Origin of the sequence: Anaerotalea alkaliphila (genome assembly GCF_010179735.1) — a bacterium.
In the GTDB taxonomy this organism is placed as follows: Bacteria; Bacillota; Clostridia; order Lachnospirales; family Vallitaleaceae; genus Anaerotalea; species Anaerotalea alkaliphila.
In genome coordinates, this window is sequence record NZ_JAAEEH010000009.1 from 1 (window position 1) to 57,671 (window position 57,671).

At 54.9% G+C, this 57,671-nt stretch carries 47 protein-coding genes (1 of these 47 running past the window's edge); 35 read left to right on the forward strand and 12 right to left on the reverse strand.

Going from position 1 to position 57,671, the window contains the following annotated elements:
* Positions 1–252: 252 nt before the first annotated feature.
* The 17 genes from GXN74_RS04585 (at position 253) to GXN74_RS04665 (ending at position 23,873) form a co-directional block, all read left to right on the forward strand.
* The gene (locus tag GXN74_RS04585) at positions 253–1,062 is read left to right on the forward strand and encodes a sugar phosphate isomerase/epimerase family protein (RefSeq protein ID WP_162369753.1); all 810 of its coding nucleotides are present in this window, start codon (positions 253–255) and stop codon (positions 1,060–1,062) included.
* 26 nt (positions 1,063–1,088) lie between these two features.
* A complete protein-coding gene (locus GXN74_RS04590; RefSeq protein ID WP_162369754.1) occupies positions 1,089–2,243 on the forward strand; it encodes a substrate-binding domain-containing protein in 1,155 nt (384 codons plus the stop codon).
* 94 nt (positions 2,244–2,337) lie between these two features.
* Positions 2,338–3,849 carry a sugar ABC transporter ATP-binding protein gene (locus tag GXN74_RS04595; RefSeq protein WP_162369755.1) on the forward strand — a complete coding sequence of 504 codons (1,512 nt, stop codon included), beginning with the start codon at positions 2,338–2,340 and terminating at the stop codon, positions 3,847–3,849.
* A gap of 40 nt (positions 3,850–3,889) precedes the next feature.
* Positions 3,890–4,804: an ABC transporter permease gene (locus GXN74_RS04600; protein ID WP_246208596.1), complete on the forward strand. Its 915-nt coding sequence runs from the start codon at positions 3,890–3,892 to the stop codon at positions 4,802–4,804.
* Between the two features lie 20 nt (positions 4,805–4,824).
* Positions 4,825–6,006: a Gfo/Idh/MocA family protein gene (locus GXN74_RS04605; RefSeq protein WP_162369757.1), complete on the forward strand. Its 1,182-nt coding sequence runs from the start codon at positions 4,825–4,827 to the stop codon at positions 6,004–6,006.
* Between the two features lie 247 nt (positions 6,007–6,253).
* Complete coding sequence (locus GXN74_RS04610) at positions 6,254–7,540, forward strand: winged helix DNA-binding domain-containing protein (protein WP_162369758.1); 1,287 nt, start codon at positions 6,254–6,256, stop codon at positions 7,538–7,540.
* Positions 7,541–7,674: 134 nt separating this feature from the next.
* Positions 7,675–9,207, forward strand: coding sequence for a response regulator transcription factor (locus GXN74_RS04615; RefSeq protein ID WP_162369759.1), 1,533 nt, complete (start codon positions 7,675–7,677; stop codon positions 9,205–9,207).
* Positions 9,179–10,984: a cache domain-containing sensor histidine kinase gene (locus GXN74_RS04620; RefSeq protein WP_162369760.1), complete on the forward strand. Its 1,806-nt coding sequence runs from the start codon at positions 9,179–9,181 to the stop codon at positions 10,982–10,984. The genes GXN74_RS04615 and GXN74_RS04620 overlap by 29 nt, the downstream gene beginning before the upstream one ends.
* Positions 10,985–11,148: 164 nt before the next feature.
* The gene (locus GXN74_RS04625) at positions 11,149–12,459 is read left to right on the forward strand and encodes an ABC transporter substrate-binding protein (RefSeq protein WP_162369761.1); all 1,311 of its coding nucleotides are present in this window, start codon (positions 11,149–11,151) and stop codon (positions 12,457–12,459) included.
* Positions 12,460–12,571: 112 nt separating this feature from the next.
* Positions 12,572–13,399, forward strand: a complete 828-nt coding sequence (locus tag GXN74_RS04630; RefSeq protein ID WP_162369816.1) for a carbohydrate ABC transporter permease — start codon at positions 12,572–12,574, stop codon at positions 13,397–13,399.
* The gene (locus GXN74_RS04635; protein ID WP_162369762.1) at positions 13,396–14,223 is read left to right on the forward strand and encodes a carbohydrate ABC transporter permease; all 828 of its coding nucleotides are present in this window, start codon (positions 13,396–13,398) and stop codon (positions 14,221–14,223) included. The genes GXN74_RS04630 and GXN74_RS04635 overlap by 4 nt, the downstream gene beginning before the upstream one ends.
* Before the next feature lie 61 nt (positions 14,224–14,284).
* On the forward strand, positions 14,285–17,386 hold the full coding sequence (gene lacZ / locus GXN74_RS04640; protein WP_212505705.1) for a beta-galactosidase, LacZ type: 3,102 nt from the start codon (positions 14,285–14,287) through the stop codon (positions 17,384–17,386).
* Between the two features lie 145 nt (positions 17,387–17,531).
* Entirely contained in the window at positions 17,532–18,320 is a 789-nt protein-coding gene (locus GXN74_RS04645; RefSeq protein WP_162369818.1) for an electron transfer flavoprotein subunit beta/FixA family protein, read from the forward strand.
* 10 nt (positions 18,321–18,330) lie between these two features.
* A complete protein-coding gene (locus GXN74_RS04650) occupies positions 18,331–19,545 on the forward strand; it encodes an electron transfer flavoprotein subunit alpha (RefSeq protein ID WP_162369763.1) in 1,215 nt (404 codons plus the stop codon).
* Complete coding sequence (locus tag GXN74_RS04655; protein ID WP_162369764.1) at positions 19,526–20,962, forward strand: FAD-binding oxidoreductase; 1,437 nt, start codon at positions 19,526–19,528, stop codon at positions 20,960–20,962. Before GXN74_RS04650 ends, GXN74_RS04655 begins: the two co-directional genes overlap by 20 nt.
* A 26-nt stretch (positions 20,963–20,988) precedes the next feature.
* Positions 20,989–22,167, forward strand: a complete 1,179-nt coding sequence (locus GXN74_RS04660) for a YkvI family membrane protein (RefSeq protein ID WP_162369765.1) — start codon at positions 20,989–20,991, stop codon at positions 22,165–22,167.
* 11 nt (positions 22,168–22,178) lie between these two features.
* Positions 22,179–23,873, forward strand: coding sequence for a glycerophosphodiester phosphodiesterase family protein (locus GXN74_RS04665; protein ID WP_162369766.1), 1,695 nt, complete (start codon positions 22,179–22,181; stop codon positions 23,871–23,873).
* Here the strand turns inward: GXN74_RS04665 and GXN74_RS04670 are convergent.
* A complete protein-coding gene (locus GXN74_RS04670; RefSeq protein ID WP_162369767.1) occupies positions 23,863–25,095 on the reverse strand; it encodes an AraC family transcriptional regulator in 1,233 nt (410 codons plus the stop codon). The two genes, GXN74_RS04665 and GXN74_RS04670, sit on opposite strands and share 11 nt — an antisense overlap.
* 176 nt (positions 25,096–25,271) lie before the next feature.
* On the opposite strand from GXN74_RS04670, the gene GXN74_RS04675 reads away from it, so the two are divergent.
* A complete protein-coding gene (locus tag GXN74_RS04675; protein ID WP_162369768.1) occupies positions 25,272–27,383 on the forward strand; it encodes a glycoside hydrolase family 3 protein in 2,112 nt (703 codons plus the stop codon).
* Positions 27,384–27,435: 52 nt separating this feature from the next.
* Here GXN74_RS04675 and sdaAA read toward each other — a convergent pair whose 3' ends face one another.
* The 4 genes from sdaAA to GXN74_RS04695 form a co-directional block, all read right to left on the reverse strand.
* The gene (sdaAA, locus tag GXN74_RS04680; RefSeq protein WP_162369769.1) at positions 27,436–28,308 is read right to left on the reverse strand and encodes an L-serine ammonia-lyase, iron-sulfur-dependent, subunit alpha; all 873 of its coding nucleotides are present in this window, start codon (positions 28,306–28,308) and stop codon (positions 27,436–27,438) included.
* Between the two features lie 18 nt (positions 28,309–28,326).
* A complete protein-coding gene (gene sdaAB / locus GXN74_RS04685; protein WP_162369770.1) occupies positions 28,327–29,007 on the reverse strand; it encodes an L-serine ammonia-lyase, iron-sulfur-dependent subunit beta in 681 nt (226 codons plus the stop codon).
* 83 nt (positions 29,008–29,090) lie between these two features.
* Entirely contained in the window at positions 29,091–30,341 is a 1,251-nt protein-coding gene (sstT, locus tag GXN74_RS04690; protein ID WP_162369771.1) for a serine/threonine transporter SstT, read from the reverse strand.
* Positions 30,342–30,529: 188 nt separating this feature from the next.
* A complete protein-coding gene (locus GXN74_RS04695) occupies positions 30,530–31,198 on the reverse strand; it encodes a helix-turn-helix transcriptional regulator (RefSeq protein ID WP_162369772.1) in 669 nt (222 codons plus the stop codon).
* Positions 31,199–31,394: 196 nt separating this feature from the next.
* On the opposite strand from GXN74_RS04695, the gene GXN74_RS04700 reads away from it, so the two are divergent.
* From GXN74_RS04700 to GXN74_RS04730, 7 genes are all read left to right on the forward strand, one after another.
* Positions 31,395–32,159 (forward strand): ABC transporter ATP-binding protein, encoded by a 765-nt coding sequence (locus GXN74_RS04700; protein WP_162369773.1) that lies wholly within the window; start codon positions 31,395–31,397, stop codon positions 32,157–32,159.
* Positions 32,160–32,178: 19 nt separating this feature from the next.
* A complete protein-coding gene (gene yknW, locus GXN74_RS04705) occupies positions 32,179–32,871 on the forward strand; it encodes a YknW family membrane protein (RefSeq protein WP_162369774.1) in 693 nt (230 codons plus the stop codon).
* Between the two features lie 40 nt (positions 32,872–32,911).
* Positions 32,912–34,276: an efflux RND transporter periplasmic adaptor subunit gene (locus tag GXN74_RS04710; protein WP_162369775.1), complete on the forward strand. Its 1,365-nt coding sequence runs from the start codon at positions 32,912–32,914 to the stop codon at positions 34,274–34,276.
* Between the two features lie 73 nt (positions 34,277–34,349).
* Entirely contained in the window at positions 34,350–35,486 is a 1,137-nt protein-coding gene (locus tag GXN74_RS04715; RefSeq protein ID WP_246208597.1) for an ABC transporter permease, read from the forward strand.
* A 76-nt stretch (positions 35,487–35,562) separates the two neighbouring features.
* Positions 35,563–36,306 carry a hypothetical protein gene (locus GXN74_RS04720; protein ID WP_162369777.1) on the forward strand — a complete coding sequence of 248 codons (744 nt, stop codon included), beginning with the start codon at positions 35,563–35,565 and terminating at the stop codon, positions 36,304–36,306.
* A gap of 18 nt (positions 36,307–36,324) precedes the next feature.
* Entirely contained in the window at positions 36,325–37,464 is a 1,140-nt protein-coding gene (locus GXN74_RS04725) for a toxic anion resistance protein (protein WP_162369778.1), read from the forward strand.
* 10 nt (positions 37,465–37,474) lie between these two features.
* On the forward strand, positions 37,475–38,053 hold the full coding sequence (locus GXN74_RS04730; protein ID WP_162369779.1) for a DUF2254 family protein: 579 nt from the start codon (positions 37,475–37,477) through the stop codon (positions 38,051–38,053).
* A gap of 61 nt (positions 38,054–38,114) precedes the next feature.
* On the opposite strand, the gene GXN74_RS04735 is transcribed toward GXN74_RS04730, so the two are convergent.
* The gene (locus tag GXN74_RS04735; protein WP_162369780.1) at positions 38,115–39,257 is read right to left on the reverse strand and encodes a Gfo/Idh/MocA family protein; all 1,143 of its coding nucleotides are present in this window, start codon (positions 39,255–39,257) and stop codon (positions 38,115–38,117) included.
* A gap of 194 nt (positions 39,258–39,451) precedes the next feature.
* Here GXN74_RS04735 and GXN74_RS04740 point away from each other — a divergent pair, with 194 nt between their 5' ends.
* From GXN74_RS04740 to GXN74_RS04760, 5 genes are all read left to right on the forward strand, one after another.
* Positions 39,452–39,931 carry a hypothetical protein gene (locus GXN74_RS04740; RefSeq protein WP_162369781.1) on the forward strand — a complete coding sequence of 160 codons (480 nt, stop codon included), beginning with the start codon at positions 39,452–39,454 and terminating at the stop codon, positions 39,929–39,931.
* A 14-nt stretch (positions 39,932–39,945) separates the two neighbouring features.
* Positions 39,946–41,301 carry an MBOAT family O-acyltransferase gene (locus tag GXN74_RS04745; protein ID WP_162369782.1) on the forward strand — a complete coding sequence of 452 codons (1,356 nt, stop codon included), beginning with the start codon at positions 39,946–39,948 and terminating at the stop codon, positions 41,299–41,301.
* Positions 41,302–41,310: 9 nt separating this feature from the next.
* Positions 41,311–42,408, forward strand: a complete 1,098-nt coding sequence (locus GXN74_RS04750) for a DHHW family protein (RefSeq protein WP_162369783.1) — start codon at positions 41,311–41,313, stop codon at positions 42,406–42,408.
* Between the two features lie 156 nt (positions 42,409–42,564).
* Entirely contained in the window at positions 42,565–42,891 is a 327-nt protein-coding gene (locus GXN74_RS04755; RefSeq protein ID WP_162369784.1) for an L-rhamnose mutarotase, read from the forward strand.
* A 37-nt stretch (positions 42,892–42,928) separates the two neighbouring features.
* Positions 42,929–43,927 carry an AraC family transcriptional regulator gene (locus tag GXN74_RS04760; RefSeq protein WP_162369785.1) on the forward strand — a complete coding sequence of 333 codons (999 nt, stop codon included), beginning with the start codon at positions 42,929–42,931 and terminating at the stop codon, positions 43,925–43,927.
* Between the two features lie 65 nt (positions 43,928–43,992).
* On the opposite strand, the gene GXN74_RS04765 is transcribed toward GXN74_RS04760, so the two are convergent.
* Complete coding sequence (locus tag GXN74_RS04765; RefSeq protein ID WP_162369786.1) at positions 43,993–45,255, reverse strand: L-rhamnose isomerase; 1,263 nt, start codon at positions 45,253–45,255, stop codon at positions 43,993–43,995.
* Positions 45,256–45,304: 49 nt separating this feature from the next.
* A complete protein-coding gene (rhaB, locus tag GXN74_RS04770; RefSeq protein WP_162369787.1) occupies positions 45,305–46,750 on the reverse strand; it encodes a rhamnulokinase in 1,446 nt (481 codons plus the stop codon).
* Positions 46,751–46,977: 227 nt separating this feature from the next.
* Here rhaB and GXN74_RS04775 point away from each other — a divergent pair, with 227 nt between their 5' ends.
* Positions 46,978–47,763: a DeoR/GlpR family DNA-binding transcription regulator gene (locus GXN74_RS04775; protein WP_162369788.1), complete on the forward strand. Its 786-nt coding sequence runs from the start codon at positions 46,978–46,980 to the stop codon at positions 47,761–47,763.
* A gap of 213 nt (positions 47,764–47,976) precedes the next feature.
* On the forward strand, positions 47,977–48,651 hold the full coding sequence (locus tag GXN74_RS04780; protein WP_162369789.1) for a class II aldolase/adducin family protein: 675 nt from the start codon (positions 47,977–47,979) through the stop codon (positions 48,649–48,651).
* An 83-nt stretch (positions 48,652–48,734) separates the two neighbouring features.
* Here GXN74_RS04780 and GXN74_RS04785 read toward each other — a convergent pair whose 3' ends face one another.
* Genes GXN74_RS04785 through GXN74_RS04800 form a run of 4 tightly spaced genes read right to left on the reverse strand, consistent with a single transcriptional unit; the run spans position 48,735 to position 54,548 of the window.
* Positions 48,735–50,084: a family 4 glycosyl hydrolase gene (locus GXN74_RS04785; protein ID WP_162369790.1), complete on the reverse strand. Its 1,350-nt coding sequence runs from the start codon at positions 50,082–50,084 to the stop codon at positions 48,735–48,737.
* Between the two features lie 29 nt (positions 50,085–50,113).
* The gene (locus GXN74_RS04790; RefSeq protein WP_162369791.1) at positions 50,114–51,232 is read right to left on the reverse strand and encodes a glycoside hydrolase family 88/105 protein; all 1,119 of its coding nucleotides are present in this window, start codon (positions 51,230–51,232) and stop codon (positions 50,114–50,116) included.
* A 1-nt stretch (position 51,233) separates the two neighbouring features.
* Complete coding sequence (locus GXN74_RS04795) at positions 51,234–52,754, reverse strand: response regulator (protein WP_162369792.1); 1,521 nt, start codon at positions 52,752–52,754, stop codon at positions 51,234–51,236.
* A 27-nt stretch (positions 52,755–52,781) separates the two neighbouring features.
* A complete protein-coding gene (locus GXN74_RS04800) occupies positions 52,782–54,548 on the reverse strand; it encodes a sensor histidine kinase (RefSeq protein ID WP_162369793.1) in 1,767 nt (588 codons plus the stop codon).
* A 293-nt stretch (positions 54,549–54,841) separates the two neighbouring features.
* Here GXN74_RS04800 and GXN74_RS04805 point away from each other — a divergent pair, with 293 nt between their 5' ends.
* The 3 genes from GXN74_RS04805 to GXN74_RS04815 form a co-directional block, all read left to right on the forward strand.
* Complete coding sequence (locus GXN74_RS04805; protein WP_212505706.1) at positions 54,842–56,173, forward strand: ABC transporter substrate-binding protein; 1,332 nt, start codon at positions 54,842–54,844, stop codon at positions 56,171–56,173.
* A gap of 122 nt (positions 56,174–56,295) precedes the next feature.
* Positions 56,296–57,105: a carbohydrate ABC transporter permease gene (locus tag GXN74_RS04810; RefSeq protein ID WP_425481820.1), complete on the forward strand. Its 810-nt coding sequence runs from the start codon at positions 56,296–56,298 to the stop codon at positions 57,103–57,105.
* A 3-nt stretch (positions 57,106–57,108) separates the two neighbouring features.
* Positions 57,109–57,671, forward strand: the 5' portion of a protein-coding gene (locus GXN74_RS04815; protein WP_162369794.1) for a carbohydrate ABC transporter permease. It continues 286 nt past the right edge of the window; the window shows 563 of its 849 coding nt (coding positions 1–563); its start codon is at positions 57,109–57,111; its stop codon lies off the right edge, out of view.

A 57,671-nucleotide genomic window follows, 5' to 3' on the forward strand; every position in this document is an offset into this window, starting at 1 on the left:
TCTACCTTTCTGATAGCGGCCACCTCGATGTATTGTATTTTGTCGCATGAGGTTCATTGTACACCATGACCGGAAGTGGGACATAATCATTTGCGTTACAATAGGACATTATCATATGTGAATCAGAAGCATATTGAAATTGATGTAAAAGCACTTGACATTAGCAATAGCTGGTGTTAAAATTCACTCATAAACAAATTTGCGCAAATTTGGCATGAACAATCAGCAAATGGTTTAGAAAGGAGATTTCCCATGAAATTAGGCTATATGACCAATGCGTTTGGTGCCTTGGTGGGCAGCGGAGGTGGGGTAACCAACATCAAGGATGTCAGATATGTCACTGTGTGCGATGACGAAGAGGCGATTTCCGAAATAACGTCGAAAGGATTCCATGCGGTGGAGATGTTTGACGGAAACATCAGCAGCTACGAGGAAAATCCAGAAAAATTTAGAAAAATCCTGGAAAAACACAACGCGGAACTGCTGGGCGTCTACATTGGGGCAGGATTCATCTACCAGGACTGCCTGGAAGACGAATTGTACCGGATCGACAAGGTTTCCAAACTGGCGTCGGCATTTGGAGCCACGCACGTCGTGCTTGGTGGTGGAGCCGTCCGCGGCACAGGCATCCGGGAATCGGATTACGAACTGCTGGCAAAGGGGTTGGAGAAGGCGAGGGGCATCATAGAAAAACATGGTCTCGTAGCCAGCTACCATCCGCATCTGGGTTCCATGGCAGAAAATCCGGAACAGATCCACAAGCTGTTCGCACTGACGGACATCGCCTTTTGCCCGGACGTGGCACACCTGCAGGCTGGCGGAGGAGATGCATTGGAGTTGGTAAAAGCCTACAGCGACCGGATTCGGTATGTGCATCTGAAAGACTGGAACGGCAAGGAATTCGTTCCCTTAGGAAAAGGAATCGTGGATTTGAAAGGGATAATCCAACACTTGAAAGAAAAAAACTATACAGGTGATTGGCTGGTCGAAATCGATGGCTATTCAGGAAGCCCGTCAGAGGCATGTGAAACATCCTACCAATTTTTGCAGGAACTATTATAAACTAGCATATCAAAAGGGGTGGAATCATGAAGAAAATAGTGAGCATTTTAATTGTAGCGGTTATGGTATTGGGACTTGCGGCTTGCGGTACGGAACAGCCGGAAACGCCGGTGGACACAACAAACGGCGCCGGCCAACAGACGGAAACCTCGGGAAGTGCGGGTTCGACTGCGGCGGAGGACGGAGAAATAAAAAGCTTGGGACCCAACGGCGAGACGGCGGTATCCGCGGAAACCTTGGGTTTGACCGATGAAGAAATCGAGCAGATCAAGGCCGGCAACTACAAAGCGGCCATCAGCTTCCATTATGGCGGAAACGACTGGTCCGCATCCCAGCTGCAGGGACTCAAGGATACGTTCGAAAAGCTGGGCATCGAAGTGGTGGGCGTGACGGACGCCAACTTCGCACCGGAACGCCAGGTTTCCGACCTGGAAACATTGATGGCGCTGAAACCCGACATCATGGTCAGCATCCCCACAGACCCCACGGCAACGGCCGATGCGTTCCAGAGGGTGGCGGACGCAGGCGTGAAGCTGGTGTTCATGGACAATGTTCCCAACGGATTCGAGGCGGGCAAGAACTATGTGAGCGCCGTATCGGCGGACAACTATGGGAATGGCATCATTGCGGCAGACCTGATTGGGGAAGCGCTGGGTGGAAAAGGCAGAATCGGTGTCGTCTATTTCGATGTTGACTTCTTTGTCACAAATCAAAGGCTGGAGGCGTTCGATAGGACGATGGCTGAGAAATATCCCGACATTGAAATCGTTTCCAGGATGCCCTTCCAAGACACGAACGAAGCCAGCAACGTAGCGGACGCCATGATTACGCAGAACCCCACAATCGATGCGATTTTCGCCCACTGGGATGTGCCTGCGGAAGGTGTGCTTTCCTCCTTGAGAGCTGCGGGAATGAATGATGTCAAAATCAGCACAATCGACTTGGGGAACAATATCGCCAAGGAAATCGCTGCCGGCAGCGTCCTGGGCGTCGGCGCCCAATTGCCCTATGACCAGGGTGTGGCGGAAGCCACATTGGCTGCCTACGCACTACTTGGGAAAGAGGCTCCTCCCTATGTGGCGGTTCCTGCCAAGCGCGTCGACCAGAGCAACATTCTGGAAGCGTATGAGGACGTGTATAAAGTAAGCGCACCGAGCTGGCTTGTGGAGGCTAAAAACTGATTGAATGCAGGGTTGCAGCAAATTGCATCTGGTCTGCGGCGGTGGATGACGCCATCCACCGCTGCAGACGATATCAAAAGGAAGAGTGGTTTTTATGAGCCAAGTTCTATTGGAAATGAACAACATCAAAAAGAGTTTTGGTGCGGCAGCGGTGTTGAAGGATGTCCATTTTGCCTTGAAAAAAGGGGAAGTACACGCGCTGGTAGGCGGAAACGGAGCCGGCAAATCCACCCTCATGAAAATCATGACGGGCGTCTACACCCTGGATGAAGGCGAAATTCTGATTGAAGGTCAAGTGCAGCAGATTGATGATCCCATGGACGCCAAAAAGGCCGGAATAGCAATGATCTTCCAGGAGCTTTCCCTGGTGCAGACCATGACGGTTGCGGAAAACATTTTTCTTGGAGAAGAACTTAAAAAAGGCATATTCCGTGATGTGGAGGCGATGAACCGCAGGGCAAGAGAGGTGCTGGAGGAGCTGGGACTGGATGTGGATCCCACTACGCCTGTAAACCAGCTGAGCGTAGGCATGAGCCAGATGATCGAAATCGCCAAAGCGATTTCCAAGAACGCAAGGATCCTTGTTTTGGATGAGCCTACGGCCTCCCTGTCTACTTCTGAAACGGCACATCTGTTCAAAATCATCCGGGAACTGAAGGAAAAAGGCGTCTCCATGGTCTACATTTCCCACAGGATGAATGAGATCCTGGACATCGCAGACGCCATCACCATCCTTAGGGATGGGGAACTGATTGTATCGGATGCCATTGAAAACATGGATTTGGAGAAAATCATCTTCTACATGGTGGGCGGAAAATCCTCCCAGAAGAAGTTCGAGTGGGTAGAAAGAGCCTATGATGCCGAGGGCGAGGATTTGCTCCGTCTGGAACATCTGAAGGTCGATGAAAAAATCAAGGACATATCGTTTTCCGTAAAAAAGGGGGAAATCCTTGGGCTTGCAGGCCTGATGGGAAGTGGACGCACAGAAATCCTAGAGACCCTTTTCGCCATACGCACCAAGAAGGGCGGTACCGTATGGCTGGATGGGCGTAAGGTGGATTGCCGCCATCCATGGGAGGCGGTCCAAGCGGGATTCGCACTGGTGCCTGAGGACAGAAGGAAGCAGGGGCTGGTTCTGGAGCATTCCGTCCGGGACAACGCCATCCTCCCCATCGTACAGCAGGTTGTGAAGGGGAAAACGCCAACAATCGATGATAAAGCCATCAATGAAATCGTGAATAGGGACGTGGAGAAGTTCAACATCGTAACCAGCAGCATCAACAAGAGAATTGGACTGTTGTCTGGAGGAAATCAACAGAAAGTCGTTATTTCAAAATGGCTGAACACAAATCCGAAAATCATGATGCTGGATGAGCCAACCGCAGGTGTCGACATTGGAGCAAAGTCTGAAATTATTCATATCATTCGTAAGTTTGCGGATCAAGGCAATGGTGTCATTTTGGTTTCTTCCGAATTTACAGAGATGCTGGCGGTATGCGATCGGATCATCACCCTTTTTGACGGAAGGATTACTGGCGTAATACCCCGCAAGGACATAAAGGAAGAAGAGGAATTGGAACATGCGGTTCAAGAAAGCGGGGAATAATATGAAGATTTCACTGAAAACGATACAATGGAACAAATTTATGGTATACATTGTTTTTCTGGTCGTGTTTGCCCTTTTCTCCGCCACCTTGGCGGACAAGGGATTCGTGGACAGTAGGAACATCATGAATATCCTGCGGCAAACGGCGATGATCTCCATCATGGCCATTGCTGGAACATTTGTAATCGCATCCGGCCAAATCGACCTGACCGTCGGGGCTGTGGCGGCCATGACGGCAATGATTGCCGCATTGGTTCTTGAGAGGACCAATTCCATCATCCTGGCGTTGGTATGTGGCCTGGCGTTTGGTGCGCTGGCGGGATCGGTCAACGGCTTCCTGGTGACAAAGTGGGGCCTCCCCTCCTTCCTGGCGACCATGGGAATGATGTCTGTCATCCGAGGCAGCGCCATGTGGATTACGAATACGGCTGCGGTGCCAATCAAGAACTTTGCGTTCAACAACACTTTTGGAATCGGTACATTGGGAGGCATTTCGGTCCTGATTCTGTGGACGATTGTCCTTTACATCGTGGGAATCTACATCTTCAACAAAACATCCTTTGGACGGCACGTGCTGGCGACAGGAGGCAACGAGGTGTCTGCAGGTTACAGTGGAATCAAGACCAACAGGGTAAAGATGATGGTGTTCATCATGTCAGGCATGTTTGCCTCCTTTGCAGGCATCCTGTATGCTGCTAGGATGCAGGCAGGGCGGTTCTCCTTCGGAGACGGGGATGAACTTTCCGTAATCGCCGCAGTAGTCTTGGGAGGTGCCTCCATGGGTGGCGGCACAGGTTCCGTCATCGGCGCACTGGCAGGTTCGATACTGATGGGTATCATCAACAATGCGTTGATTCTTGCGGGACTGTCCACGGCGCAACAGACGGTTGTGAAAGGTCTGATCATTGTCATTGCAGTAGCACTGAGCAACTTTGCACAGAAGAAAAAAAGATAACATATTAGGAGGACAATGGAATGAGAAAACTCAATATCGGACTCATTGGCGCAGGTTTCATGGGAAAGGCCCATGCTGTAGCTTTTTCAAACATGCCCAAATTTTTCTGGCCGGCTCCTGCAATGCCCGTATTCAAGACCGTTTGCGACATTGAAAAGAACATCGCGGAACAGGCGAAGGACAGGTTCGGATTCCAGCAATGGTGCACTGACTGGAAAGACGTTGTGAACGATCCGGAGATTGACGTGGTCAACATCTGCACGCCCAACAACAGTCACGCGGAAATCGCAATCGCAGCATTGCAGGCAGGCAAGCATGTGATTTGTGAAAAGCCCATCTCCAGCACCTCGGAGGATGCGCTGGCAATGGTCAAAGCGGAAGAGGAAGCCAGGAAAAAAGGCCTTGTGAGCATGTGCGCATACCAATATAGAAGAGTTCCCGCCTTGGAACTTGCGAAAAAGTTCATTGATGAGGGGGCCATTGGAACGATCATGAATGTGCGTGCGACCTATCTGCAAAGTTGGAGCGCCGACCCATCCTCCCCGCTGTCCTGGAGGTTCCAGAAGAGCATAGCCGGTGCGGGAACCGTAGGCGACATCGCCTCCCATGTCATTGACATCTCCCAATTCCTGGCAGGGGACATCAGCGAAGTGGTATCCACAGTAAAGACCTATGTACAGGAAAGGCCCATGCAGGAAGGCGGTGTAGACCTGCTTGGCACAGTCAAGTTGGGGGCTGACGCCAAAAAGGCGCCCGTGGATGTGGACGACGAGGATTTGTTCCTTGTCAAGTTCAAGAATGGTGCCGTCGGCAGTATCGAAGCTACAAGGAACGCCTGGGGAAGGAACAATTTCATCACAGTGGAAGTGCATGGAAGCGAAGGGTCCATAAGCTTCAACTATGAAAGGCTGAACGAGCTCCAGGTCTGCTTCGCCAAGGATGCGGATGACAGAAGAGGCTTCAAGACAATCTATACAGGCCCTGCGCATTTCCACGGCGAAGTGACTTGGAACATTCCCGGAATGAACATCGGATACGGAGAACTGAAGACAATCGAAGCGTACGAATTCATCAAGGCGATTGTTGAACAGTCCGAGCCCTCCACATCCTTCTCTGCGGGATATCAGGTGGACAAGGTTTGCGCTGCGGTGCTCAAGTCGGCTCAGACCAACCAATGGGAAAAGGTTGGTTCCAGGAACTGAAATAGGATATAAATATTTTTATGGAAGGGAAGAGGCTGCCACATTAATGTGACAGCCTCTTCTTTGTCATCGCGTTCTCCTTGATTTGGAATGCAAGCAGACTGTCCTGCATATTGACCGAGAATTCACCCGCCGCATGGCCTCCCATGCGCACCCCCTGCGGGCGCAGGTGGGGATGGATCGGTGGTTATATCCCTGGAATCATGGTATGATTGAATGGGGGTGTCATGAATCAGGAGGTGAAACGATGCCAGATCAGAAAAGCAACGACAAGATGACACTGTCTCTAGATATGCTCCGGCAGCTGTGCCTTTTTAAACAACATTTGACGCCGTCTTCACAATCTCAGGATTTGGTCCAAACGGTGAAGGCGATCGGCGGCTTGCATGGTCAGCTGCCTAAGACGTCCTATCTTTCGCTCTTCGCCCGCATGCCCAATTTTGAAAAGGCGATGCTCCATCAAGCGCTGTATGGCGACAAATCCCTTGTGCGCATCAAATCCGTACGCCAAACCCTCTACATATTCCCTACAGACATGATCGGCACTGTGTTTTCGGCGACTTCAAGGCTAGTGGAGATGCCTTCGGTGCGCTACTTGGAGAGCCTTGGCATTTCGGAAGAAACCTACGACGCAATGGTCGCGGATATCCTTTGTCAATTGGCGGCGGCCGCTGGTCGTGGCGGCGGTCTTTCGACAAAAGCGCTGAAGAATGGCCTGGGCTTGTCGGAGCAGGCGGCTCCTCTTGTGTCAGCGGTGGTCAATCGCATGTGCGATCAGGGTCTGCTCGTCCGCGGTGAACCCACTGCCAGCTGGAAAAGCAACCTATACAACTACTACGCCACCACCACCTATCTTCCGGATGTCAACCTTCGCACCATCGATGAAGCCGATGCCAGACGCCAGGTCGTTTTGGCGTATGTTCAAGCCTTTGGGCCGGTAACTGAAGCGGATATCTGTTGGTGGACCGGTTTTGCGAAGGGTGCGACGCGGGATGCATTGAAGTCGCTTGACGCTGAAGTGGTTGAAGTGTCGTTGACTGGGCTGGATGGCGTTTTTCATCTGACGCATCCGGATGAGCAGCTGCTTGCGGGTTTGCCTGCTTCGACCCAATATGAGCCTGTGGTTAATTTGTTGCCGGTGCTCGATTCTTTGCTGATGGGATACAAAGTCCGCACGCGATTTTTGGATCCGAATCATGCTCGTTTCGTCTATGACGCCAGTGGCAATGCCACCTCGACCGTTTTGGTCAACGGAAAGGTTGCCGGCGTTTGGGATTTCGTGGGTGGGCCCAGGAATCAAATGTGTTTCTACCTCTTCGAACATGCTGATGCGGATGCCCTTGCGATGATTGAAAGCAAGGCGGCTGCAGTCGGTCGGTTCATTGTGGCGGCGTCAAATGGGTTGAAGCAAAGCCTGGCTTCAGGGAAAAGCGTGGAAGAGGAATGCGGTTTTGAAGTGGTCCAGTGTTTTGAGATGGCTCCGTTGAACAAGATGAGCGCGGGCAGTTATCAGTCGCCGCTGAAGAAGCGGTAAAAGTTGGGTTCTGCTTAGGGACATCAGCACAAATGGCGTTTCCAGCAACCCGCCTCCATTGCTGTTGGGGTGGCAATGTGCTAGTATTATGGCAGGAAGGGCGGTTGGGCCATGAGAATCCGGGAGGTGGGACTATGGGAGAGCATTTGAAGAAGATACTGATTGTGGATGACGAACTGCTCATCCGGCAAGGTATCCTGCATTATATCGACTGGCAGGAAGAAGGATTCGAAATCGTTGGAGAGGCTTCCAACGGCCAGGAGGCATTGGAAAGGATTGCGGAAGTGAAGCCGGACATCATCATCACCGACATCGCCATGCCGGTGATGGATGGCATCGAGCTCATCAAGACAGTGAAGCGGGAATCACCAGAAATAGAATTCGTCGTGCTGAGCAGCTACTCGGATTTCGACTATGTCAGGGAAACCTTCAAGAGCGGTGTGCTCGACTATATCCTGAAACCGAATCTCAATGCGGCCTCCCTCCTTGAGACCCTAAAGATGTCAGCCTGCGCCAAGAAGCCTGACACCCCGGATGAAAGAGGCCCCCAGAAGGAATTGTCCCCTGAAGCACTGATCCGCAAAATCATGCATCGGCATTATTCGAGGCAGGATGTCGAAAACCTGAAAAAGTGCTTTTCCGGCAACTCTTTTGCACTCATCGAGGTCCATGCATCCTGGCTTGCAGCTGATGGTACGGCCGCACCGGCGCACACCGCAGGCCTGGACATGGTCAAGATCGACGACGATGCTGCAGAGAAGGAAGGGATGCTGTATCTGGCCAACGGGTCAATGGAAAACATCCACCGGTACCTCGAGCATCGGAAACAGGAGAATGACGGGAGGACCCTCCTTGCCAGCCGGACATTCACGGACCTGGACCTGATCGGAATCCACTACCGGGAAGACATCCTCAAGCTCAGGCAGCATTATTTCTACCTGTCGGATGCGCCAATCCTGACGATCCAGTCCCTTCCGGAAACCACGGGACGGCCGAAGCCCTTCGACCTGAACTATTGCCTGGTCCTTTTCAAGCAGAAGAAGCTGGAAAGTGCCATGCAGCACATTGACGCCCATCTGGACGAAATCAAGGGCAGCTGCCTGCTGGAGCAGGTCGAGGTGAAGAATTTTCTAGGCAATCTGGTTTTCAACATGACCGTGGCGCTGTCCGCGATGGTTCCGGACAACCAGAAGATAGAGCAGAAGAAGTACCAGTATTTCGACGCAATCAACCATGCATCTACCTTCGAGGAGGCGCATTTTCATTTCCGAACCTTTTTCAGCGAGGCCATAGCCAAGATCAACGAATCCGGCGAGGAGCCGCTGTCGAACTTCGACAGGCTGCTGGCATACATAGAGGCGCACTACCAGGATCCCCTATCCTTGACCGAACTGGCGAAGCACTTCCATTTTAACGCCTCCTATCTATCCAGCTATTTCAGCCAGCATATGGGCCAGGGGTTCAACGAGTATCTGACAACCATCCGGATGGAGAACGCCAAGCGACTGCTGGGGGAAAGCGACTGGAGCATCGCCGAAGTGGGAGCCATGGTCGGCTATCCGGACCACAGCTACTTCTGCAAAGTGTTTAAAAGGAGGCACCACCTATCACCAAGCCGCTACCGCAAGGAGAAGAAGCATGAAAGGGAGCATTGGTCGAATCAATGAATGGTTCCATCGAAACGGCATATTCTTGAAGGCCTTCGGTGTGACCTTCTCCAGTGTCGTTCTGGTGGCGGTCCTGATCACTGTCAGCACCTTGAGGCTGTCCATCGACTACTTCATGGAAACCTTCACCATCACCAATGAGAGGATTGTCAACCAGAGCAAGGAACGCTTCGAATATTACAGCAATGTGGTCCTGGACACGATTTACAGCACGGAGAACAATGTGAGGATCAAGCGCGCGATCATCGAAGAACAGGCCTCTTCGGTGCTCCATGCCAGCGCTTTCTATGATGTCGTCAATGAACTGGAGCAGATCCATGCGCGCCTTCAGCCGGAATCCGCCGATCTGGTCCTCATGGGAGAAAACGGAGCGCTGTACAACATGAACTATGCCTACTGGCCCGTCTCCAGCGGCTATCTGCAGGGGCTGGATTTCACGAAACAGCTGTCCCTGAACCCTGGGATGATCCAATATGCCAGCATCGGTCCCGACGAAGCCGGCGGCGAGCGGGTGATTGTTGCCGGGAAGGCGTTCAAGGAGCGTTCCAGTGAACGGATCTACGCCTATATCTACATTGTCATCCGGGAATCCGACATCCGGCGCTTCTATGAAGGCTACACCAGCGAGGAGAACATCATGCTCCTGATGAACCGGAACGGAGAGATCCTCTCGAGCAACCGGACGGACTGGATCGGGGACGAGGATGCCGCAGCGGCAGCCATATTCGGGGGGGAGGCAGGAACCAGCGGCAACGTGCCTGCTGCGACAGTGAAAGGGCAGCCGTACCAGCTTCTCTATGAGTACATTCCGGTACTCGACATCTATCTCGTCAACCTGGTCGACCGGATGAGCATAGCAAGCCAGCTGGTCAACATGCAGGAGCTCGTGCTGATTGTCGCGTGGATCGTCCTCATCGCCACCATCCTGTCCTGGCTGACAACCAGACACATTACCTTGCCTTTGACCCGGCTGGTGCAGCAGATCGACACACTGACACGCCACCATTTCAAGAAACCGCTAAAGGAGGAAGGGGGCTACGAGTCGGTGCAGATCGCCAGGGCCTTCAACAACACGCTGGAGGAACTGAACCAGTACATCCAAGTGGTGGTGGCATCCCAGAAGAAACAGAAGGAAGCCGAGCTGCAGGCCCTCCAGCACCAGATCAATCCCCACTTCCTCTACAACACATTGACAACGGTCAAGTTCATGGTGGACAAGGGGGATGCGGACAAGGCCATCGAAACCATACACGCGCTGACAGGTCTGTTGCAGAATACACTGGGGGATATCAGTGAAACGGTGACCGTGGAAAAGGAGCTCAGCTACACCAGGGACTACGTGCTGATCAACCAGGCGCGTTATGGGGACAGGATCCAAGTCAACTACTTCATCGACGAACAGTGCCGCAACTGCCTCGTGCCGAAACTGTTCCTGCAGCCCATGATTGAAAATGCTTTCTTTCACGGTTTCAACAGGAAGAAAGCAGGCTACATACAGATCATGGTCTATAGAACGCAACAGCAGCTCATCTGTGAAGTTGCGGATGACGGAGACGGCATGGACATGGAAAAAGGTTGGACGCAGCATGCCCAGGAGGGTAGGAAGGGGTTGCTGAAAGGGATCGGCATCCGGAATGTGCAGGAGCGCATCGCCCTGATGTATGGCGATGGTTATGGGGTTGCGTTCGACAGCGCTCCAGGCCGGGGGACAAAAGTGAAGGTCACGCTGCCGTTGCTGGAGGCTGAGCCGAAGCAATTCCAACCTGAAAAAACCTGAAAAAACGACAAGTTCCAAAAAAAACACAACAATTGTATAAAACCCATGAAAATAGTCCAATCCAACACCTAAAAAACGTGTTATTGGTCTATTTTTTTCGGTGCTATACTTGAAGCATAAACAAAAGCAACAAGACAAACAGATTTGAAAGGGAAGGTATGCAAATGAAGAAAAGACTGTTCATCGCCATTCTGCTGCTGACAATGCTGCTCCCGGCATGCAGCGGAAAAAAAACAGAGACAAACGCAGATGCTGGAAGCGCGAAAGGGGATGGTGCCGGAACGGGAGCGGGTACAACCGTGACGGCCTGGGCTTGGGATCCGAACTTCAACATCCGGGCTCTTGAGCTCGCCGAGGAGGCCTATAAGGGAGAAATCGCCGTCAATCTGGAAATCGTGGAGAACGCCCAGAGCGATATCGTGCAACGACTTAACACGGCCCTGTCGTCAGGCACGCCGAAAGGTCTGCCCAACATCGTCCTGATCGAGGACTACCGGGCCCAGAGTTTCCTGAAGTCCTACCCGGATGCATTTTATCCTTTGACGGGCCACATCGACGCGGACGATTTCGCAAACTACAAAATCGAAGCCACCAGCCATGACGGTGAAGTGTATGGCCTTCCCTTCGATACAGGTGTCACGGGGCTGTATGTGCGTGTGGACTACCTCGAAGCGGCAGGCCTCACTGTTGGGGACATGACGAATGTCACGTGGCAGGAATACATCGCAATCGGCAAGCAGGTCAAGGAAGCTACAGGAAAGCAGATGTTGAGTCTGAACCCCAATGATTTCAACTTCGTCCGCATGATGGTCCAATCGGCCGGACAATGGTATTTCGAGGAAGACGGAAGCACGCCAAACCTTGAGCACAACGAAGCCCTGAAAGAAATCTTCCGGGTCTACAAGGCCATGCTCGATGCGGATATCGTCAAGCTGAATTCGGACTGGAGCCAATTCGTAGCTGCCTTCAACAGCGGCGATGTGGCGACGGTTCCTACCGGCAACTGGATCACACCGAGCGTCAAGGCGGAAGCATCCCAAGCGGGACAGTGGCGCGTGGTGTCCCTGCCGCGTCTTCAAACGGAAGGCGGTCTCAATGTATCCAACCTGGGAGGTAGCTCCTGGTACGTACTGAACCAGGATGGCAAGGAAGCCGCCGCGGCATTCCTGGCGGATACATTCGGCAGCAATGTCGACTTCTACAACACGCTGCTTGCGGATGTCGGTGCCATCGGCACATACAAGCCGGGCATTGCAGGAGATGCATTTGACCAAAGCGACGACTTCTTCGGCGGACAGAAGATCTACAGCGACTTCACCAGCTGGATGGCCGATATCCCCGCTGTCAACTATGGCATACACACCTATGCGATAGACGATATCCTGAAAGTCGAAATGCAGAAATACCTGAAAGGCGAAGACCTGGACACAGTGATGGCAAGTGCGCAGGCACAAGCGGAGATGCAGCTGAGATAATCCGAACGGACTGCAGGGAGACCCATGTCACCCTGCGGTTCTTCAACTAGGAGAGGAGTTAGTTATCGTGGAAAATTCCCTGAAAAAACACAGGGTTGGATGGTTCTATATCATGATTCCGGTCCTTGCGATTGCGTTGTTCTATTTCTACCCTATGCTAGACGCACTTTTGCTTTCGTTCCGGTCCGGCATGGGTATGAATCTTGAATTCGTTGGGCTGCTGAATTGGAAACGCCTGCTCAGCGACCCCAACTTCATCACCGCTTTGTCCAACACCTTGACGTATCTGGTCATCCAAGTGCCGGTCATGCTGGTTCTGGCCATGCTGATGTCCGTGCTTCTGAACAAGGAGTCCTTGAAATTCAGAGGCCTGTTCAGAACGGCAATCTTCTTGCCGGCGGTGACGTCGCTGGTTGCCTATTCGGTCGTGTTCAAATACATGTTCAGCCCCGACGGCATCATCAACCGGTTCCTTATGGACCTGTCCCTAACGGATGCTCCAATCTTCTTCCTATCGGATCCGTTCTGGAGCAAGGTCGTCATCATCCTGGCGATCACCTGGCGGTGGACAGGGTACAACATGATTTTCTATCTTTCGTCGCTTCAGAACATCGACAAATCCGTCTACGAGGCAGCAAGGGTCGACGGTGCCAATGCGATCCAACAGTTCTTCAAGATCACCATGCCGATGTTGAAACCGATCATCCTGTTCACCACAATCACGTCCACTATCGGCACACTGCAGCTCTTCGATGAAATCCTTAACATAACGGATGGCGGACCCGGCAATGCGACACTTTCGATTTCCAAATACATCTACGACCTGTCCTTCAAGTACACGCCGGACTTCGGCTATGCAGCGACGGTCTCCTATGTCATCGTCATCATCGTCATCATCCTATCCGCAATCCAGTTCAAATTGGCAGGTGAAAAAGAATGAAACGTTTAAAATCCATTGCAGCCTACGTATTCCTGGTCATCGCTGCCCTCATCTCCATCTATCCGTTTTTCTGGATGGTGGTCAGCATGACCAACCGTTCCGTCGATGTCACAGGAGGTCGCCAGCTTCCAGGCACCTACCTGATGGAAAACCTGAACAACCTTTTCGGGCAGGTGGATATGGTCACAGCGCTTGGCAATTCCACCCTTGTCGCGGTCATCTCCACGCTGCTGACGATGCTGCTTACCTCGCTGGCTGGTTATGGCTTCCATGTGTACAGGTCGCGGAGGAAGGACATTGTATTCAATGTGCTGCTGCTGTCGATGATGATCCCCTTCGCGGCAATCATGATTCCGCTGTACCGCCTGTTCGGCAGGATCTCCCAAGTGGCACCCTGGATCGGCATCGATACCCTGGCGGCGGCCTTTCTGCCCACGTTGACGACGGCCTTCTTCATCTTCTTCTTTCGGCAGAACACCGGGATGTTTCCCGAGGAGCTGATTGAAGCCAGCCGGTTGGACGGCCTCTCGGAAACAGGCATCTTCTTCCGCATCTACATTCCCACCATGAAAACAACCTATGCCGCGGCGGCAATCATCGCGTTCATGAACAGCTGGAATAATTTCCTGTGGCCACTGATTGTTCTGCAATCCCCGGCGAAGAAGACGGTCCCGCTGCTGATTTCGAATCTGGGTTCAAGCTATGCACCGGATTACGGTATGATCATGTCGGCCATCACGATTGCCACACTGCCCACGGTCTTCGTCTTCTTCCTGATGCAGAAACATTTTGTTGCCGGAATGACGGGCTCCGTGAAAGGCTGAGCAGCCTTCCGTCGAAAAGTCAGAAAAATAAGGCGCCACGCTTGCCATAGGAGGAAAAGAATTGGTTAAAAGGTATCCGAAGTACCAGTACAACCCGCCGTCAAACGGCTATCCGGAATGGAACAACAATCCGGAGATTTTCGCTTTGAACCGCCGCAGGCCCACCGCGGACCATATGCCTTTCGATACGGAGGAGCAGGCACTTACCCTCGATAAGGAGCAGTCTCCCCACTACCTTTCCCTGAAGGGCACCTGGGCCTTCCACTGGGCGGAGAATCCCGACAAGAGGTGCAAGGACTTCCACAAGGCGGATGCCGACATTGAAGGGTTTGGCACCATCCAGGTGCCAGGCCACTGGCAGCTCCAGGGCTATGACTATCCCCAGTATGTGAATACGCGCTATCCCTGGATCGGCCATGACGACATCGAAGCGCCTTTTGCGCCGACCCGCTACAATCCGGTGGGACAATACCGCAAGGTCGTCGAGCTGCCGGATGCTTTCCTAAAGAAGCCTGTCTACTTCAGGCTGGAGGGTGTGGAATCCGCCTTCTATCTCTGGGTCAATGGGGATTTTGTCGGGTATGCCGAGGACAGCTTCACCGCTTCGGAGTTCGACCTGACACCCTACCTACAGCCCGGAAAAAACATCTTCGCCATCGAGGTGTATCGCTGGAGCGACGGCAGCTGGCTGGAGGGCCAGGATTTCTGGCGCATGAGCGGCATCTTCAGGGACCTCTACCTATACTGTCTGCCGGAAGTGCATATCGACGACTTTTTCATCCGGGCATCCCTGGATGACGACTATCAGGACGGGAAGCTGGCCGTAGATGCAGCCTTGAGGAACTACAATGAAACGCCTGGTACAGCCACCCTATTGGCGAAACTGTATGATAGGGACTTGGCGCTTGTCGCAACGGCGGAGAAAAAGGTAGCGATTTCCGGGGAGCAGCAGGACGTCAGCCTGCAGATGGCATTGGCGCGGCCCAGGCATTGGTCTGCCGAAGATCCCTATCTTTACAAGCTCACCCTGTCGCTCCTTGACGATGAAGGCCGTACCACGGAGGTGGAGGGAAGCGATGTGGGATTTCGCAGGTTCGAGCTTAAGGACGGCCTCATGCAACTCAATGGCAAACCCATCCTCTTCAAGGGCGTGAACCGGCACGAATTCGACAGCAGGGTCGGCAGGGCAATTACAAAGGTGCACATGCTGCAGGACATCCGGATGATAAAAAAGGCCAACATCAATGCGGTCCGCACGTCCCACTACCCAAACGACCCCTACTGGTACAAGCTTTGCGACAGGTATGGTGTGTACCTGATGGACGAGGTGAACCTGGAAACCCACGGAACCTGGCACTATGGCCAGAAGGAATTGGGAAATACATTGCCTGGCAGCCGCCCGGAGTGGCGCGCCAATGTTCTGGACCGGTGCAGCGCCATGTTCGAGCGGGACAAGAACCATCCTTCCATCCTTGTTTTTTCCCTGGGTAATGAATCCTTCGGCGGGGACAACTTCCAGCTGATGCACGACTATTTCAAGGAAAAGGATGCGAGCCGGCTGGTGCACTACGAGGGAGTATTCCACTACAGGCTCTCCGAAGGCGTGTCGGACATGGAAAGTACCATGTACATCCCCCCGGAGCAGGTGGAAACCTACGCGAAACAGGCCGGCCCCGGCTCCAAGCCCTACATCCTCTGTGAGTTCAGCCATGCCATGGGCAATTCCCTAGGCAATTTCCAAGAGTATGTGGCACTCTTCGATAAGTATCCCATCCTCCAGGGAGGCTTCATCTGGGACTTCAAAGACCAGGCGCTGCTGCACCGGACCCAGGAAGGGGTCCCTTTCCTGGCCTATGGCGGGGATTTCGGGGAATGGCCCCATGACGGCACTTTCTCAGGCAACGGAATCGTCTTCGCCGATGGCACGCCCAGCCCGAAACTGGCGGAGGTGAGGCGCCAGTACCAGCCGGCGGCCTTCGAGGCGGTGGATCTGTCTGCGGGTACCCTCCGGATCCGCAACAAGTTCCTGTTCACCAGTCTGGACCGCTTCCTGCTCAAATGGCAGATGCTGAAGGACGGGGAGCCGGCGGTATCGGGGACGCTGCCCCTGGACCTGGCACCTGGCGAAGCCGGCATCGTTTCCCTGGACTATGTCCTGCCGCAAGAGCCTGGCGAGGCCAGGTGGGACCTGCAGGTGTCCCTGCGCCAGACGGAGGCGACCCTCTACGCGGAGCAGGGTCATGAGGTTGCTTTTGGAGAGTTCCTCCTTCCGGTGGCTGCCGGCCCTGTCGTCCGAGACCTACCGGAAGGTGCTGTCAGCTGTTCCCTGACCGAGGGAATGTGGCAGGTGACGGCGGCCGATGCAACGTACAGCTTCGACCCGGCGGCGGGACTTCTCATCGGCATAGGGAAGGCAGGCTTCGCTTACCTGGAAACACCTGTCGTACCGGACTTCTGGCGGGCCCTGACAGACAACGACCGTGGAAACGGGCTGGAGGAGCGGGCAGGCGTCTTCCGGCATGCTGCCGGGAAGATGCAGCTGCTGTCGGCGACACTGGAGCGGGGCGCTACGATGGCGGCGGCATCCTTCACCCACAGCTATGACGGTCTGGGCAACAGCCGCAGCCACACCTGTTTCGCAGTCCGGGGGGACGGCCTCCTGGAAATCGATTTCATCTTCAGGCCAGATCCCCTGTTGCCGGATATCCCCGCCATTGGGCTGGCCATGACGGCAAGCAGTGGACTGGACAGGCTTGAATGGGTCGGCAGGGGCCCCCATGAATCCTACGCGGACCGCTGGCAAGGAGCAAGAATCGGCCGCTGGAGCGGAACGGTCAGGGAGCAATTCGTGCCGTATCTGCGTCCCCAGGCCTGCGGCAACAAGATGGAGGTCACGAAGCTGTCCGTGCATGGCGCGAGGCATGCCCTTGATTTCACAAGCCGACTCGGATTCGAGGCGGTGGTGCTGCCCTACACCGATGACGAACTGGAGGCGGCGGGGCACCCCCACGAGCTGCCCGAAGCCGGGAAAACGGTCGTCAAGATCAACCTGGGACAGATGGGGGTCGGCGGGGACGACAGCTGGGGACAGATGACCCATCCTGCCTACCGACTCCACCCGAACCAGGTCTACAGGCACCAGTTCATGATTCGGCTGGACTAGAAGAGGAGAGAATAGCCACCACGGTTTTATGACGTGGTGGCTATTTTGCACTTACCTTCTTTGAAAAAATGTGTTACAATTTCATCAATGTGCTATGAATTCACAACGTTAAACCATTGAAATCCAAAGAAAGGCAAGGAGCATGATGAAAATTATTGTCTGTATCAAGCAGGTCCCGGATTCTTCGGATGTGGCGATCGACCCTGAAAGCGGCACGCTCATCCGCATGGGGCAAAACGCGAAAACAAATCCCTATGACCTGTATGCAATCGAGACGGCCTTGAGAATCAGGGATGAAGTCGGGGGTACGGTAACCGCATTGACAATGGGACCTCCCCAGGCGGAAGAGATGATGCGGGATGCCTACATGATGGGGGTCGATGAAACGGTTGTCATGTCCGACCGGAAGTTCGCGGGATCGGACGTGCTGGCCACGTCCTATACACTGTCACAGGGAATCAAGATGCTGGAGGGAGCCGACCTGATCATCTGCGGCAAGCAGACGACGGATGGGGATACGGCGCAAATCGGACCTGCAATAGCCGAACATTTGGACATTCCCCATGTGGCATGGGTCAAAAGCCTTGAGGAGGTCAACGACCGCTTCATTGCCGTCGTACATCAAATGAGCGGTCATGTCCAGGTTTCTGAAATGCCCTATCCGTGCCTCATCACCGTGGACAAGGACATCTTCGTCCCTAGACTGCCATCCTATAAAACGAAGCTGTCGACTAGGGAGAAGGAAGTGAGGTTCTTGTCTTTTGCGGACCTTCCGGACAAGAACCTATCCAGATTCGGGATCATCGGATCGCCGACACAAGTGGACAAGATGTTCCCGCCGGAAGCGGCAGAAGGACAAGTCCATATCGAGGGCAACAGCGTGGAGAAAGCCAACCGTCTGGTTGCGTTGTTGTCGGAAGCAAAAATACTGTAGGAGGCAATTCATGAATTTCATACATTTTGATGTGGACAAATGCAGTTTGTGCCACGTATGCATAGAAAAATGTCCTTTCGATGCCCTCCACATGGGGGAAAAAGGCATCGAAGTCGGTGAAGCCTGCAGGATGTGCGGCATTTGCGTGAAAGCCTGTCCGGAAGGGGCCATCCGTTTCGAGCAGAAAGCCGGACAAGCGGACAAAAGCCAGTGGAGCGGCATCCTTGTTTTTGCGGAACAGGAGCAAGGGGAAATCCATCCGGTGACATTGGAACTGATCGGTGAGGCAAGACGGTTGGGTGGACCTAAGGGATATGAGGTCAATGTGGCCCTGATCGGAGGGGAAGGAACGGCGGAGCGCGCAGAAATGCTGAAGCGGTATGGGGTCGACAAAATTTACGCATATGAGCATGAAGCGTTGGGCAGCTTCAAAGCAGACAGCTATACCAAGGTAATGGCGGACTGCATAACCAGAATGCAGCCGTCCGTGGTCCTTGTCGGTGCGACGGCACTGGGACGCTCCCTGGCCCCAAGACTGGCAACCAGATTCCATACCGGCTTGACGGCGGACTGCACGAAGCTGGAAATGCGTGAAAATACGGACCTGGTGCAAATCCGCCCTGCATTCGGCGGGAATGTGATGGCACAGATCCTGTCGACGGAATCCCGTCCCCAGTTCGCCACAGTGCGTCATAAGGTCATGGACGCGCCCGAGAGGAGCGCCGTGGCAACAGGCGAAGTGGTCTTTTGCGAAGTGGCGGAGGAGATGGTTTCCTCCGCCATAAAGGTCCGGAGCGTCCACGCGGCCGAGAGGTCCTGCGGCATTGAAGAGGAAGACGTTCTGGTCGTTGCCGGAAGGGGAGTCAAGGACGAGAAGGGCATGGAGCTGGTCAAGGCCCTTGCCGATGTGTTGGGTGGACAGGTCTGCTGCACCAGGGCGCTTGTGGAAGAAGGCTATGGCGATCCCACACGGCAGATCGGACTATCCGGAAGGACGGTCAAACCCAAACTCATTGTCACCTGCGGTGTGTCCGGATCGATCCAATTCGCGTCCGGAATGAAGAATTCGGAATGCATCGTCGCCATCGATGCGGACCCCGAAGCACTGATTTTCAACATAGCGCATTATTGCATAAACGATGACCTGTATGAAGTCATTCCGCCGCTTGTTGAACGGCTAAAACAGAAAAAGGAGGTTTGTTCGCATGCCTTTTCCTTATCATAAGATCAATGGACAGGACATAGCGCACTTCAGGACGATCATCGGAGAAGAGCGCATCGTCGAAAAAGAAGCGGTCAAAAAAGAGTACCACCATGATGAGATGCCGGAGTATGGTGTTTATGCGCCGGACCTGTTGATTGAAGCGATCAACAAAGAAGAAATCTCGCAAATCATGAAGTATGCGTATGAGAAGAACATACCGGTCACCGTTAGGGGTGCCGGCACGGGACTTGCCGGTGGAGCTACCTGCAAATACGGAGGAATTCTCCTGTCCGTAATGAAGATGAACCGGATCTTGGGCGTCGACATGGACAACATGACCATCACCACAGAACCGGGGGCCTTATTGAGCGAAGTGGCCGATGCGGCAAGTGCGGCTGGTCTGTTCTATCCGCCGGACCCGGGGGAGCGGACGGCATCCATCGGAGGAACCGTCGTAACCAATGCCGGCGGCATGCGTGCTGTCAAGTATGGCGTGACGAGGGACTATGTGAGGGCCATCGAAGCGGTTTTGCCGGACGGAGAGATTGTGAATTTCTCTTCAAATGTGGTCAAAAACACAACCGGTTATGACTTGAAGGACCTGGTGATCGGTTCGGAAGGGACGCTCTGCATCCTAACGCAAGTGACGCTCAAGCTGATTGCAAAACCCAAGCTGACATGGTCGCTGGTCATACCCTATGACAGCATCGAACACTGCATAAGTACCGTGCCGAAATTGCTGAAAATGAGCTTTGTTCCGACTGCCATCGAATTCACGGAAACGGATGTATTGGACATGGTGGAAAAACATCTGAACAAACGTTTTCCGGACCGTTCCTCCGATGCGTATCTGATCGTCATGTTGGATGCGAACACCAAAGAAGAGATGGAAAAAATGGTGGAAGAGGCTGCAGGCACAGCCATTGGGGCAGGAGCCAAAGATGTCCTCATCAGCAATACGGCAGAACGCAGCGCTTCCGTATGGTCCGTCAGGGCCGGTACGCTTGAAGGCCTCAAGGCGGACAGCCTGTCACAGGAAGAATGCGACGTGGTGGTCCCACGGTCGAAAATCGCGGAATACGTCCTGGAAGCAAAAAAGATCAGCAAGAAGCATGGAATCCGCATCGTCACCGTAGGCCATGCGGGCGACGGCAACATCCATACGGAACTGCTGAAAGACCCGCACCTGACCGAACAGGAGTGGAAAGTGAACACCCATGCCTGTCTTGAAGAGCTTTATGCCGTGTCGAAGCGACTTGGAGGCCAATTGTCCGGGGAACACGGCATCGGAATCGGGCGGCTTGAGCATATGCGGCACTTCGTAGGGGAACGCATGTACCGCCTTTTCCAATCGGTGAAAATGGTCTTCGACGACAAGAACATCCTGAACCCGGGAAAAGTGGTTGCGCTCGATTCAAAAGGCCGCTGTGGAGCATGAAAACATATCGATGAGGAGGAAGGATTATGATCAGGAAAGAAAAAATGCCCCTTGCCATTGGGATTGCATTCGTAGCATTCACAACCCAGTTTGGAGGCGGTTTCGCTTCCGGTGCGCAGATCTACCAATACTTCATCAACTTCGGCATTTGGACACTCGCCATGCCTTTTATGGCACAAGGCTTGCTGGCCCTATTCTTCTGGTACGGCCTCCGGTTTGCCTACGCCAACAAGACCTATGATTACAGGACCTTTTCCGACCGGTTCTATGGGCGATACAAAAACCTGTTTTCGAACCTGTATGAAGCCATCTATCTGTTGATGATTTGCCTGGCTCCTGCAGTCGCTTTCGCAACCGGCGGCTCCACATTGAACATGTTGACAGGCATCCCTTATATCGTCTGCACCCTGATCATCGGAATCGCCATTTTTATCATTGCGATGTACGGGACGGATGTGGTCAGAAAAGCGGCGTCGACGCTTTCCGTATTCATCATCGGGGCGCTGGTCATTGTCCTTGTACCCAACATCATCGCCCAATGGGATAAAATCGTTGCGGCCATAGCAAATCTTCAACAAGGCATCATGCCTGCGGCTTCAGCGCAGGATGGAAGCTTCCTGGGAGCGTTGTGGCGTGCGGTAATTTATTTTGTTTTCCAATTGGCTTCCGTAGGACTTATGTATCAGCACGTCAAGCCGGTGACCAATGAAAAACAGATCGACAAGAGCATGGTTTACATGTTCATTGTCAACGCGTCCTGCATGATGCTTGCTGTTCTGGGGTTGCTTGCGGTAGCCTATGAGCCGGCAATCCAGACGGCGTCGGTGCCGATGCTGCTGTTGGTTCAAACCGGGGTGGGCGCAACCTTTCTGACACCGCTCATTTCACTGCTGATCATCCTGGGAGCCGTATCCACCGGTGTCAATATGATCGCAGGGCTTGTGGCACGCATTGTGGATGCCGTTGAACGAAGGGACCGTGACGGGAACAGATCGGCGGCAAACCGCATGAAGCGCAATACGGTCACCTCGCTGGTCGTCACATCCGCCACCTTCGGCATTGCCCAATTTGGCTTGATTCCGCTCATAGCAAAGGGTTATGCCTATTTGGGCTATGCCACCCTGCTTGTTGTAGGCATTCCTTTTATCATCCATTTCATTTACAATGGCATGAAACCGGCACAGGTGGCTGCGGTGGAAGATTGAGTTACAGGCACATGCCGGTCAAGCGAAGCTTAGGGTTGCTTTCAAGTCAAGCCATACTCGTGGTGGTCTTCCATCTACTGTTCGTGCCGTTGATGGCATTCGGTTTTGAGGCGGCGTTGCATGCTGCGGGGCTCAGTTATGTGACATTTGGGAATTTGGGCCGCTTCCTTCTGCATCCGGTAACACTGCTTTTTCTGGCAACCATTTTAATCGTGTCAAGCGGTTTGATCCTGTTTGAAGATGTTTTCCTGAAGGAATATTTTTATGCGAGACGCATGGGCATCCGGGCCGAAGGGGGCGCGTTCTTCTTCCATGCTGTTTCGCATGTGCTGAAAGCATTTGGGTCATGCAATTTGCGCGAGATTTCAAGCGCTTGGACCCGAATGATTGTCTTCAATCTGCCGCTGATGGTATTCACCGTACGCACAAGCCGCTTTTTCGGATACCTGAAAGGCGAGCTGTCGGCGTTTTGGATTTGGGCGGTGATGCTTGCGGGGTACGCCCTTCTGGCCTGTTGGATGCACCGGAAACACCTTTTGCTGCTGCGGAGGTCCTTCGGTTGGAACGCCTTGCAGGCGGTGGCGTATTTGGCGGCTTATGCGGTGCTGATGGGCATCGCCGTCCTCATCATCTCGATTTCGGTTGAACGCCCCTTCGCCGTCGCTGCCTTGATCGCCGTCAGGAGCAGGGTCCACAGCTATTTTGTCCCCTTTTTGCTGATTGCCAGCACGCTGACCCAGTATGCCCGTTATGCCTTGGTTGGAGAAGAGTTGCTTGGCCTTTCGGAGTGTGATTTGAGAGTGGACCAAAACGTCTCCTACAGGCAGCTGGTTTCCACGGCAACCAGGCGCATGGGGGTCTTGGGTCTCGTGTGCCTGCTTCTGTTCGATATCCATTCCTATGTGGGGATCCTGAAGAACGGTTCGGCGCTGGAGGTCAATGCGACCGACCAGATCCAAATAACTTCACACCGGGGCTATTCCTACGGTTATCCGGAGAACACGCTGCCGGCCATCGAACGCGCCATCGAGGCGTATGCCGATTCAGTGGAGGTGGATGTGCGGGCAACAAAAGACGGGGAGTTCGTATTGCTTCACGACGCGAGCCTGAAACGCACCACGGGCTTGGACAAATTCATTTGGGATGTCACTTACGATGAAATAAAATTTCTGGACGCCGGAAAATGGCGGGGCCTCGCATTTGAAGGCACGACGATTCCCACGTTGCGCCAGGTGTTCGACCTGGCCAAGGGCCGCGTGTTCCTCAATCTGGACCTCAAATATGTCAGTACACAACCCGATGTTGTGGAAAATTTGGTTGGCCTGATCCACGAATTCGAAATGGAATACCAGTGCATCGTCACCTCAACTTGCTTGCAATGCATTGAAGACATCAAGGCGGTGAACCCCGGCATCCAAACAGGCTACATCACCTATCGGCTCACGCCTGCGCTCCTGAAGAATCCATCCATTGACGCCTTCAGCGTGAAGGGGAGCCTCGTGACCGGATCCGTCGTGGAGCAGGTCCATGCTTCCGGCAAAAAAATGCTGGTTTGGACAGTGAACTCGAAGCGGGACATTGAACGCCTCAGCCGGTTGGGCGTGGACAACCTCATCACGGACCGCCCCGCATACGCCAAAGAAGTCCTTTTCCGATCGACCGGAAACCGCCATTTGGTTTCGCTGCTCAAGGTGGTCATGGAGTGAGGTGGGTCCTCCCATATTCCGTCGGCGTCATGGAGGTCAGCTTCTTGAAGACGACGCTGAAATAGTTGGTGTTGCCAAAACCCACCGCCAAGGCGATGTCCGTGACGGAACCTGTCCCCTGCTCCAAAAGGAACTTGGCTTCCCCAATCCGGACCCTGCTGATGTATTCCGTCAGGTTCATGCCGGTTTCCTCCTTGAAGCGGGTGGACAAATGGGCGGGATGGACCGGGATGGCCTTTGCCACCAGGGGCAAGGTCAGGGGTTCCGCATAATGCAGGCGGATATGGTGGATGGCCTTTCGGACGAGCTTGCTGTAGCCGCCCAGGGCATGGCCCTTCACCAGATCGCAGTATTCCGAAATCATGTCCAGCGACAGGGCATGGAGGTCTGAAATGGTCTTTGTCTTTTCTATGAGGATGGCGAATCTTTCGGATATGCCGTGAAGGTCCGTTGGAGGGACACCGCTGTGCTCCGCCGCCAGACGGCACTGGGTGTTGATGACGAAAGTCAGGTTCTTATACGCCCGCAAGGGGTTTTGGGGCACCCGATAGGCGCCGTTGAACTGGAAATTGCCCCAGACCTTCAAGGCTTCCTCCTTAAGGCCCATTTCGATGGCATGCATCAGCTTCTTTTCCGTCCGGTAGCGGACGTCGATTTGGGAAGGGACCTCTTCGGCAGGGGACAGTTCCGGACCGTCGGCGAGGTTGGGGGACAGGTGCCCGGAAAGGATCTGCCCGTCGGCCAAATCGGTGTTGTAGAGGTTGACGAGCAGCGTGCCAAGGTTCATGTAGTAGCGGCTGTCGATGATGGTCAGCGTCCGGTAGAAATCCCGGATCTTCCTGCGGCCCGGGCCCATGTGGCCCGTGGCATCCAAAACGCCGGCCACGAGAAGGTCGTCAGGGGTGCGGGTGAGGAAGGGGCCGACGATGACGGTGCCGAGGTACCGTCCGGCCCGGAAAATGCCTGCGCCCAGGTACTCCAAATGGTCGCCGGTGGCCAGGTGGTGGTAGGTATGGGGGGGCATGTCCCGCAGCACGTCCCGGATGTGGAGGCGGAGGGCCTCCCTGCCAGCAACGAAGGGCTCCGGCAGTTCCTGGTTGACCAGGGCGAGGACCGGTCGGTTTCCGGCATCGACCACCTCGATGTTCAGGTCCAGCAGGTTGTGCAAAAGCATGCTGGTCTTTGTAAGCGTATCAAGAAGCTCTTCGTTGAGACGGTCCAAGGCCGGTCCCTCCATGCAATGGCAACAATTTTTACGGTGACACCTATGATTTTACCAACAAAACCGCCAAAGGACAATAATATTTGATGAAACCCCAAAATTATTGAAGAGGCCCTCCCCATCTTTATGGTATAGTGTCTTCAAACAATATCGGCAGGAGCAGGAAAGGGGACACTATGGAGCAGTTGAAATTGGAAACACGCGTCAAAAGCCTGATCGAGGCGGACGGATACAAGTTCAAGGACTTGAACGGCAACGGCAGGCTGGATCCTTATGAAGATTGGCGCCTAAGCCCCAGGGAGCGGGCAGAAAACCTGGTGTCCCTCATGGATTTGGACGAAAAGGTCGGCATGATGCTCATCAACACCCGGTTCATGGGCCTGACCCAACAGGACAAGAGCAAGACCAGCCACAACGGCATCCTGGACGAAGCCATTGTGGAAAAAGGGGAAACCATCTTCACCCAGGAGAAGAAATACGGAACGACACACACCATCGAAGAACGGAAGCTGCGCCACTTCATCTTGAGGGAAAACTACAGCCCCCGGGACCTGGCGGAGTTCATCAACACCGTCAACGAAGTGTGCGAAGGCACCCGTCTGGGCATCCCCTGCATTTTCGCCTCCAATTCAAGAAACGAAAATGCGGAGCCGGTGTTCGGCATGAACGATGCGGCGGGCATCTTTTCCACCTGGCCCGGCACCCTGGGTCTTGCCGCGGCCGCCAAAGGTGACATCGCCAACGGCGGGGACGCGTCCCTCATCAGCGGATTTGCCGCCATCGCCGGAAAGGAATGGCTGGCGACGGGCATCCGCAAAGGCTACATGTACATGGCGGATGTGACGACGGATCCCCGGTGGCAGAGGATTTACGGCACCTTCGGGGAAGATCCGGAATTCATCTCTGATGCCATCGGACGCCTCATCGAAGGTTTCCAGGGAACGACCCTTGACAAGGACAGCATCGCCATGACCACCAAGCATTTCCCCGGGGGCGGTCCCCGGGAAAACGGCTTCGACCCCCACTACAAGGAGGGGAAATGGAACGTGTATCCCACCCCCGGAAGCCTGGAAAAGTACCACCTGCCTCCCTTTGCTGCGGCGGCGGCCCACGGCACAGCCTCCTTCATGCCCTACTACTCGGCCCCCAGCATCAAAAGAAGCGTGGTGCAGGAGTTCCAGGGCGAGGACATCCCTTTTGAGGAAACGGGGTTCGCCTTCAACCACTATTTCCTGAACCACATCCTACGGGGCAAGCTGGGCTTTACAGGTTACATCAACAGCGACAGCGGCATCACGTCCAAAATGTGCTGGGGTGTGGAGGAGCTGAGCGAGGCGGAACGCTTCGCCAAGGCCGTCAACGCGGGCACGGACCTGGTGGCCGACACCAACGACATCGAGAACCTGAAGAAGGCCGTGGAAAACGGGTGGATCAGCGAAAAGCGCATCAATGAAGCCAATGTACGCCTTCTGGAGGAAATGTTCACCCTGGGCCTGTTCGACGACAGGACCTATGTGTCCCCGGAGGCTGCGGAAGCCTTCATCAGCACTCCGGAGCACTGGGAAGCGGCCTATGCGGCCCACAAGAAATCCGTCACCGTGCTGAAAAACTCTGGCAACACCCTGCCTTTGACCCAGGAGAAGCTGAAGGGCAAAAAGGTGTACGTGGAGCTGTTCCACAAGAAGCCGGAAGGTGCAGCGAAGTATGGGGAGCAGGCGAGGAAGGAGTGCCGCGAACTGGACCTTTTCGACATGACGGACAACCATGAGGAGGCGGACTACGCCATCCTGTTCCTGAAGCCCCAGTCCGGCGACTACTTCAACGCCACCCCCGGCCTACTGGAGCTGGAAATCTGTGAGAACAAAACCCTCAAGGCGATGGACGGCACGGAGTACCAGGAAACCACCCTGCAGGACATGGAACGGCTCAAGGCCATTGTGGAGAACGTGAAGGGCAGGGGCGGCAAGGTTGTCATCAGCGTCAACTTCACGCTTCCCTGGATCGTGGGCGGCATCGAGCCCCTGGCGGACGCTTTGCTGGCGGGCTACGACACCTTCTACAACGCCCAATTTGAAGTGATGGCAGGCCGCCAGGAACCCAGCGGCGTCCTGCCCCTGACCCTGCCTGCCGGCGACCATGTCATCGCCGTAGATGAAAACGGCGTCTGTGTCTCCAGAAACGACGTGCCGGGTTACGACAAGGACCTGTACATGCCGGAAGGCATGCGCTACGCCTACAAGGACAGCGACGGCAACGTCTACAGGATGGGGCACGGGCTGAAGTACTGATACGAGAAAAGCCGCCACGGTTGTGGCGGCTTTTGACTTTGCCGGCTTTTCTTCAGTTGTAGATCCGGCTGCAGAGCGAGCAGGCCGTTGGTGTGGCGGCCAGGCCGCCGAGGGCAGTCTCCCGGAGTTCCATGGGCATCTTCTTGCCCACCCTGTAGGCCGCATCGACCACTTCGTCGAAGGGTACGATGCTCGGGATGCCGGCCAGGGAGATTTCGGCGCTGAGCAGGGCGTTGGCCACCCCGATGGCATTCCTTTTCTGGCAGGGGGATTCCACGAGGCCCGCAATGGGGTCGCAGACAAGGCCCATGACATTCTTGAGCGCCACCGCCGCCGCGTCCAGCGCCTGCCGGGGACTCCCCCCCAGCACGGATACGATTCCCGCAGCCGCCATGGCCGCCGCAGAGCCCGTCTCGGCCTGGCAGCCGCCCTCGGCACCCGACACAGTGGCATTGCGCATGATGATCAGGCCGATGGCACCGGCGACGAAGAGGGCATCGAGGATCTGCTCTTCATCCCAACCGTAGGCTTCCGCCGTCGTCAGCACGGCTCCCGGCAGGATGCCGCAGGACCCCGCCGTAGGCGCGGCGACGATCAGGCCCATGGAAGCGTTCACCTCCATCACACCCATGGCCGCGGCCATGGCTTTTGATATCCGCGTGCCGCAGACGGTCTTGCCCGATTGCATCCGCGCATGCAGTTTTTGCGCTTCCCCCCCGATCAGTCCGCCCATGGAGTGCAGGGTTTCGTTCTTTGCACGTTCGACGGCATTCTTCATGACCACATAGTTCAGCTTCATCTCCTCGCGGATGTTTTCTTCGCTCCTCCCGGAAAGTTCGACCTCCCGTTCGATGCACACCTGGGCCATCGACTTGCCCGTTTCCATGCAGAGGGCTTCCAGCTCGCTGCCGTTCTTGAAATTCATATCCGTCACCCGCCTTTTCTATCGAAGGGACACAATGAATGCGTCCTTGATCAAATCCCGTTTTTCCTTGATCTTTTCCACCGCGGAAGCTGAAATCTCCTCATCGGCTTCTATGACCGTATACGCGACATTCCCCTTTTCCTCCCGATAGATCCGCATGAACGCCACGTTGATCTCTTCGGAAGCGATGCATTGGGTGATGTGGGCGGCCACACCCGGCACATCCCGCTGCTTGACGATCAAGGTGTAGAATTCCCCTGTGAACTCCACACGGAGTCCGTTCAGCTGCACGATGTTGATGCTCCCGCCGCCGATGGATTCGCCGATGACCTCCACCTGGACCCCCGCCTCATTGGTGATGAGCATCTTCACGGTGTTGGGATGGTAGTCGTCCCCCAGGTCCGTAGGGATGAACGAATAGGAGATCCCTTCTTCCTTTGCCTTGGCATAGGCATCCACAATGCGGGGGTCCTCCGTGGAGTAGCCCAGGATGCCCCCCAGGAGCGCCCTGTCGGTGCCATGTCCCTTGTAGGTCTTGGAGAAGGAGCCATGGAGGAAGAATTGCACTTCCTTGATCCTGCCCTTGACGATTTTCCGTCCCACCAGCGCAATCCTGGCCGCGCCTGCCGTATGGGAACTGGAAGGGCCGACCATCCGCGGCCCGATCGCATCGAAAACACTCAAATTTTTTGCTGCCATAACCATCCCTCTTTCTTCCGCAACCGGAATCCTTGCTTATGAAGAAGGACAGCCTTCCTTTTCCGGCTGTCCTCTCGAAGCTGTCAGTTGGTTTGCACTTTTTTCTTTCTCCAGTAGGTGATGTTCTTCCCTTCCTTGCGCCACTCGGCAAATTCGGCGGTGGCGGTGAGCAACACATCCGTCGAGGAGTTCAGGGCCGTCTCTGCGGAGTCCTGAATGACGCCTACGATGAAGCCGACACCGACGACCTGCATGGCCACGTCGTTCGGTATGCCGAAGAGGCTGCAGGCCAGGGGGATCAGCAGCAGGGAACCACCCGCCACACCCGATGTGCCGCAGGCGCTGACGGCAGCCACGATGCTCAGGAGGACGGCTGTGCCGAAGTCCACGGAAAGCCCATACGTGTTGACCGCGGCAAGGGTCATGACGGTGATGGTCACCGCGGCACCGGCCATGTTGATGGTGGCGCCCAGGGGGATGGAGACGGAGTAGGTGTCCTTGTCCAGACCCAGCTCGTCGCACAGGCTCATGTTCACCGGAATGTTGGCTGCGGAGCTGCGGGTGAAGAATGCCGTGATGCCGCTATCCTTCAGGCATTTGAACACAAGGGGATAGGGGTTTTGCCGTATGTTGACGAAGACGATCAGCGGGTTGACGACAAGGGCGACGAACAGCATGGCGCCGAGGAGGACCAGGATCAGACTGCCGTAGCCAAGAAGGGCGCTGGCCCCGCTTTCCGCGATGGTGCTGAACACAAGACCCATGATTCCCAGGGGAGCGAAGCCGATGACCCAGCGGACCACTTGGGAAAGGGCATCGGAAATGTTGTTGAACACGGTTTTCGTCGTGTCCGGTGCCTTCTGCAGGGCAAGACCCAGAAGTACGGCCCATGCGAGGATGCCGATGTAATTGGCATTGAACAGTGCCTTAACCGGGTTGTCGACGATGTTCATCAGAAGCGTCTTCAGGACTTCCGTGACACCCCCCGGAGGTGTGAGGTTCTCGACGCCGGCCGTAAGCGTCAGATGCACGGGGAAAAGGAAGCTGGCGGCAACTGCCGTGAGGCCCGCCAGAAAGGTTCCCAGGAGATACAATCCGATGATGCGTTTCATGTTGGTCTTGTTGCCGTGCTTGTGCTGCGCGATTGCCGAGATGACCAGGAAGAACACCAGGATCGGCGCCACACCCTTCAAGGCGTTTACGAACAGCGACCCGAAGATCGCCACAGGGGCGGCCACATCTGGGATGGCCAAAGCCAGGATGATGCCGACCGCCAGACCGATGATGATCCTCTTGACCAAACTCATTTGATTCCATTTCTTGATTAATTGCATCCTTTGTACTCCTTCTCTTGTTAGCGGTTTACTTGCTCCCTACTGTGAGAAACTTTGGTTATTGTGATAAATTATCCTCTTCATGCAATAATATTATCATATTGCAAAAGTCTTTGCAAGCACTTATGTAAAATATGGCGATTTTTATAAAAAAGAGGCCTTTTGCTGTGCGTTTTGCACAAGTTGGATCACCTTATCTTGCTCAAATATCTGTATACGGTGGCGTCGGAGACGTTGAGGTATTTGGCCACCCGGCTCACCTCACCCTTCAGCAGGAAGACGCCCTTTTCGTTGAGCTGGCGGACGATTTCAATCTTTTCATCAGGCGACATCCGGCCGGGCGTCACCCCATACTCGCTGACGATCGATTCGATGGACGAGGCGGTCAAGTCTTCCAGGGACTCCCCGAAGTTCTCGTCCACCCGGCCGGGCTGTTCCGGGAGGGGCTCCTGGCCGAAAACATCTTCTTCCAAGTCGTAATTGATGATCTGGCGCAGCTTTTTGTCCAGGTCCATATAGACGGACATGTCGATGTTCGTGCACAAGAGCCCGATCAGTTCGCTGCGGTCGTTCTTCAGATAGAAGGTGGAGGATTTGAGAAGGTTGCCGCTCTTTGACTTGCCGGTGTAGTTGGTGACGAAATCCTCCTTTTCATACCGCTTGTTTTTGATCACGCTGAGCACCAGGTCCGTCACCGGGCCTCCGGGTTTTCTGCCGCTGATATGGCCGTTCTCTATGGCGACGATGGAATTGTCGTAATTTTTCAAGTCATGCAGGACAACCTCGGCGTTGGGGCCGAGCACCTTCCCCAGGAATTTGACGAGAGGAATCATTTCGCGGATATCATTGCATCGCATCGTTTCCCTCCTTTCTTTGTGACAATAATTTATTATGAGTATAATAAAATATTATCACCTAGTGACTGGAAATGCAAGGGGGAAATGAAAAACATCGGGCCTTGAATATTTGGAATTCAGATGAAGTGCCGGGGCGTTGCATGGTATACTGGAGATGGGCACACACCAATTGTTGGCATTGAATGGATGTGATCGTATGCTGCAAATCGAAAATATCGGCAAGATCTACGGTAGCGGAAGCACCGCAGTGAAGGCCCTCGAGGATGTGACGGTGCGTATCGGAAACGGGGAATTCGTGGCCGTCATGGGACCTTCAGGCTCTGGAAAGTCCACATTGATGAACATCATCGGCTGCCTTGACAGGGCTACGAGCGGCACCTACATCCTGGATGAGGTGGATGTGAAGGAGCTGAGCGATGACCAGCTGGCTGCTATCCGCAACAAGAAAATCGGATTCGTATTCCAGTCGTTCAACCTGCTTCCCAGGATTTCGGCCTTGAAAAATGTGGAACTGCCTATGGTCTATGCGGGGATCGGCCATAAGGAAAGAAGGGAGCGGGCCATGGAGGCGTTGTCCCGGGTAGGGCTATCGGACCGGATGGACCATAACCCAAGCGAATTGTCGGGAGGGCAGAAACAGAAGGTAGCCATAGCAAGGGCCCTGGTCAACAGGCCGGCCATCATTCTGGCGGACGAACCCACCGGAAACCTGGACTCCCTGTCGTCGGAAGAAATCATGGTCCAGTTCCAATCCCTGAACAAGGAAGGGGTGACCGTCCTCATCGTGACCCATGAGCCGGAAATCGCAGGGCATACCAAGCGGATCGTCACGTTTTCAGACGGGCATCTTGTCCGCGACCATGTGGTGGATAACCCCCTGAGCGCGGAAGAGATATTGGAGGGCAAAGTGCAGGCATTGAACCAGTCGCTGGAAGGGGGAATGCAGGATGAATGGACATGACGGTGGAAGACGACAGCCTATGGGTGCATGGAGGAAATTGCGCGGGACCATCTTTTCACCCTCCGAAGCCTTCGAGGCGATTAGGGAAAAGCCCACGTTCCTTTTGCCGATGCTTGTGGTCCCGCTGTTTCCTGTCCTATACTTCCTGGTTTTCTGGGATTCCTATCAGGTCCAGGTCATCCGGATGCTGGAGACCCAGTTTGCGAACATGGGCATGGAACTCACAAGGGAGATGCTGGATGCGCAGTTGCGGGTCACCCGCATCCTTACGCCGATCGGCGCGCTTGTGGGTCCGGTCATCGGGACCCTTGCCGGTGCCACCTACCATTTCCTCGCAGCCAGAATCGCGAAATCAAAAGTCACCTATCGGCAGCTGTTTTCCTTGATTTTCCATGTGCAGGTCGTTGGCGTGCTGCTGTGGGTCCTTTTCATGGTTTTGACGCTTCTGCAGGGCCAGGTTTCAATCCAAGAACCGGTCACAAGCCTGGCGAGCCTTTTGCCGGAGGAGTTGTACGGCACTGCACTCTATGGGGCTGCCCTTTCGGTTGAGGTTTTTTCCATATGGCAACTGTGCCTCCTGTACATGGGATTGCGGATTGTGGCCCGCCTAAGCAAGAGGGCGTCGTTGCTGATCGTGTTGTCATATTTCGTATTGGGTGCCCTTATATCGACAGGGGCCATCCTGTTCAGCACGCGCATGGGCAACCTATGAAGAACCAGCAGAAGGCAACCTTATTAAAGGGGGTGAACGCATGAAGAAAGTTGCAGTGGCCATCGTCATCATAGGCAGCATCGCGCTGATGGTCATTTTGAACATGATGAAAGATTCCGGACAGGGACCGGGTGGTTTCGGATTCGGATTCCAAAAAGCGCAAGATGTGGAAGCGCGCAGGGTTGTCAAAGGCACCATAACATCAAAAATAATCGTGACCGGAACGGTAGAGGCGATCGAGAAAAAGGCGGTCATGGCGGAAACATCGTTTAGGATCGACGTCGTACGAGTCAAGGAAGGGGATGTGGTGCGCAAAGGGGACGTGCTGTTTGTTCCGGATACCGCATCCCTAGAGAAAGAACTTGCCGGATTGGAGCGGAATCTTGCTGCCCAATCCCTTCAACTTGAAAAATTGAGAAGCCTGCAGACCTCGTCAAGTACCACCGGATTGGAAATCGCAGTGAAATTGGCGGAGGCCGCTTTGGCTTCGGCGGAAAAGAATCATGGAAAGCAAGCCGGCGAGCTGGAAAAGAACCAGGTCCTTTATGATGAAGGGGTCATCCCCCTAAGTGAACTTGAGGCGATCAAAACCAGGGTGGAGGATGCCTGGGAGCAGGTGGAGACAGCCCGATTGAATCTGGAGCGCAGCAAATCCGAATTGGAGAAACTGCGCGGCACCAATCATGAATCAACCCGATCGACAGGGTACGACGTGGAAATCCAGCTGAAGAATATCGAGGGCCTTGAGATGTCCATTGAAAACCTGAAAGAGGGCATGGCGGACCTTGCTTCCAATGCAGTGGCGCCCATCGGCGGGGTAGTGACGGATGTGTTCGTAGGGGACGGGGAGACGGCTCCCCTGACGACCCCCTTGCTCAGGATCACAAACCTGGAGGGGTTGAAAGTGGTGGCCGACATCAGGGAATATGACATCAAGGACGTGGCGGTAGGGCAGGAGGTCGTCATCACAGGGGATGCAATACCGGCGGATGTGTCGGTCCGCGGGAAGGTTTCCCGCATTTCCCCGGTTGCCGTGGAGTCCATGGTCAACGGAAGGCAGGTGACGGCCGTTGCGGTGGAGCTGGAAGTATCGGAAGGACAGGATCAACTCAAGCCTGGTTATACGGTGGATTGCGAAATCACCACCCATGCGATTGAAGATGCCGTCATGGCATCCTACGATGTTTTTAGGGAAGACAAGGACAACAACAAGGTCGTGTTCGTCATCGGCGGGGAGGACATCGTAGAGGAACGTGTCGTCAAACTGGGGATCACAGCGGATTTTGATGCGCAAGTCCGGGAAGGTTTGCGTGAAGGCGAACTTGTGGTGGTGAACCCATCGTTGTCCCTGAAGGCCGGGGACAAGGTGCGGATCACCAACGGGCCATTGGAAGAAGGGGAGTAGGATGGATTTCACCGAAAATTTCAAGCAGGCGCTTATGAGTCTAACTACCAACAAATTGAGGTCCTTTTTGACCATGATGGGTATTGTGATGGGGGTTTTCTCCCTCGTGGCGATCATGGCCATCAGCAATGCGGCGAAATCCTTCATGACGGCGGAATTCAACAAGATGGGAGCGAACACCATCATCCTGCAGTACCGGACAAACGACTTGGATGAACGCGACCTGCTGACCATGGCGGACATGGACAACATAACCAGGGGCATGGAGGAGGTCGAGAACATCGCTTCCGCAAAAGTGTTCCTTTCGGAGGTCCGGTTGGAAGACGGCAACAGGGATGCGCAAATCATCGGCGCCACCTCCCAGTACCCCAGTTTCCAGACGATGGATTTTGTCGTGGGGCGCTTCCTGACCGCATCCGACGTGGAGGGGCAGCGCCAGGTGGTCATCGTAACGGATACCTATGCGAGACGTTACTTTGGCACCACAGGGATTCTTGGGGAAGAGGTGCGGATCGTCAACCACAATGGCGGCATCATGAAAATGAAGGTGATCGGAGTCCGCAGCACGGAGGGGGATCTGTTCGCGTCCATGCTGGAAGGCATCGATTTGCCGGTGGAACTCATTGTGCCGTTTACCACCTCCCAGAGCTTCTTTGGGGACGGTTCCGTGGACCAGATACAGATAGCCGTCAAAGCAGGAGTTGACTTGAAATCCGCAGGGGAGAAGCTGGTCAGGCTGCTTTCGTTCGTCCATCGGAATGAGGACAAGTATCTTGCAACCAGTGTGGCGGATATCCAGCAGGCGGTAGGAAACGTGTTGGGCGTCATCTCCATGGTTCTTCTGGTCATCGCCGTCATCACCCTGATCGTGGGTGGAATCGGAATCATCAACATCCTTCTGGTATCCGTGACGGAGCGGATCCGTGAGATTGGGATCCGAAAAGCGATTGGAGCCAGAAAGAAGGATATCGTCCTGCAATTCCTGACGGAATCCATCATGATGACGGGTCTCAGCGGTCTCATCGGCATCGGGTTGGGCTTGGTCACAGGTGCTGTCATTTCCAGTGTCATCAAGATACCGCCTGTCGTGGACTACAAGATCGTGCTGCTTGCATTCTTCGGTTCCGTCCTGCTGGGGATCATCTTCGGGGTATATCCTGCAAAAAAAGCGGCGGACCTGGATCCCATCGAGTCGCTACGGTATGAGTGACAGTTGCGGTGCCCTATGTTAAAATGAATGGAATGGGAACCATTCACGCCCGATCCGGAACAGGAGGGAGAAGCACATGGTGCAGATGGAAAAATTGATGAAACTTGCAGCATTGAATGCGGGGATCGCAGTCTCCAACATCGTGCTATTCTCTGAAGAGCTGATGGGGGTTGTGCTGATCGGCGGAAGCGCGTTCGAGACGGTTTTCGGGATTACGGCAATCTTCATGAGTGGAGCTGTTTTTGCTGTGGGCAACTACAGCATCCTGTCGGGGAAAGGCAAAAAAAGCCAGGCCAACGACCTGAAAACGGCAGAGGATTGCATCAACGCCCTGAAAAGGAGCGGTGTGAAACGGACTTTTTCGAAGGAGATGGCGACAATAACGGAACAGACCAGACGGTTTTCGAAGAAGAAGGACACCGCCAGGGACCTGCTCCTGCAGAAGTTCAGCAGCGAAGAAATGAGTTATTCCAAATTTCAAGGCGTCATCAACGAAGTTGAAAGTGTTTTTTCCGTGAACATCAAAAACATAGTGAAGAAACTGAGTGCGTTCGATGTGGAGGATTACCGCCGCATGAGGACAAGACGCGCGAAAAGGGAGTTCTCCAAGGAATTCATCCGGACAAAAATGGGCATCTATCATGAGTACATCCGGTTTCTCAAGGAATCCATCAAGGACAATGAGCAGATCCTGCTGAAGATGGACAGGCTGTTGCTGGAACTGTCCAGACTCAACAGCCTGGAGAACGGGGAAATGGAGAAAATGGATGCGATGAAGGAAATCGACGAGCTCATCAACAAGACAAAGCTTTACAAATAGGGAACAGGAGGGTTTGCGATGGGATTTTCCATGGAAGTGCTGGATACGGAACGAATCAAGAAGGAGATTGCCCAGGAAGTGCAGCCTGTCCCGGAAGAGGTTGCCAAGCTGAAGGAGTTGGCCGAGAGCAATGTGAAGGAAATCATGACGGTCGACCTGGACTCGATGGAGAAAAGGAAGTCGATGCTCCGGTCCATCGAGGAATTCGGCATGGAGACAATGAAAGGCTCAGAGAACAAAAACAGGATGCTCCAGGTTTCCGTGGGCGACCTGTCAAAAAGGGGGGGCGAAAGCGATGCTATCGCGGCGGGTCTGCTGGAGTTGCAAAGGGAAATCAAAGACCTCGACCCCAGCAGGATCGACTTCACCAAGACGGGCATATTGGGGAAGCTTTTCAATCCGCTGCGGGCGTATTTCGACAAATACCAGAAGGCGGATTCGGTGGTCAACGACATCGTGGCATCCTTGGACAAGGGCAAATCAACCTTGAAGAATGACAACACCACCTTGGAGATTGAAGAGGTTTCCATGCGGGAGCTGACAAAAAAACTTATAAAAGAGATCGAGATGGGCACACTGATGGACGAAATCCTATCGAGGCAGATCGACAACGCCAAAGCCGGCAATGTTGATCCGGACAAGATCCGGTTCGTGTCGGAAGAGGTTTTGTTCCCTTTGCGGCAGAGGATACTGGACATGCAGCAGATGATGGTGGTCAACCAGCAGGGAATCATGGCAGTCGAGGTCATCCGGAGGAACAACAAGGAACTCATCCGGGGAGTGGAACGGGCTAAAACGGTGACGATCTCTGCGATGCGGATTGCGGCCATGGTTGCTGGAGCGCTCTACAACCAGAAAATCGTCCTGAAAAAAATAGGGATGTTGAATGCGACCACCAACGACCTGATCGGCGGAACGTCCAGGATGCTGAAGGAACAAGGCGCGGAAATCCACAAGCAGTCCATGGAGGCCAACATATCCGTCGACACGCTGAAGGCCGCGTTCGCAGATGTCATTGCGGCAATGGATGCAATCAGCACCTACAAGCAGGAGGCCCTTCCCAAGATGAAGCAGACCATCGACGCGTTCAAGGAGCTGGCCGCGGAGGGAGAGCAGCAAATCCAGAGGCTGGAGAAGGGAAGCCGGCTTTCCCTCTAGGCGAAGGGAGATGGAGCCGGAACTCCGGCGGAAAGGACGCGCCATGCTGACCATCAGCTTCTCCACCATGATGGTGGTGCTGACCATCTACGGGGGGCAGTTCTCACCCCGGACCCTGCAGGACTTCCTGGAAAAAAGGATGACCCAGCGGATCCTGGGGTATTTCATGGGCGTGCTGGTATTTTCCATCTTCGCCCTCTTCTCCATGAAGCCCGAGCGGCTTTCCGCTCCGGTGCTAAAGTGCTATGCGGAGGACGAGGAAAAGGTGCGGCTGGTGCTGCGGGGGCTCACTTTCGACCGGCTGCTCTTCGAGAACTTCTATCCCATCCGCCACTATGGGGTGGAGGACCTTTTCATCCTGGACGGGATGGCAGGCGCCCTGGCGGTCGTGGCAAAGGAGAACACCCCGAAGATCCGGCGAAAGACCTGGAACTTCGCCAAATACCTCCTTTCCGGCGTGGATTGGGACAAGCTTCAGGACGTGGAGCGCTCCTACCTGAAGGACCGGTTCTACCAGCTGGCCGTGTTGGCCGGGGAACTGGAGGACTACGGCAAGATGTTCGGGAAGGTAGGAAAAGAAGAAAGGTGAGCGGATTCGGTCCGTCCACCTTTCTTCTTTTTTTTCGCCGGCCGTAATATTTCCTAGGCCGTCACACTTCCACCCAGATGTTGTTGTTCTCATTGCTCCTGATGCACGCCTCCACGAACCGGACGCCTTGCACCCCGTCCTCCACCGTCGGATAGCGGTAGGTCCCCGGATCCCGGCCGGCTTTCTTCGCGATCAGGTTCTTGCAGAACCCCAGGTACAGGTTGGCGAAGGCTTCGTAGAAGCCTTCCACGTGGCCGGAAGGGAGCCGGCACAGATCCCTAGCCGCATCGTACAGGAAATCCCTGCCGGCGGTGTAATGCTGGACAGGCTGGTTGATCCTGGCTACTTTGAGCACCCCCGGTGTGGAGTGGTTCCATTCGATGGCGCCCTTGTCCCCGAAGACGCGGATGCAGACGTCCGTCTCATGGCCCATGGCCACCTGGGATGTCCACAGCATGCCGGGGATGTTTCCCTGGAAACGAAGCATGGCCTGCACGTTCGTTTCCAGGGGGAGGTGGGGAGGGTAGTGGTCGAACCTTGCAAGGACCGCCTCCAGCTCGAGGCCGGTCATCCTGGACAGGAGGCATTCCACATGGGTGCCGATGTCCGCGGCGCATCCGGAAGCCCCGGACCGTTTCGGGTCCATCCGCCAGGCGGCCTGTTCGGAACGGTCGCTCACCAGGGACACCGCCAGCCATTCCTGGGGATATTCCCCCAGGACGGACTGGATGTTCCCGATCTCCCCATGGTCGATCATCTCCCGCGCCTGCCGGATCATGGCGTATCCCGTATAGACATAGGTGACCCCGAACAGCAGGTCCTTTTCCTTCGCTGTCCGTGCCAGCACCTCCGCCTGCTCCGAAGTCAGGGCCAGGGGCTTGTCGCACATGATGTGGATGCCGTTCTCCATGAACGCCATGGCAATCTCGAAGTGGGTGTCGTTGGGCGTCGCGATGATGACGAAATCGATGCCGTCCTTACGGCGGCCCTCCGCTTCGGCCATGGACGCATAGTCGTCATACAGCCTGGCGGTGTCTGCCAGATCCCATCTTTCCGCGGTCCTTGCGTTCTCTTCCTTGTTCCGTGTGAAGCAGCCGGCTTGCAGCAGGGCCAGGTCATCGAATTGTGCGGCAATGCGATGGACATTGCCGATGAAGCCCTTGTTTCCGCCGCCCACCATGCCAAAGGTCAATTTGTTGGACACGATTGTTCCTCCTGTCTGTGTACGTAGTGGTGTAATTCCTAATTATACATGCGAATTTGAGGACCAGCTACCACTATCTTGCTGAATGCGCACTTGGGGTCAGACCCCAAGTGCGCATTCACATGGAACTTCCTTGCCCCTTCCTGCGTCAACAGCTCTGTTGGAAAAAAACACAGTATTGGAGGAGCACGATCATGAAAAAAATCAGCATGTTGTTTGGGGTATTGGTATTCGTATTGGGTCTTGCCGGGTGTTCGGCGGCTGGGGGCGGTCCTGCCGCAAGCCCGAACCCCGCACCGGACAAGTCCGTGGAGGAAATCATCGGCATGATCACCGAAGATGCGGGCATCGAAACGCAGACGATGATCACGGTGCTGGACAGCGAAAACCTCCCCTGGTTTCTGTTCATGGATCCCGTGGAAGGGGCCGAAGCGGTTGCCGCCGATGCCATGATGAGCGCCGTGGCGCATTCCGTGGTGCTGGCCAGGATGCCGGAAGGTACGGACATGGAAGCCTTGAAGCGGGAGGTGGCGGACAAGGCGGATCCGAGAAAATGGATCTGTGTGGAAGCCGAGAAGACCGTTGTTGAAGTCAACGGAAACCTGCTGCTGCTGGTCATGAGCAACGATGAAGTGGCCTCCGCGGTGGCCGGGCATTTCCTGGACCTCGAGTAGGGGAGGGGGCGCAGTTGGTATTTTCCAGCATCGCATTCCTGTACTATTTCCTGCCGGCCGCCCTCCTGCTATACTGGGCGGCGCCCCGGCACCTGAAAAATGCGGCCCTGCTGGTCGTGAGCCTGTTTTTTTATTTTTACGGGGAACCTGTCTACACGCTGCTGCTGGTTTTCTCCGCCGTCTCCGACTATCTGCACAGCCGCTACATCGAAAGGCATCGGGGCCGGAAGCGGGCCGGGATTGCCCTGGCAAGCTCCATCGCCATCAATTTGGGCATGCTGGGCGTATTCAAGTACGGCGGTTTCGGATTGGCCCTGCCCGTCGGCATCAGCTTCTTCACGTTCCAGACCATGAGCTACACCATCGACGTCCATCGGGGGGAGGTGAAGGCGGAAAAGGGCATCGTCCCCCTGGCGGCCTATGTGGCCATGTTCCCCCAATTGGTCGCGGGGCCCATCGTACGGTACAAGTCCATCGCGGAGCAGTTGCGGAACAGGCGGCATGGGGTGGAAGGGATTGCTGCCGGCATGGGGCGATTCGTCGTCGGCCTTGGGAAAAAGGTGCTGCTGGCGAACCGGTTCGCGGAATTCTGCGGCGCCTACAGAGCGGCGGATTCTCCCAGCGTCCTCTACCACTGGGCCTATGCGGTGGCGTTCTCGCTGCAGCTGTACTTCGATTTTTCCGGGTATTCCGATATGGCCATCGGCCTAGGAAGGATCTTCGGGTTTGCCTTTCCCGAGAATTTCAACTATCCCTACATTTCCCGGTCGGTCACGGAATTCTGGAGACGGTGGCATATGACCCTGGGAAGCTGGTTTAGGGACTACGTCTACATCCCCCTGGGGGGGAACAGGGGGGGCAAGCCAAGGTGGATTCGCAACATCCTGGCCGTATGGCTGCTGACGGGCCTGTGGCATGGGGCTGCCTGGAACTTCGTCCTTTGGGGCCTGTACTTTGGGGTGCTGCTGGTTTTCGAAAAATCGGTAGGTCTGGGATGGCTGGGGCGTCTGCCGCTGGCGTTTCGCCACGGGTATGTGCTCCTGGCGGTGCTCCTGGGTTTCGTAGCCTTCAATGGGGAGGGCATGCAGGGCATGGTGGAGGACCTGGGAGGACTGTTCGGCGGGAACGGGTTGCCGTTCTTCTCGGCGGAAGCGGCTTACCAGCTGAGGAGCCATTCCGTCCTGTTCCTGGCCGGCGCAATCGGCGCGACCCCCCTGCCGAAACGCATGTATCTGCAGGCGACGGGGAAGGGGACAGGGAAGCGGATGGCCGCATTCCTCGAACCTCTGGCCATGGCTGCGCTGTTCCTGGCCGCAACGGCGTACCTGGTTGACGGTTCGTTCAATCCCTTCCTGTATTTCAGATTCTAGGAGGAACACATGAAAAGACAAAGGAGAGCCCTTCTGACCATCGGGCTTACGGGCGGCCTGCTTCTGGGAACCATGGCGTTGCAGGTCCTTGGGGAGGATCCGGCGGTTTCCCTGTGGGAAAGGCGCAAGCTTGCCCGTTTTCCGGAGGCATCCGTCGAAAAGCTGCTTGAGGGAAGGCTGGTGCCGGAACTGGAAGCCTATCTGGCGGATTCCTTCCCTTTCAGGGACGGATTCAGGAGGGTCAAAGCCCTGCTGGAAACGCAGGTGTTCGGCAAACTGGACACAAACGGCTATTATAAGGCCGACGGTCACATCTCGAGGCTTGCGTATCCCTTGGAGGAGGCCCAGGTGGCCCTGGCTGCGAAAAAAATGCAGGAAATCCAGAAGCGGCATCTTGGGGGAATGAAGGTCCATTACGCAGCAATCCCCGACAAGAACTACTATCTGGCGGAACCGAACGGATACCCGTCCATGGACTACGGGCGGTTGACGGAAATTCTCCAGGAGGACCTGAGGGACATGGCCCCCATCGACCTGTTCGACTGCCTGGACAGGGAGGATTACTACAAGACGGATCCCCATTGGAGGCAGGAGCGTCTCGACCGGGTGGTGCGGCGGCTGGGCGAGGAAATGGGTTTTGTCCCGACGCCCTTCGACAGGTATGAGAGGAAGGTGAGGCCCGGTTTTTACGGGGCATATGCGGGCCAGTCCGCCCTGGGAACCAAGCCCGAGGAGCTGGTGCATCTTATGGGGGGCGGGATTCTGGAAACAAAAGCATACCATGCGGACAAGGACGAATGGACCGGCGTCTACGTGGAATCTGCGGACCTGGCAATGGACGGCTATTCCTACTATCTCGGGGGAGCGGCTGCGCTCCAGGTGCTGGTCAACCCCGCCGGGGAAACCGGACGGGAGCTGATCCTCTTCAGGGATTCCTTTGCCGCACCCCTGGCGCCGCTGCTGATGGAGGCCTATGACAAGGTGACCCTTGTGGACCTGCGGTACATGCCCAGCGGCCTGCTGGGGGAGCACATCGACTTCGGAGACCAGGACGTGTTGTTCCTGTACTCCACGCTGGTGCTCAACAACGGGGGGGTATTGCGGTGATGCGCCCTTGGGGTCAGACCCCAAGTGCGCATAAAGTTGTCCCTGGGCACAATCTTTGGAAATCGGCATGGCATTTGTCTGCGGAATTTGGTAGAATGAAGACAATCTTGAAGCGGACAATACCGATGAATGCAAGACTATGCTAGGAGGAATGACATGGAGATGAGCAAGAAATTCGCGTGGACCTGGACGGTGAAGGAAGAGTACCTGGAGGAATATGTGCGGATGCACCTGGATCCCTGGCCGGAAATCATGGAGGAGCACACCAAGGCGGGCATCAGGAACTACTCCATTTTCCAAAGCGGCAACCGCTTTTTCTACTGCTTCGAATGCGACGACGTTCCGGCTGCCTTCGAATACATCGATAAAAGCGAAGCCTGCCAGCGGTGGAATGCAATCACATCCAAGATGGTGGAAGGGTCCTTTGACTTTGGGGATGCGGAGCCCATAACGCCCATGAGGGAAGTGTTCTACCTGCCATGACAAGTGCAATGGCAAAAGGCAAATGGAGAGGTGTCCCATGGATGTGAAGGAACTGGATGTGATGCTGCACCAGCTGAACGACATCGAAGCCAAGTACAGGGACCGGGTCCGGTACGACGGGGGTCAAAAGGCGTTCAGGGACATTTTTTCCACGGAAGCGATTGAGAAGGAATGGGTCATCAACATAGACAAACTTGTGAAGGACGGGGAGGTGCTGGCCATCCACAAGCATGACCGCTTTGTGGAGTTCGACTGGCACAGCCACGACTACATCGAACTGCTTTTCGTGTACTCAGGTAACATCCGGCAGGTTATCGAGCGCAAGGAAATCACCTTGACCAAGGGGGAAATCCTGCTGCTGGACATGAATGTGAAGCACAAGATTGCAAGGGCAGGGGAAGAGGATATCGCCTTGAACATCCTTTTGAAAAAGGAGTTCTTCGACTGGGTGTTCATGTCGCACTTCTCCAAAAACGAAATCATTTTCGACTTCATCGCAAAGGCCATCCACGACACGAAGAAGATGAAGCAGTACCTGGTGTTCCATACATCGGAGAACCCAGCCATCTGGGAGATCATGATGAAGGTGCTTCTGGAGTACTACCATCCCCGGATCGGCATGGATACGGCCCTGCGGAGCTACATGGCCCTCCTGTTCACAGAGCTCTTCCGGGACTACAAGAACAGCCTCGGTGAAAAGATCGTCGGAGAAATCGACACGAGCATCGACAGCGAAATCATCAGGTACATCCATGAGAACTACAGGGACCTGACCCTGACCGACTGCGCGGGCCATTTCAATTTCAATGTGGATTACATGGGAAAGCGGATCAAGCAGGTTTTCGGGGAAAGCTTCACCAACCATGTGAAGCACAAGAAGCTGGACGAGGCCTGCCACCTGTTGGAGCACACCCATGATCCGGTCACAGAGATCGTGAACAGGATCGGTTACTCGAATGTGAGCTACTTTTACCGGCAGTTCAGGCAGAGGTATGGGGTAACGCCCGACGAATACCGTTCACGGGGCAAGAGATAGGAGCTGTTTCGCAACAGCTCCTATGTCTTGCCTTTCTTCATGGACTGGATTGTGTCAGCCGAATGTCAGCCCCTCTTGCTTAATACGTCGTTCTCGTATTGCTTGACCTCGTCCAACCAGTCCAATCCGACGGCGATGTTGTTCTTTTCGCAGTAATGGTCCCAGATGGCCTGCCATGGGTAGGACTTCAGCTCTTCCAACAGCGCCAGCCGCTTGGTCAGGTCGAAGGACTTCTCGGTTGCGAACAGTTCGGCCTTGGGTTCCAGCAGCGCCAGCAGCAATGCCTTCCGCATGTTCCTGGTACCGATGGCCCAGGCTGCAATGCGGTTGATGCTTCCGTCGAAAAAATCCAGACCGATGTGGACCCGGTCCAGCAGGTCGTGACGGACGATTTCCTGGGCAATGGCCATCAGCTCGTCATCCAGAAGGACCACGTGGTCGCTGTCCCAGCGAACCGGACGGCTGACGTGGAGCAGAAGCTGGTCGACGAACAGGGACAGGGCGGAAATCTTGTTTGAGATGACTTCAGTAGGATGGAAATGGCCTGCATCCAGGCAGAGGAGGGTCTTGCTCTCCATCGCATACCCCATGTAGAACTCATGGGAACCGACCACATAGCTCTCGGAGCCGATGCCGAACACCTTGCTTTCCACGGCGTCCAGATGGCATTTGGGATCCAGCTTCTCCTCCAGGCAGATGTCCAGGGATTCCTTCAGAAGCTTGCGGGGGCCCAAACGGTCCGCGGGAATGTCCTTGAAACCGTCCGGCATCCAGATGTTCATGACGGAAGGCTGCCCCAGTTCCCTGCCGAAATATTCGCTGATCCTTCTGGAACGCTTCACATGCTCGATCCAGAAGTCCCGGATTCCCTTGTCGGGGTGGCTAAGGCTCAAGCCGTTGTCCAGTTTCTCGTGGGAGAAGAGGGTCGGGTTGAAATCCAGGCCGATGTCCTGTTCCTTTGCCCATGCCACCCAGTTGGCGAAATGTTTGGGTTCGATCTGGTCCCGGTCGACGAATTCTCCGCCGTTTTCCAGATAGATGGCGTGCAGGTTCAGCTTCTTGGGTCCGGGAATTAGGGAGAAAGCCTTCTCCAGGTCCTGCCGGAGTTCCTCTGCATTCCTGGCCTTGCCCGGGTAGTTGCCGGTGGATTGGATGCCGCCCGTCAGTTCCTTGTTCTCGCTTTCGAAGCCACCGACGTCGTCGCCCTGCCAGCAATGCAGGGAAATTTTGATCTGGTCCATTTTTGCAAGGGCTTTTTCAACGTCCACGCCCAATGCGGCGTATTTTTGCTTAGCCAATTCGTAGGATTGTTCGATGAGGTTTGACATGGTATTCCTCCTGGGGTGTATGATGGATTGGTGGGGATGGCCTGGCGGTTCAGGGCAGGCGGGTGAATGTGTCCCAATGGGGAAGGAAGGTTTTGGAATCGCTGGGAACAAAGGTCTTGTTCCCGAAGGATTCCAGGACGACCTTCCTGCCTTCCTTCAAATCGGGAATGTCGCCCAAGGCAATGTGCTGCAGAAGCAAGTTGCCGATGGCGGTGGCTTCCATGGGACCCGCCTGGACGGTGCATCCGGTGAAGTCGGCGCACAATTGGTTCAGGAACTCGTTCTGGCAACCGCCCCCGACGATGTGGATCCGGTTGATTTCTTTTCCGCTGACCGAACGGAGCTTTTTCAGCACATCCCTGTACTGGAAAGCCAGGCTCTCGAAGATGCACCGGGCGACCTCTCCGGGGGTCTCTGGTACGGCCTGGCCGGTTTCGCCGCAGTAGGCTTGGATTTCCTCGACCATGTTTGCAGGATTCAGGAACCGGTTGCTGTTCGGGTTGACCAGGCACTTGAAGGGCTCGGATGCGGCGGCAAGCCGGACCAGTTCGGCGAAGGAGTGCCGGTCTTTGTATAGGCGCTTGACCTCCTGGATGAGCCAAAGGCCCATGATGTTCTTCAGGACACGCACGGTGTCGAACACGCCCCCCTCATTGGTGAAGTTGTACTGCCTGGATAACTCCGTGCAGATGGGGGTCTTGCTCTCGATACCCATCAGGGACCAAGTGCCGGAGCTGATGTAGGCGAAATCCTCGCTGACGGCGGGGATGGCTGCTATCGCGGAGGCGGTGTCGTGGGTGCCTGGGGCGATGACCTTGACTGGGGCGTCGTTTTCGGGAAGGATGCCTTCCTTGAAGTTTCCGATGACGGTCCCGGGATGGACCACGACCGGGAAGAGGCTTTTTGGAATGCCGATGGCCTCCAGAAGTTCGGAATCCCATCTTTTATCGGTGATGTTGAAGAGTTGGGTTGTCGTCGCGTTCGTGAATTCGTTGGTGGCGATTCCTGTCAGCAGGAAGTGGAGATAGTCTGGAATCAACAGAAGATGTTTGGCGCCCTCCATGTCCTGGGGGCGAGTGCGCGCATGCTCGTAGAGCTGGTAGAGGGTGTTGAAGGGCAGGAACTGGATTCCGGTCTTTTCATAGATCTTTTCGCTTGGCATGACAGATGTAATCTTCTCTAGGGTCCCGTCGGTGCGATGGTCCCTATAGGCATAGACGGGAGAGACGCGGTCCCCGTCTTTGTCCACAAGCACATAGTCGACACCCCAGGTGTCGATGCCGACGCTGTCGAAACGGTGGGCAGTCCCCTTCAGGCCTGTGAGGATCTCCTGGAACAAAGAGTCCACATCCCAGAAGAAATGGCCGTCCTGCTCCGTCATCCGGTTGCTGAAGCGGTGGATTTCCTCCAGCTTCAACCTGCCTTCTTCAAAGGTGCTGCGGATGAGGCGGCCGCTGGAGGCCCCGATGTCTACAGCGATGCATGATTTGGGCATATTCGAGCTCCTTTCTTTATCTATCACTGGCACCAGTATACCTGAAATCCAAGGGGATGACATTGACCCAGGACGCTCTGGGATATGTCAAAAGGGGAGATGCGTGCACTTTGCTTTGTGTTTGTGTGTGTTTGTGTTGTTTTGCGGTTTGACTTTTTCCGGTCATGGTGTTAGAATTTCCATAACATGTGGGATGAGGATGCCCGCAGGAAAGAAGAGGAGATCCCATGCTTCCATTGGAGAGAAAACAGGAAATCGTGAAAATGCTGGTGCAAAGCAGGTCCGTCAAGGTGGCGGACCTGAGTGCGATTTTTAACGTCACCGAGGAGACGATCCGCCGGGACATGGAGAAACTGGAGAGGGAAGGTCTGCTGAAACGCACCTATGGCGGCGCGGTCCTGCTCGAGAGTCCGGGGGAAGACATGCCCTTCGCATGGAGGGTGAAGGAGCATACGGACGAGAAGAGGCGGCTTGCCGGTCTCGCCGTGGAGTTTATCAAAGACGGCGACACCATCATGCTGGACTCCAGCACCACCGCCCTGGAAGTGGCCAAAGCCCTGGGCGAGGAGCGACAGGTGACGCTGATCACCAATTCGGTGAACGTGTGCGTGGAGTTGGCACACCACAAGAACTGCAGGATCATCTCCACGGGGGGCATCCTGAACGCGAAGACCATGTCCTTCGAAGGCCCGACGGCGGTGAAGAACCTTAGCGCCTACTATGCGGACAAGGCAATCTTCTCCTGCAAGGGGATCGACCTGGAGCGGGGGGTCATGGAGTCCAGCGAGTATGAGGCTGAAATCAAGAAACGGATGATCCAGGCGGCGAAGCGGGTCGTCCTGGTCGTGGACGGAAGCAAGTTCGAGAAGATGTCCCTGGTGAAGATCGACGATTTCAGCCATGTGGACGTGCTGGTCACGGACCGCTCCTTGGACGGGGAATGGATGGAGCAGATGGAAAGGCACGGCATCCAGGTGGTGGTCGCCCGGGAGGGGGATGTGCCGGCGGAATGAAGGAAGTAGAGTGCCCGCACGGTCGGATAAACCTGCGGGTGCTTTTTTTGTCTTTTTGAAATGTGGGAAAATATTTGTTTGTGTCTTTTTGTGTTGACAGCAGCGAACCGTGGTGCTAATATAAAACAAAGACAACATAAAACAACATAAAACAACAATTCGCAAGGGGAAACGCCAATAAAACAAGCAAACAAAACAGCAGGAGGTCAAACCATGGGTAACGAGGTGGAACTGAAGCAAGAAATCTGTGAAATCGGCAGAAGGATCTACAACAGGGGCATGGTTGCCGCAAACGACGGCAACATCTCTGTGAAGGTGGGCCCCAACGAGTTCCTCTGCTCGCCGACAGGCGTCAGCAAGGGGTTCATGACACCGGAAATGATCTGCAAGGTGGACGGGGAAGGCAATGTCTTGGAGGCGAGCGGAAAGTACAAGCCTTCTTCTGAAATCAAGATGCATCTGCGGGTCTACAAGAAGCGGGAGGATGTGACGGCTGTGGTCCACGCCCACCCCATCTATGCCACTTCCTATGCGATTGCGGGCATTGAGCTGACCCAGAAGATCATGCCGGAAGCGATCATCTTCCTGGGGGAAGTCCCGATCGCCCCCTACGGACTTCCTTCCACACCGGAAATTCCGGATGCGGTGGAGCCCTATCTGGAATCTTACGATGCGGTGCTGCTGGAGAACCACGGTGCGCTCACCTGGGGGCAGGACCTGATGAGCGCTCACTTCAAGATGGAATCGGTGGAATTCTATGCGCAGCTTGCCTACCATGCGAAGATGCTGGGCGGTGCCAAGGAACTTCCCCCGGAAGAGGTCGCAAGGCTGTACGAACTCAGAAAGGCCTTCAAAGTTCCCGGAAGGCATCCGGCGGACAAGATGTAGGAAAAGCAACGGCAAAAGGTGCCAGGCGCTGTGAACATTTGTTCACAGCGCCTGGCACCTTTTTGGGCATCTTTTTGCCGAAGTCAGTCGAAATACCCCTGGTCCATGGCCCGGAAGCATGCCTCCGCTTCCGGCAAATCCAGGTCCACCAGGGGGTCGTTCAGGAAGGTCTGGAACGCCAGGTGCCTGTCCCTAGTGAATGTCGCCTCCACGATGCCCTCCTGGTTGCGGATATGCCTTTCCACCATGGAAAGGACAGGCAGGGGGAGGGTGCCTGACTGGATTGGGGTGACGGAGTCCCTGGTGAAGAGGGCGTTCGTCTCGACGATGGCGCCCATCGGGAGGGAGGGGATCTGGCCCCGGTTGGGGAGGTTCACATTGGTCACCAGGTCCCCGAGACCCAGGAGAGCCTTCATCTGGCGGACCCCCTCCTCGCCGGTTTCCTGCAGCGCGAAGGGCTCAAGCCCTGCGGCTAGGCGCCGTCCCTTTTCGAGGCGTTCCTTCTGGTTTTCCAGCCTCCAGGCAACGGGCGTCAGGCTGAATTTCCATGCCCTGACGGTTTCCGCATCCTTCAGATACCACCGGTTGGGGCAGAATTCCGCCAGGTGGCGGTCGCCTGCGGCCGCAATGACCCCGTACCGCCGGAACAGGTCGAACTTCACCCGGTTGGCGGAGGAAAAGAAGTCGTTCATCCAATTGCCGGTTTGTTCGGACTCATATCCCACAGCATGATGTTTTTCGACAAAAGCCTCGTAGACAGGAAACAGGTCGATGTCCCGCCAGGCGGCCCGGGTGATCCAGGTGAAATGGTTGATTCCCAGGACGTTGACGCGGATTTCCTCCCGCGTGACGTCCTGGACTCCCTTGACCTCCTCCAGCGCCCGGGCTAGGAGTTTCTGGGTACCGAACACCTCGTGGCAGTTCCCGATGGCCTTGATGCCCGGGAAGACCCGGTAGAGGGTGCGGGTGCAGACAGACATGGGATTCGTGTAGTTGATCACCCAGGCATCCGGAGCATGGTCGCGGATGGCTTCGGCAATTTCGATGTATAGGGGGATGGTGCGGAAGGCCCGCATGGCGCCCCCGGGACCCACCGTGTCACCCACCGCCTGGAAGATGCCGTAGCGTTCCGGGGTGTGCACGTCTACGGCCATCGTTTCTAAGGAGCCGGGCAGGATGGAAATGACCACGAAATCCGCACCAGCCAGCGCCTTCTCCAGGCTGGCCGAAACTTCGTAGCGCCAGGAGGAGACCACATCCTCCCTTTCCGCGAGCCGGTTGCCGATGATCGCATTCTCCCTGGCGGCTTCCATGTCGATGTCGTACAAGCGGACCGTGCCGCAGAGCGCAGGCTCCAGGGCCAGGTCGCTCATCAGCCCCCAGGCCCAGCCCCGGGACCCGCCTCCGATGTAGGCGATGTTGATTCCATTCATTGCAATACCTCCGTTTTCGGTTGATGGGATTATAAGGCTTCCGCCAGGGCGGCCAGGGCCAGGGATTGACCGTAAGCCATGGGCGCCTTGAGGATGTTCTTGTAGTGGTCGGCATCGTGCCCCATGCCGGTTCCTGCGGATACGTTCAGGACGGTGCCGTTATTGTCGATGTTCCCGATGAGCGCGGAGATTGCTTTCCAGGCCAGGGAGGCGTGGCTTTCGTCCAAGAGGCCAAGCTTGACCCCTTTCAGCATCCCTTTTGCAATCGCGGCTGAACCGGAGACCTCCTCATAGCTGGTGGGATCGGTCAGTACGGTGTGCCAGAGTCCGGAAGAGGATTGGCACTTGGACAGTGCGGCGACCTGTGCCTTGTAGGTGTCGATGATGTAGTCCCGTACGCCTTCGTCGATGGTGTCGCCGACGATCTCCAGGTAGTCCATGATGCCGAAGGTGAACCAGGAGTTGCCCCGGCACCAGAACACGCCGCCGAAATGGTCGTTCCGGTTGAAACTCCATCCATGGAAGAACAGTCCCGTATGGATGTCGTAAAGGTATTTGATATGGACCAGAACCTGCTTCAGGGCCTCGCTCTGCCAGTCCTTCCTGCCGTAGGTGCGGCCCATTTTCGCCAGGAACAGGACAGCCATGAAAAGGGTGTCGATCCACATCTCGCCGTCGTTGAGCTGCACTCCGTGGCGGTCTCCGATGGCGCTGGTCACATGCTGGAAACCGCCCTCCTTCGTTTTGGGGAGCTCCCGTAGCAGCCAGTCGGCATGCCGGATGCACATGTCCTCATACTCCTTGTTGCCTGTGCGCCGGGCAAACCCCAGGAGCGTGAGATAGGGGGCGGTGGTGTTGATGTTGCGGGACGGAAGACCTTTTTTGATGTTTGCCGTGAACCAGTGCGCCAGGAAAGTGTCGTAACGGTTGTCGCCGTGGCATCGCTGCAGGATGTCCAGGCCATACAGGCCCACCCCTTGGGGCCAGTCCCATTCCATGATGCCGAAATCTCGGGCGATCAGACCCTGCTTGATGGCAGCGGCACCTGTGGTCTTGTCCTCCTCGTAATTGGCGTCCCCCATTTCCATCATGTTCCGTACAACCTTTTCGATGTTCCCAAGCAACGCTGTGTGATCGACTTGCGCCATGCTAGTTTCCTCCATTCATTTTTTTGATGTATTCGGTGGGTGTCATGCCGGTATTCCTTTTGAACACCTGGCTAAAGTATTGGGGGTTGTTGCCGCAGCCGACCGCTTCCGCCACGATGTATATCTTTTCAATCCCGCAATCAAGCAAGAGCTCCTTTGCCTTCCGGATCCGCGTGTTGGTCAAAAAGGCGGAAAATTTGTCGCCGGTTTCCTTGATGAATTGCTTGCTTACGTAATCCACATTCATGAAAAGGTGGTTTTCGGCGATCCATTTCAGGGAAAGGCTTGGGTTGGAAAGGTTTTCCTCCACATAGGAGATGATTTTCTCGATGAAATCCTTGTACTTGTGCTCCAAGCCGTCAGAAGCGCCGAAGATTTCCTTCTGGTGAAGGTTGAACAGGTGAAGGACATCCCCAGCCTCAGTGCTATCGTTGAGCTCCAGAAGGATTTCGGAGGTCAGCACAGGTGTCAGTTGGCGGTGCGGGTTTTTAAGAAGCAGGTTGGACACAAGGGTTTTCAAGAAGCTGACATCGTTGACGGAAAGGAGCTGCTCGTCCAGTTCGTTGATCAGCTGCTGGCGGAGGTCGCCGGATGCTTCGTGGATCTGACGTGACAAGGTCCCGATCCGGTCGATGAGGAAGCGGTAATTGTAGACCGGATTGATGCGCGTCCCCTGTATCAGATTGACCACTTCATACCGGCGCAACCGCCCCAAGGTTTCCTCCAGAAGAAGCTCCAGATTCTCGAAACCTTGCCGTACATATTTGATCCCGTCACCGGCGGGGGATGCGGACGCATTGGAAAAGAAGCTGTCCATGTCGGCATAGGAAACGTCAAAGGATTCGAAGAAGAACAACAGCGTCTGCTGGACATAAATGGGGTATACAGGCAGTCCCGGCGAATGCTGTGCCATATAGGCATATATTTTTTCCAAAAAGCCCTCCAGGTTTTCCGTATCGAGAAAATGGAAGTAGGCTACCTGGTAGCCGGTGTGGCGGAAATCCAGATACATGCCGTACTGGCGCAGGAGGGAAGGAAGGTCGGCTTCATTGGAAAGCCCTTCGATCAGGATGTTCCTAATGATCGTCTTCCGCATGTTGACCATCAGCAGCTGCCTTTCCTGCTGCAGGTCGTGGAGCGCCTTTCTCCGGTAACAGTCCTCCTTGACGGTGTTGATGACTTCCATAATCTGGTGTTCGTTGCACGGCTTCAGCAGATAATGCTTGACACCATATTTCATGGCTTCCTTCGCATATTCGAATTCACCGTATCCGGACAGGATGATGTACTCGATGCTGCGGTCCGTTTCGGAAAGCCGCTTGATCAGTTCCAGTCCTGACAGACCGGGCATTTTGATATCCGTCATGACGATGTCAGGATACTCGTCGAGGATCGTGTCGTAGGCCTCGATGCCGTTCTTGCACAACCCCACGACATTGATCCCCAGGCCCTTCCAATCGATGATGTCGTTGATGGTTTCCCGGATGATCCGCTCGTCATCCACAATGACCAGTCTTAGCATAGGTTGCCTCCCTGCAGATGGAAATGGTTAATGGTTGCGGTAGGGGATGTGGATGCAGACGACCGCATGCCCCTCTTCGTTGTACAGTTTCAAGCCATAGGGTGCCCCGAAGGTGAGCCTGATCCGCTTGTGGATGTTGAGCAGTCCGATCCCCAAACCGCCAGGTTGTACGGACTTCCCCTCGAGCAGTTCCAGCAGGTCCGGGTCGATGGTGGAGCCGCTGTTCTTGACGAACAGGAACAGGTCATCGTCCGCATGCAGAAGGGACAGCTCGATGGAACATCCGTCGAGGTTTTCCTCCAGTCCATAATGGATGGCATTTTCGACCAGTGGCTGGATCGTAAGCCTAGGCAGCAGAGCGTCGTGATAGGCGGAGGGGATGTCCTGATGGAAGACCAGGTGCTCCTCGAAACGGAGCTGCTGGATTGTGATGTAGTCGCCTATGAAATCCAGCTCCTGCTTCAAGGTGATCAGCCCCTCCTCCCTGCTGAGCGTGCTCCGCAGCATCCTTCCAAGGGATTCCACCATCTGGGAGATCTTTTCGGCGCCGATGGCCTTGGCCCGCCAATTGACGGATTCCAGTATGTTGTAGAGGAAATGCGGATTCAGCTGGGTTTCCAGTGCCTTGATCTGGGCCTCCTTGATCAGCAATTCCTTCAGGTAATTCTCGTTTAGAAGGTACCGGATCCTTGTCGCCATGTCGTCGAATTGCCTGTGGAGCAGGCCCAATTCGTCCGTCCTTTCGGAATAGTCATATCCCCCCACCGGCACGGCCTCGGTGTCGCTGCTGAATTTCCGCATTTTCAGAACCAGATTGTCGAAGTGGCGGACGAGCAGACGCGTGAGCAGCGAGGAGAGGGCCATGGCAAGGAGGATCCCCGCGCAGACGACACCCGCATAGACCATGTAGGAAACACGGATGGAATCATAGATGGAATCATAGGGGACAAGGCTGATGTAGGTCCAGCCGTACTTCTCCAGGAGGCTTTGGACCGCGAAGTACTTGTGTCCGTCCAAGGTGACCACGTCGTAGGAGCCCGAAAGTGTTTTGGGGATGGAGGCCGCTTCCGGGGATGCCAGGGCATCGGAGCTGTAAATCAACGCCCCCTCTTCATTGAACAAGGCATACGTGGCCGAATCGTATTGCTGGCTGAAGCGGGTGGCCGAGCGGATCATTTGATCCGGATCGATGGTGATGGTAAGGATGCCGATGGTGGACAAGTCCAGATTCTGGATCCTCCGGATGGACCTGGTCAGAAACATGCCATGGTCCTGACCGTTTCCGGTGACCCATGCGATGGCCCCATCCGCAGCCAGCGCGCGCCCCAGGATGTCCATCCTGACCTCCTCGGGGCTTGCCAGGGAAAGCAGCCGGTTGGTGTCCACGGTGGAATAACCGGTGGCCAGACTGATATTGGTGATATGGTTCTTTTTGAACTCGGCGTAATGGTTCAGCAGATTCGAGTAAAGCGACTGGTAGGCGGACCTCTGCACGATGCTGTCCCCGGAGATTGCGAGGATGGAGAGGTTGGATTGGATGGTGGGGTCGGCCAGCATGATGTTGGCCAGGACTGTCGCATTGTCCAGGGTGTTTTCTATATAATAGGAAGAGCCGGACAGGGCGGAGGCGGTAGACTCGTAAATCAGCTTGTTGTTGGACTGGATGACCAGCTTGATGCCGAAAATCAGCATGGTGCTCAACATGGAAACGTGTATGATCATGATGATCGCCATGATCTTCCTTTTCAAGGGAAGGTTGGCGACCCATTTGGCAATGCGCTTGGATGGAATCATAATGGCATGACCTCCTGAATGTAAGCCTGATTAACTACAGTATAATGAAATTTCAAGACAAATACACTGTTTTTATGACGACTCCCGGTTTTTCACACGGGGTTGTCGGTTTTTTGTACAGTGGAAGGCTCGCACAAGCGGTTTGGCATAGGGCACAGTCGGTTTATTGGAGCAGGCACCCGGTTTATTCTCTTCAAAACAAGGCAAAGACTGGCTATAATGAAACCATGTTAAGAGATAAAAAGGTGAAGGGAACAAATCAATCTGACGAATCGAAGGAGCGAACAGTTATTATGAAAAAACTTGCGAAAATTTTGGTGATGATCCTTGTGATGGCCAGCCTGTCCGCATGCGGCAGCAAAACAGAAGACACGGGACAGAATGCGGCGCAAGGCGGCGGGGCGGAAGGCAACGGGGAGAAAGTGCAGCTGGTCGTAACTTGGTGGGGGAACCAGGCTAGGAACGAAAGGACACAGGCGGCCCTGGACCTGTACGCGGAAGAAAACCCCAACGTGACATTCGACGGACAATTCTCCGAATGGGCGGACTACTGGAACAAGCTGGCCATCGCTTCTGCGGGAAGTTCGCTGCCGGATGTCATCCAGATGGACTACGCGTACCTGGGACAATATGTGCAGAACGACCTGCTGGTCGACCTGAAACCCTACATCGAAAGCGGCTTGTTGGACCTGTCGAACGTGTCGGAAGAAATCGTTGAGGTGGGAACCATCGACGGAGGCGTCTACGGCATATCGATCGGCGTCAACGCGCCGGCGCTCATGTACAACAAGACGCTGCTGGACGAAGCCGGCATCGAAGTCAAGGACAACATGACGATTGACGAGTTCATCGCACTGAGCAAAGAGGTTTATGGTAAGACGGGCTACAAAACGAACATCGCCTACCAGAAAGGCAACAACTTCAGCGAATACCTGCTGCGCGGCAACGGCGTGAACTTCTTCGAAGGCGAACAACTGGGTTCCACGGACCCGGCAGACTACAAAGCCTACTTCGACCTTTATGAAATGGGAATCAAAGAAGGCTGGTATGTGTCTCCCACGATCTTCACCGAGCGGAATGCAGGCTCCGTCGAGCAGGATCCCCTGGTGTACGGATCTTCTCCGGATTCCCGTTCCTGGTGCGGATTCTTCTTCTCCAACCAGTTGACTGCCATGCAGACCGCAGCGGATGCCGATGGCATTGAAATCGGAATCACCTCCTGGCCCGCCAAAGACGTGAAAGCGGCCAACTACGTGAAGCCCAGCATGTTCCTGTCCGTAGGCGTCAACAGCAAGAACCCTGAAGAGGCCGTCAAAGTGATCGATTATTGGACGAATTCCGTAGACGCCAACAACATCCTTTTGGGAGAGCGCGGAGTGCCGATCTCAACGGAAGTGGCAGAAGCCATCCTGCCACAGCTCAGCAAGACCCAGCAAGACGTCACCAAGTACATCAACGAAGTGGTGATGCCGAACTCATCCCAGATCAATCCCCCTGCGCCAAGCAAATCGGCTGAAGTCTATCAGTTGCTGAGCCAATTGGAGGAGCAGGTTTGCTATGGAAAAATGACGGCGGAAGAAGCTGCCAACCAGTTTGTTGAAAAGGCAAACGTCCTGCTGCAGTAGGGGAAGGAAAGGAAGACAATGTAATGGGAAATACAATTGCTGCGATTAGGAAAAAATTGTATCAGGATAACATAGCCGGCGTGGTCTGTTCGCTTCCGTTCATCATAGGATTCTTACTGTTCATGATTGTTCCAATGCTTGTTTCCTTATATTATTCTTTTTGCGACTACAACATTTTGGCTCCGCCCGTTTGGGTCGGCATCAAGAATTATGTGAAAATCTTCACCGGGGACCCCACATTCTACAAGACGGTTTTGGTGACGTTCTACTTCGCCTTCGCATCCGTGCCGCTGCGGCTGATCTTCGCATTGATTGTGGCCTTGCTGCTGGTGAAGTCCACCAAACTGACACCCATGTATCGCGCGGTCTACTACCTGCCTTCAATCATCGGAGGCTCGGTAGCCGTAGCAATCCTCTGGAAAAGGATGTTCGCCACAGACGGCGTCCTGAACAACGTGCTGGGACTGTTCGGGTTGAACAGGGACTTCTCCTGGCTGGGTGACACGCGGACGGCGATTTGGGTTCTGATCATTCTGGCGGTTTGGCAATTCGGGTCTTCAATGCTGATTTTCCTGGCATCCCTGAAGCAGATCCCTGCATCCCTGTATGAGGCGGCAGATGTGGACGGCGCTAGCAAATGGTCGCAGTTCTGGAACATTACACTGCCGCTTCTGACACCAACAATCTTCTTCAACCTGGTCATGCAGACCATCAACGGATTCCTGGCGTTCACCCAATGCTACATCATCACACAAGGGAAACCGATGGATTCCACATTGTTCTATACGGTTTACATGTACCAGCAGTCGTTCGAGTTCTACAACACGGGGTACGCCGCAGCGCTGGCGTGGGTGATGCTGCTCATCATCGGCCTGATCACATGGTTCCTCTTTGCAACTAAACGGTTCTGGGTATACGACGGGGGGCTGTAGACAATGAAAAAGAAAAACCAATCACTAAAGCAAGTCATCTATCTGGTTGTCGTTTCAGGTCTTGGCATCCTGATGATCTATCCCCTGTTGTGGATGGTCATGAGTTCATTCAAGGAAAGCAATACGATCTTCACCACAGCGGGACAATTGATCCCTTCCAAGTTCATCTTTGACAACTACGTCAACGGCTGGAAAGGGTTCGCCAAGGTGGGGTTCGACACGTTCTTCAAGAATTCCCTTTTCATCTCCGTAACCGCGACGGTAGGAACGGTCCTTTCGTCCTCCCTGGTGGCCTACGGGTTCGCCCGGGGCAGGTTTTGGGGCCGGAAAGCCCTCCTGGTCGCGATGCTGCTTTCCATGATGCTTCCTGCGCAGGTGCTGATGATCCCTCAGTACCTGTGGTACCAGAAGTTGGGATGGGTCGGCACATACTATCCGCTCATTGCCCCCTATTTCTTTGCAATCCAGGGATTCTTTGTCTATCTGATGATGAACTTCATTGAAGGGATTCCGAATGAGCTGTACGAGGCAGCCAGGATAGACGGCTGCAGCTTCTACGGAATCTA

Coding starts and splice junctions, on each gene's coding strand:
- GXN74_RS04675 (WP_162369768.1), top strand. CDS start 25,272: ATGGAGCAGTTGAAATTGGAAACACGCGTCAAAAGCCTGATCGAGGCG.
- GXN74_RS04655 (WP_162369764.1), top strand. CDS start 19,526: ATGCCTTTTCCTTATCATAAGATCAATGGACAGGACATAGCGCACTTC.
- GXN74_RS04720 (WP_162369777.1), top strand. CDS start 35,563: ATGGTGCAGATGGAAAAATTGATGAAACTTGCAGCATTGAATGCGGGG.
- GXN74_RS04765 (WP_162369786.1), bottom strand. CDS start 45,255: ATGTCAAACCTCATCGAACAATCCTACGAATTGGCTAAGCAAAAATAC.
- GXN74_RS04775 (WP_162369788.1), top strand. CDS start 46,978: ATGCTTCCATTGGAGAGAAAACAGGAAATCGTGAAAATGCTGGTGCAA.
- GXN74_RS04620 (WP_162369760.1), top strand. CDS start 9,179: ATGAAAGGGAGCATTGGTCGAATCAATGAATGGTTCCATCGAAACGGC.
- GXN74_RS04740 (WP_162369781.1), top strand. CDS start 39,452: ATGAAAAAAATCAGCATGTTGTTTGGGGTATTGGTATTCGTATTGGGT.
- sstT (WP_162369771.1), bottom strand. CDS start 30,341: ATGCAATTAATCAAGAAATGGAATCAAATGAGTTTGGTCAAGAGGATC.
- GXN74_RS04610 (WP_162369758.1), top strand. CDS start 6,254: ATGCCAGATCAGAAAAGCAACGACAAGATGACACTGTCTCTAGATATG.
- GXN74_RS04645 (WP_162369818.1), top strand. CDS start 17,532: ATGAAAATTATTGTCTGTATCAAGCAGGTCCCGGATTCTTCGGATGTG.
- GXN74_RS04595 (WP_162369755.1), top strand. CDS start 2,338: ATGAGCCAAGTTCTATTGGAAATGAACAACATCAAAAAGAGTTTTGGT.
- GXN74_RS04800 (WP_162369793.1), bottom strand. CDS start 54,548: ATGATTCCATCCAAGCGCATTGCCAAATGGGTCGCCAACCTTCCCTTG.
- sdaAB (WP_162369770.1), bottom strand. CDS start 29,007: ATGGCAGCAAAAAATTTGAGTGTTTTCGATGCGATCGGGCCGCGGATG.
- GXN74_RS04650 (WP_162369763.1), top strand. CDS start 18,331: ATGAATTTCATACATTTTGATGTGGACAAATGCAGTTTGTGCCACGTA.
- GXN74_RS04605 (WP_162369757.1), top strand. CDS start 4,825: ATGAGAAAACTCAATATCGGACTCATTGGCGCAGGTTTCATGGGAAAG.
- GXN74_RS04795 (WP_162369792.1), bottom strand. CDS start 52,754: ATGCTAAGACTGGTCATTGTGGATGACGAGCGGATCATCCGGGAAACC.
- GXN74_RS04630 (WP_162369816.1), top strand. CDS start 12,572: ATGATTCCGGTCCTTGCGATTGCGTTGTTCTATTTCTACCCTATGCTA.
- GXN74_RS04585 (WP_162369753.1), top strand. CDS start 253: ATGAAATTAGGCTATATGACCAATGCGTTTGGTGCCTTGGTGGGCAGC.
- GXN74_RS04590 (WP_162369754.1), top strand. CDS start 1,089: ATGAAGAAAATAGTGAGCATTTTAATTGTAGCGGTTATGGTATTGGGA.
- sdaAA (WP_162369769.1), bottom strand. CDS start 28,308: ATGAATTTCAAGAACGGCAGCGAGCTGGAAGCCCTCTGCATGGAAACG.
- GXN74_RS04600 (WP_246208596.1), top strand. CDS start 3,890: ATGGTATACATTGTTTTTCTGGTCGTGTTTGCCCTTTTCTCCGCCACC.
- GXN74_RS04730 (WP_162369779.1), top strand. CDS start 37,475: ATGGAGCCGGAACTCCGGCGGAAAGGACGCGCCATGCTGACCATCAGC.
- GXN74_RS04660 (WP_162369765.1), top strand. CDS start 20,989: ATGATCAGGAAAGAAAAAATGCCCCTTGCCATTGGGATTGCATTCGTA.
- GXN74_RS04760 (WP_162369785.1), top strand. CDS start 42,929: ATGGATGTGAAGGAACTGGATGTGATGCTGCACCAGCTGAACGACATC.
- GXN74_RS04780 (WP_162369789.1), top strand. CDS start 47,977: ATGGGTAACGAGGTGGAACTGAAGCAAGAAATCTGTGAAATCGGCAGA.
- GXN74_RS04810 (WP_425481820.1), top strand. CDS start 56,296: ATGATTGTTCCAATGCTTGTTTCCTTATATTATTCTTTTTGCGACTAC.
- GXN74_RS04725 (WP_162369778.1), top strand. CDS start 36,325: ATGGGATTTTCCATGGAAGTGCTGGATACGGAACGAATCAAGAAGGAG.
- GXN74_RS04625 (WP_162369761.1), top strand. CDS start 11,149: ATGAAGAAAAGACTGTTCATCGCCATTCTGCTGCTGACAATGCTGCTC.
- GXN74_RS04700 (WP_162369773.1), top strand. CDS start 31,395: ATGCTGCAAATCGAAAATATCGGCAAGATCTACGGTAGCGGAAGCACC.
- yknW (WP_162369774.1), top strand. CDS start 32,179: ATGGGTGCATGGAGGAAATTGCGCGGGACCATCTTTTCACCCTCCGAA.
- GXN74_RS04710 (WP_162369775.1), top strand. CDS start 32,912: ATGAAGAAAGTTGCAGTGGCCATCGTCATCATAGGCAGCATCGCGCTG.
- GXN74_RS04715 (WP_246208597.1), top strand. CDS start 34,350: ATGATGGGTATTGTGATGGGGGTTTTCTCCCTCGTGGCGATCATGGCC.
- GXN74_RS04805 (WP_212505706.1), top strand. CDS start 54,842: ATGAAAAAACTTGCGAAAATTTTGGTGATGATCCTTGTGATGGCCAGC.
- GXN74_RS04755 (WP_162369784.1), top strand. CDS start 42,565: ATGGAGATGAGCAAGAAATTCGCGTGGACCTGGACGGTGAAGGAAGAG.
- GXN74_RS04785 (WP_162369790.1), bottom strand. CDS start 50,084: ATGAATGGAATCAACATCGCCTACATCGGAGGCGGGTCCCGGGGCTGG.
- GXN74_RS04635 (WP_162369762.1), top strand. CDS start 13,396: ATGAAACGTTTAAAATCCATTGCAGCCTACGTATTCCTGGTCATCGCT.
- GXN74_RS04790 (WP_162369791.1), bottom strand. CDS start 51,232: ATGGCGCAAGTCGATCACACAGCGTTGCTTGGGAACATCGAAAAGGTT.
- rhaB (WP_162369787.1), bottom strand. CDS start 46,750: ATGCCCAAATCATGCATCGCTGTAGACATCGGGGCCTCCAGCGGCCGC.
- GXN74_RS04695 (WP_162369772.1), bottom strand. CDS start 31,198: ATGCGATGCAATGATATCCGCGAAATGATTCCTCTCGTCAAATTCCTG.
- GXN74_RS04615 (WP_162369759.1), top strand. CDS start 7,675: ATGGGAGAGCATTTGAAGAAGATACTGATTGTGGATGACGAACTGCTC.
- GXN74_RS04750 (WP_162369783.1), top strand. CDS start 41,311: ATGAAAAGACAAAGGAGAGCCCTTCTGACCATCGGGCTTACGGGCGGC.
- GXN74_RS04665 (WP_162369766.1), top strand. CDS start 22,179: ATGCCGGTCAAGCGAAGCTTAGGGTTGCTTTCAAGTCAAGCCATACTC.